Source organism: Marinobacterium sp. NO-S09 (assembly GCF_059179545.1).
In genome coordinates, this window is the sequence record NZ_CP168954.1 from 2,763,123 (window position 1) to 2,820,793 (window position 57,671).

The 57,671-nt window shown below is 54.7% G+C and carries 53 protein-coding genes (2 of these 53 cut by a window edge); 20 read left to right on the plus strand and 33 right to left on the minus strand.

Features of this window, described 5'->3' with window-relative positions:
• Together O3C79_RS12840 and O3C79_RS12845 are read left to right on the plus strand one after the other, a co-directional pair.
• Window positions 1-717, plus strand: the final stretch of a protein-coding gene (locus O3C79_RS12840; protein ID WP_494383409.1) for a PHA/PHB synthase family protein. It extends 1,020 nt beyond the left edge of the window; only the last 717 of its 1,737 coding nucleotides appear in the window; its start codon lies off the left edge, out of view; it ends in the stop codon at window positions 715-717.
• Window positions 718-918: 201 nt separating this feature from the next.
• On the plus strand, window positions 919-1,128 hold the full coding sequence (locus tag O3C79_RS12845) for a PA3496 family putative envelope integrity protein (protein WP_010324287.1): 210 nt from the start codon (window positions 919-921) through the stop codon (window positions 1,126-1,128).
• 23 nt (window positions 1,129-1,151) lie between these two features.
• Here O3C79_RS12845 and O3C79_RS12850 read toward each other — a convergent pair whose 3' ends face one another.
• From O3C79_RS12850 to ectA, 5 genes are all read right to left on the minus strand, one after another.
• On the minus strand, window positions 1,152-2,105 hold the full coding sequence (locus O3C79_RS12850) for a TPR end-of-group domain-containing protein (protein ID WP_494383410.1): 954 nt from the start codon (window positions 2,103-2,105) through the stop codon (window positions 1,152-1,154).
• Window positions 2,093-3,523: an aspartate kinase gene (locus O3C79_RS12855; protein ID WP_494383411.1), complete on the minus strand. Its 1,431-nt coding sequence runs from the start codon at window positions 3,521-3,523 to the stop codon at window positions 2,093-2,095. Before O3C79_RS12855 ends, O3C79_RS12850 begins: the two co-directional genes overlap by 13 nt.
• A 113-nt stretch (window positions 3,524-3,636) precedes the next feature.
• Entirely contained in the window at window positions 3,637-4,035 is a 399-nt protein-coding gene (locus O3C79_RS12860; RefSeq protein WP_010324284.1) for an ectoine synthase, read from the minus strand.
• A gap of 54 nt (window positions 4,036-4,089) precedes the next feature.
• Entirely contained in the window at window positions 4,090-5,364 is a 1,275-nt protein-coding gene (ectB, locus tag O3C79_RS12865; protein WP_494383412.1) for a diaminobutyrate--2-oxoglutarate transaminase, read from the minus strand.
• 14 nt (window positions 5,365-5,378) lie between these two features.
• Window positions 5,379-5,891 (minus strand): diaminobutyrate acetyltransferase, encoded by a 513-nt coding sequence (ectA, locus tag O3C79_RS12870; protein WP_010324282.1) that lies wholly within the window; start codon window positions 5,889-5,891, stop codon window positions 5,379-5,381.
• A gap of 281 nt (window positions 5,892-6,172) precedes the next feature.
• Here ectA and O3C79_RS12875 point away from each other — a divergent pair, with 281 nt between their 5' ends.
• Together O3C79_RS12875 and hisC are read left to right on the plus strand one after the other, a co-directional pair.
• Entirely contained in the window at window positions 6,173-6,700 is a 528-nt protein-coding gene (locus tag O3C79_RS12875) for a MarR family winged helix-turn-helix transcriptional regulator (protein ID WP_494383413.1), read from the plus strand.
• Between the two features lie 78 nt (window positions 6,701-6,778).
• A complete protein-coding gene (hisC, locus tag O3C79_RS12880) occupies window positions 6,779-7,840 on the plus strand; it encodes a histidinol-phosphate transaminase (protein ID WP_494383414.1) in 1,062 nt (353 codons plus the stop codon).
• Window positions 7,841-7,864: 24 nt separating this feature from the next.
• Here the strand turns inward: hisC and O3C79_RS12885 are convergent, their stop codons facing one another.
• Complete coding sequence (locus O3C79_RS12885) at window positions 7,865-8,755, minus strand: GGDEF domain-containing protein (protein WP_494383415.1); 891 nt, start codon at window positions 8,753-8,755, stop codon at window positions 7,865-7,867.
• A gap of 157 nt (window positions 8,756-8,912) precedes the next feature.
• Between O3C79_RS12885 and O3C79_RS12890 the strand changes: the two genes are divergently transcribed.
• Window positions 8,913-10,127 carry an EAL and HDOD domain-containing protein gene (locus O3C79_RS12890; RefSeq protein ID WP_494383416.1) on the plus strand — a complete coding sequence of 405 codons (1,215 nt, stop codon included), beginning with the start codon at window positions 8,913-8,915 and terminating at the stop codon, window positions 10,125-10,127.
• Between the two features lie 38 nt (window positions 10,128-10,165).
• On the opposite strand, the gene O3C79_RS12895 is transcribed toward O3C79_RS12890, so the two are convergent.
• The 5 genes from O3C79_RS12895 to O3C79_RS12915 all read right to left on the minus strand — a co-directional run bounded on the left by O3C79_RS12895 (window position 10,166) and on the right by O3C79_RS12915 (window position 14,245).
• Window positions 10,166-10,471 (minus strand): c-type cytochrome, encoded by a 306-nt coding sequence (locus tag O3C79_RS12895; protein WP_494383417.1) that lies wholly within the window; start codon window positions 10,469-10,471, stop codon window positions 10,166-10,168.
• Between the two features lie 133 nt (window positions 10,472-10,604).
• Window positions 10,605-12,521 carry a molecular chaperone HtpG gene (gene htpG, locus O3C79_RS12900; protein WP_494383418.1) on the minus strand — a complete coding sequence of 639 codons (1,917 nt, stop codon included), beginning with the start codon at window positions 12,519-12,521 and terminating at the stop codon, window positions 10,605-10,607.
• Between the two features lie 77 nt (window positions 12,522-12,598).
• Window positions 12,599-13,060 (minus strand): PaaI family thioesterase, encoded by a 462-nt coding sequence (locus tag O3C79_RS12905; RefSeq protein WP_010324275.1) that lies wholly within the window; start codon window positions 13,058-13,060, stop codon window positions 12,599-12,601.
• Entirely contained in the window at window positions 13,044-13,529 is a 486-nt protein-coding gene (locus O3C79_RS12910) for a PaaI family thioesterase (RefSeq protein ID WP_494383419.1), read from the minus strand. Before O3C79_RS12910 ends, O3C79_RS12905 begins: the two co-directional genes overlap by 17 nt.
• Window positions 13,526-14,245, minus strand: a complete 720-nt coding sequence (locus tag O3C79_RS12915; protein ID WP_494383420.1) for a DUF599 domain-containing protein — start codon at window positions 14,243-14,245, stop codon at window positions 13,526-13,528. Before O3C79_RS12915 ends, O3C79_RS12910 begins: the two co-directional genes overlap by 4 nt.
• 59 nt (window positions 14,246-14,304) lie before the next feature.
• Between O3C79_RS12915 and O3C79_RS12920 the strand changes: the two genes are divergently transcribed.
• The gene (locus O3C79_RS12920; protein WP_010324271.1) at window positions 14,305-15,177 is read left to right on the plus strand and encodes a DMT family transporter; all 873 of its coding nucleotides are present in this window, start codon (window positions 14,305-14,307) and stop codon (window positions 15,175-15,177) included.
• Window positions 15,178-15,205: 28 nt separating this feature from the next.
• Here the strand turns inward: O3C79_RS12920 and O3C79_RS12925 are convergent, their stop codons facing one another.
• Window positions 15,206-16,681 carry a protein adenylyltransferase SelO gene (locus tag O3C79_RS12925; RefSeq protein ID WP_494383421.1) on the minus strand — a complete coding sequence of 492 codons (1,476 nt, stop codon included), beginning with the start codon at window positions 16,679-16,681 and terminating at the stop codon, window positions 15,206-15,208.
• Window positions 16,682-16,813: 132 nt separating this feature from the next.
• On the opposite strand from O3C79_RS12925, the gene O3C79_RS12930 reads away from it, so the two are divergent.
• Window positions 16,814-17,137, plus strand: a complete 324-nt coding sequence (locus O3C79_RS12930) for a DUF3301 domain-containing protein (RefSeq protein WP_494383422.1) — start codon at window positions 16,814-16,816, stop codon at window positions 17,135-17,137.
• On the opposite strand, the gene O3C79_RS12935 is transcribed toward O3C79_RS12930, so the two are convergent.
• The 11 genes from O3C79_RS12935 to sdhC all read right to left on the minus strand — a co-directional run bounded on the left by O3C79_RS12935 (window position 17,134) and on the right by sdhC (window position 30,373).
• Window positions 17,134-17,586, minus strand: a complete 453-nt coding sequence (locus O3C79_RS12935; protein WP_076461496.1) for a YaiI/YqxD family protein — start codon at window positions 17,584-17,586, stop codon at window positions 17,134-17,136. The two genes, O3C79_RS12930 and O3C79_RS12935, sit on opposite strands and share 4 nt — an antisense overlap.
• A gap of 9 nt (window positions 17,587-17,595) precedes the next feature.
• Window positions 17,596-18,972, minus strand: a complete 1,377-nt coding sequence (dbpA, locus tag O3C79_RS12940; RefSeq protein WP_494383423.1) for an ATP-dependent RNA helicase DbpA — start codon at window positions 18,970-18,972, stop codon at window positions 17,596-17,598.
• A 122-nt stretch (window positions 18,973-19,094) separates the two neighbouring features.
• Window positions 19,095-19,976 carry a succinate--CoA ligase subunit alpha gene (gene sucD, locus O3C79_RS12945; RefSeq protein WP_010324266.1) on the minus strand — a complete coding sequence of 294 codons (882 nt, stop codon included), beginning with the start codon at window positions 19,974-19,976 and terminating at the stop codon, window positions 19,095-19,097.
• A gap of 2 nt (window positions 19,977-19,978) precedes the next feature.
• Complete coding sequence (sucC, locus tag O3C79_RS12950) at window positions 19,979-21,145, minus strand: ADP-forming succinate--CoA ligase subunit beta (RefSeq protein WP_010324265.1); 1,167 nt, start codon at window positions 21,143-21,145, stop codon at window positions 19,979-19,981.
• A 124-nt stretch (window positions 21,146-21,269) separates the two neighbouring features.
• Entirely contained in the window at window positions 21,270-22,709 is a 1,440-nt protein-coding gene (gene lpdA / locus O3C79_RS12955; protein ID WP_494383424.1) for a dihydrolipoyl dehydrogenase, read from the minus strand.
• Window positions 22,710-22,748: 39 nt separating this feature from the next.
• On the minus strand, window positions 22,749-23,969 hold the full coding sequence (odhB, locus tag O3C79_RS12960; RefSeq protein WP_010324263.1) for a 2-oxoglutarate dehydrogenase complex dihydrolipoyllysine-residue succinyltransferase: 1,221 nt from the start codon (window positions 23,967-23,969) through the stop codon (window positions 22,749-22,751).
• Window positions 23,970-24,016: 47 nt separating this feature from the next.
• Window positions 24,017-26,848 (minus strand): 2-oxoglutarate dehydrogenase E1 component, encoded by a 2,832-nt coding sequence (locus O3C79_RS12965; protein ID WP_494383425.1) that lies wholly within the window; start codon window positions 26,846-26,848, stop codon window positions 24,017-24,019.
• A gap of 310 nt (window positions 26,849-27,158) precedes the next feature.
• Window positions 27,159-27,863: a succinate dehydrogenase iron-sulfur subunit gene (locus O3C79_RS12970; protein WP_494383426.1), complete on the minus strand. Its 705-nt coding sequence runs from the start codon at window positions 27,861-27,863 to the stop codon at window positions 27,159-27,161.
• A gap of 12 nt (window positions 27,864-27,875) precedes the next feature.
• A complete protein-coding gene (gene sdhA / locus O3C79_RS12975; RefSeq protein ID WP_494383427.1) occupies window positions 27,876-29,651 on the minus strand; it encodes a succinate dehydrogenase flavoprotein subunit in 1,776 nt (591 codons plus the stop codon).
• A 3-nt stretch (window positions 29,652-29,654) separates the two neighbouring features.
• Window positions 29,655-30,002, minus strand: coding sequence for a succinate dehydrogenase, hydrophobic membrane anchor protein (sdhD, locus tag O3C79_RS12980; protein WP_010324259.1), 348 nt, complete (start codon window positions 30,000-30,002; stop codon window positions 29,655-29,657).
• A complete protein-coding gene (gene sdhC / locus O3C79_RS12985) occupies window positions 29,996-30,373 on the minus strand; it encodes a succinate dehydrogenase, cytochrome b556 subunit (RefSeq protein WP_029511226.1) in 378 nt (125 codons plus the stop codon). The genes sdhD and sdhC overlap by 7 nt, the downstream gene beginning before the upstream one ends.
• A 449-nt stretch (window positions 30,374-30,822) precedes the next feature.
• Between sdhC and gltA the strand changes: the two genes are divergently transcribed.
• Window positions 30,823-32,100 carry a citrate synthase gene (gltA, locus tag O3C79_RS12990; RefSeq protein ID WP_010324257.1) on the plus strand — a complete coding sequence of 426 codons (1,278 nt, stop codon included), beginning with the start codon at window positions 30,823-30,825 and terminating at the stop codon, window positions 32,098-32,100.
• A gap of 723 nt (window positions 32,101-32,823) precedes the next feature.
• On the opposite strand, the gene O3C79_RS12995 is transcribed toward gltA, so the two are convergent.
• The 3 genes from O3C79_RS12995 to trpB all read right to left on the minus strand — a co-directional run bounded on the left by O3C79_RS12995 (window position 32,824) and on the right by trpB (window position 36,176).
• Window positions 32,824-34,013 (minus strand): IS3 family transposase gene (locus O3C79_RS12995; protein ID WP_494382979.1). Its coding sequence is split into 2 segments (ribosomal slippage): window positions 32,824-33,633 and window positions 33,636-34,013, totalling 1,188 coding nucleotides; the frame shifts between segments, so codons are not numbered across the junction.
• Window positions 34,014-34,127: 114 nt separating this feature from the next.
• The gene (gene trpA, locus O3C79_RS13000; protein ID WP_494383428.1) at window positions 34,128-34,955 is read right to left on the minus strand and encodes a tryptophan synthase subunit alpha; all 828 of its coding nucleotides are present in this window, start codon (window positions 34,953-34,955) and stop codon (window positions 34,128-34,130) included.
• Window positions 34,956-34,958: 3 nt separating this feature from the next.
• Entirely contained in the window at window positions 34,959-36,176 is a 1,218-nt protein-coding gene (gene trpB / locus O3C79_RS13005) for a tryptophan synthase subunit beta (RefSeq protein WP_010322807.1), read from the minus strand.
• A gap of 104 nt (window positions 36,177-36,280) precedes the next feature.
• Here trpB and O3C79_RS13010 point away from each other — a divergent pair, with 104 nt between their 5' ends.
• Window positions 36,281-37,168: a LysR family transcriptional regulator gene (locus O3C79_RS13010; RefSeq protein ID WP_494383429.1), complete on the plus strand. Its 888-nt coding sequence runs from the start codon at window positions 36,281-36,283 to the stop codon at window positions 37,166-37,168.
• Here O3C79_RS13010 and O3C79_RS13015 read toward each other — a convergent pair.
• Window positions 37,158-37,436, minus strand: a complete 279-nt coding sequence (locus O3C79_RS13015) for an acylphosphatase (protein WP_010322805.1) — start codon at window positions 37,434-37,436, stop codon at window positions 37,158-37,160. The two genes, O3C79_RS13010 and O3C79_RS13015, sit on opposite strands and share 11 nt — an antisense overlap.
• A 9-nt stretch (window positions 37,437-37,445) precedes the next feature.
• Window positions 37,446-38,672, minus strand: a complete 1,227-nt coding sequence (locus tag O3C79_RS13020; protein ID WP_494383430.1) for a YihY family inner membrane protein — start codon at window positions 38,670-38,672, stop codon at window positions 37,446-37,448.
• 81 nt (window positions 38,673-38,753) lie between these two features.
• On the opposite strand from O3C79_RS13020, the gene arsC reads away from it, so the two are divergent.
• The 6 genes from arsC (at window position 38,754) to O3C79_RS13050 (ending at window position 44,466) form a co-directional block, all read left to right on the plus strand.
• On the plus strand, window positions 38,754-39,104 hold the full coding sequence (gene arsC, locus O3C79_RS13025) for an arsenate reductase (glutaredoxin) (protein ID WP_494383431.1): 351 nt from the start codon (window positions 38,754-38,756) through the stop codon (window positions 39,102-39,104).
• On the plus strand, window positions 39,101-39,709 hold the full coding sequence (gene wrbA / locus O3C79_RS13030) for an NAD(P)H:quinone oxidoreductase (protein ID WP_494383432.1): 609 nt from the start codon (window positions 39,101-39,103) through the stop codon (window positions 39,707-39,709). Before arsC ends, wrbA (O3C79_RS13030) begins: the two co-directional genes overlap by 4 nt.
• Complete coding sequence (locus tag O3C79_RS13035) at window positions 39,706-40,095, plus strand: DUF2069 domain-containing protein (RefSeq protein ID WP_494383433.1); 390 nt, start codon at window positions 39,706-39,708, stop codon at window positions 40,093-40,095. Before wrbA (O3C79_RS13030) ends, O3C79_RS13035 begins: the two co-directional genes overlap by 4 nt.
• The gene (locus O3C79_RS13040) at window positions 40,092-41,777 is read left to right on the plus strand and encodes a SufS family cysteine desulfurase (RefSeq protein WP_494383434.1); all 1,686 of its coding nucleotides are present in this window, start codon (window positions 40,092-40,094) and stop codon (window positions 41,775-41,777) included. The genes O3C79_RS13035 and O3C79_RS13040 overlap by 4 nt, the downstream gene beginning before the upstream one ends.
• Before the next feature lie 33 nt (window positions 41,778-41,810).
• Window positions 41,811-42,725 (plus strand): LysR family transcriptional regulator, encoded by a 915-nt coding sequence (locus tag O3C79_RS13045; protein ID WP_076463835.1) that lies wholly within the window; start codon window positions 41,811-41,813, stop codon window positions 42,723-42,725.
• A gap of 127 nt (window positions 42,726-42,852) precedes the next feature.
• Window positions 42,853-44,466, plus strand: a complete 1,614-nt coding sequence (locus tag O3C79_RS13050; protein ID WP_494383435.1) for a sensor domain-containing diguanylate cyclase — start codon at window positions 42,853-42,855, stop codon at window positions 44,464-44,466.
• Window positions 44,467-44,506: 40 nt separating this feature from the next.
• On the opposite strand, the gene O3C79_RS13055 is transcribed toward O3C79_RS13050, so the two are convergent.
• Together O3C79_RS13055 and O3C79_RS13060 are read right to left on the minus strand one after the other, a co-directional pair.
• Entirely contained in the window at window positions 44,507-45,940 is a 1,434-nt protein-coding gene (locus O3C79_RS13055) for an aldehyde dehydrogenase family protein (protein WP_494383436.1), read from the minus strand.
• Window positions 45,941-46,006: 66 nt separating this feature from the next.
• Window positions 46,007-47,989 carry a DNA topoisomerase III gene (locus O3C79_RS13060; RefSeq protein ID WP_494383437.1) on the minus strand — a complete coding sequence of 661 codons (1,983 nt, stop codon included), beginning with the start codon at window positions 47,987-47,989 and terminating at the stop codon, window positions 46,007-46,009.
• Between the two features lie 383 nt (window positions 47,990-48,372).
• Here O3C79_RS13060 and O3C79_RS13065 point away from each other — a divergent pair, with 383 nt between their 5' ends.
• The 4 genes from O3C79_RS13065 (at window position 48,373) to O3C79_RS13080 (ending at window position 52,443) form a co-directional block, all read left to right on the plus strand.
• Window positions 48,373-49,356 (plus strand): glutathione S-transferase family protein, encoded by a 984-nt coding sequence (locus tag O3C79_RS13065; protein WP_494383438.1) that lies wholly within the window; start codon window positions 48,373-48,375, stop codon window positions 49,354-49,356.
• A gap of 16 nt (window positions 49,357-49,372) precedes the next feature.
• Window positions 49,373-49,972, plus strand: a complete 600-nt coding sequence (gene wrbA / locus O3C79_RS13070) for an NAD(P)H:quinone oxidoreductase (RefSeq protein WP_494383439.1) — start codon at window positions 49,373-49,375, stop codon at window positions 49,970-49,972.
• Window positions 49,973-50,143: 171 nt separating this feature from the next.
• Window positions 50,144-51,328 carry a chromate efflux transporter gene (gene chrA, locus O3C79_RS13075; protein ID WP_494383440.1) on the plus strand — a complete coding sequence of 395 codons (1,185 nt, stop codon included), beginning with the start codon at window positions 50,144-50,146 and terminating at the stop codon, window positions 51,326-51,328.
• Between the two features lie 254 nt (window positions 51,329-51,582).
• Entirely contained in the window at window positions 51,583-52,443 is an 861-nt protein-coding gene (locus O3C79_RS13080) for a LysR substrate-binding domain-containing protein (protein WP_494383441.1), read from the plus strand.
• 11 nt (window positions 52,444-52,454) lie between these two features.
• On the opposite strand, the gene O3C79_RS13085 is transcribed toward O3C79_RS13080, so the two are convergent.
• Entirely contained in the window at window positions 52,455-52,940 is a 486-nt protein-coding gene (locus O3C79_RS13085; RefSeq protein ID WP_010322790.1) for an Lrp/AsnC family transcriptional regulator, read from the minus strand.
• 227 nt (window positions 52,941-53,167) lie between these two features.
• Between O3C79_RS13085 and leuA the strand changes: the two genes are divergently transcribed.
• Entirely contained in the window at window positions 53,168-54,865 is a 1,698-nt protein-coding gene (gene leuA, locus O3C79_RS13090) for a 2-isopropylmalate synthase (RefSeq protein ID WP_494383442.1), read from the plus strand.
• 81 nt (window positions 54,866-54,946) lie between these two features.
• On the opposite strand, the gene O3C79_RS13095 is transcribed toward leuA, so the two are convergent.
• Window positions 54,947-57,535 (minus strand): PAS domain S-box protein, encoded by a 2,589-nt coding sequence (locus tag O3C79_RS13095; protein ID WP_494383443.1) that lies wholly within the window; start codon window positions 57,533-57,535, stop codon window positions 54,947-54,949.
• Window positions 57,532-57,671 carry the end of a TRAP transporter substrate-binding protein DctP gene (gene dctP, locus O3C79_RS13100; protein ID WP_494383444.1) on the minus strand. The gene runs 892 nt beyond the window's last position, so the window shows 140 of its 1,032 coding nt (coding positions 893-1,032); its start codon lies beyond the right edge, outside the window; the stop codon is at window positions 57,532-57,534. Before dctP ends, O3C79_RS13095 begins: the two co-directional genes overlap by 4 nt.

The following is a 57,671-nucleotide window of genomic DNA, read 5'->3' on the forward strand; positions in this document are numbered from 1 at the left end:
ACCGACTTCACAGAAGCGGGCGAACTGATGCTGTTCATCGACGAGAGCCAGCTCAGCTACATGGAAGATATGATGTGGGACAAGGGCTACCTGGACACCCAGCAGATGGCCGGTGCCTTTACCCTGCTGCGCTCCTACGACCTGATCTGGTCCCGTATCATCAACGAGTACCTGATGGGTGAAACGCCACGCATGAACGATTTGATGGCCTGGAACGCCGATTCCACCCGCATGCCCTATCGCATGCATTCGGAATATCTGCGCCGCCTGTTCCTGAACAACGATCTGGCCAGCGGCCGCTTCAATGTGGGCGATCGCCCCATTTCGCTGCGTGACATCCGTGTACCCGTTTTCTGCGTGGCAACCCAGAAAGACCATGTAGCACCCTGGCACTCGGTGTACAAGGTGCACGATCTGATGAATACGGAAGTGACGTTTGTGCTTACCAGCGGTGGCCATAACGCCGGCATTGTCAGCGAGCCTGGACACCCACGCCGCCACTATCAGTTGGGCGTTCAAACGGCAGAAGACAAGCACATCCCTGCTGACGACTGGGCACTGCGCCATGAAGCCCGGGAAGGCTCCTGGTGGGAGCCCTGGAATGACTGGCTCAATACCCATTCAGGCGAGCCTGTAGACCCGCCATCCATGGGCAATACCAAAGCGGATTACCCGCCCATCGGGCCCGCGCCCGGCACTTACGTGTTCGAGCGCTGACCCTTCGCAATGCCCCGGCCTGCGGGCTTGGGGCATTGATTAGCTTCTTCCCGCCAAATCTATCGTTCTGATAGCAAATTTCAATTTTGTGCCTGTTCAGGTACTGAACTATATTCCGCCTGAAACCGGTCAATTCTTGACTGGCAAAACGGAGCGGTCCGACCGGATCGTTTTCAGTAACCTGTGTGAGAGATAGAAGCGATGGGCACCAAAATCCGTGTCGATCAAGTCAATGATGACGAGCTGGATGATTGGACTGATCAGATGAATGATGAGGACGATCTGAATCGCAGCAGGGTCAAATACAACAGCAAGCGTCGGCGCCAGATAGAAGATCTAATGGAGGACCGTCGCCTGATGCGCCAGATCGCCAATGTATATGACGACCTGGAGCACTTGCGAGACCTTTAATCCTTCATCCAGCCGGCAGAGGCTCAAGCCTCTTTGCCGGCCTCTTCTGCGTCCTGCTGTGTCAGCACGGACATGAAATCAGGCTCCTGAGACAGCGACAGCAAGCGCTGCTCCTGACGCGCCTGTTCACGATATTCATCAGAGATGGTAACGGCCTTTTTCAGGTAATCCAGCGCAATGCGGCTGGCACCCAGATCAGCGTAGGCACAGGCCAGCTGGAAATAGGCATGGCCACTGTCCGGATCAAGCGTGAGCGCCTGGTTACACAGCGAAATTGCCCACTGGTGCTGGTTCAGCTCCAGCGCGGCATCTGCCTTGTAGGTCAGAGCCTCGGCATTATCCGGGCGCAGCTCCAGGATGCGGTCATACAAGCGTATCTTCTGCTCCCAGGAAGTTTCCTGAGTCGCTTTCACCCAGAGTGACTGAACGGCGTTGGTCACTTCCAGCTCATGCTGGTTTTCCTGGATGATACGAGACTTGCGCAGCAGCTCTTTCTCCACGCGCTCCAGTCGCTCTTCGTACTCCTCAACGAGACGCCCAACCTTTTCATCGGCGATGGTCTGTACCCGATCACGGATCTCGCGAATGGAGCTCCAGCCCACGATCAAGAGGATCGAGGATGCAGCGGCAATCAGGTAGAAGAAATAGGTTACCGTGTCCGTCGCATAGGAGATGGAGCTATTCGCCACCTTTAGCTCTCGGTCGGTAATCTGCTGAATCATTTCAACCCGCTGGCGCTCCATATCTGTGCGCAAGGCTTTCACCTCATCGACCAGATAGCGCTCGATAAACGGGTTATAGAGGGGTTCTTTCAATGTTTCGACGTGATCACGCACGTCTTGCTCAGTCACCAGCGCAGACGGCTGATTTCCAGAGTCCATAACGGATTCGGCCCCCGAATCGGGGGCCTCCTGAGCACTCAGGGCTGCCGGCAACGCCAGCAGCATCAGTATCACTACCCGTGTCAGGCAGCGCATATCACATCTCCATGGTCTTCCTGCTCGATCAAAGCGTGGTGCAAGGCTCTGACCGCTGATTCATAGTCGTCCTGGTTGACTATACACTGCATCTCTACCTGTCGCATAGACTGGTGCAGCGCCTGAACGCTGATACCGGCATCGGCCAGAGAAGAGACGGTGCGTGCCAGAATGCCCGGCACCTTCAGGTTGGAACCGATGGCTGACACGATCGCCACCTTGTGCAGTTCCACCTCGGCACTCTCGAACTTCTGACCGATCAGGCGAACAGCGCGGGTCACCATCTTGCGGGTACCGGCAACAAAGTAGGTGATGCTGTTGGCATCGGAGTCACGGTTGACCACGTACAGACGCAGCTCGTTCAGCAGACGCGGCAGCTCGATATCGTAGCGCGCTTCACCCAGCATCTCCTGGTCGAAGATTTCCAGTGCGAACAGGTTCGGACGACCGGCAATGATTTCAACGCAGGGCTTCTCACTGCAGTAATCAGTGCTGATCACTGTACCGGCATGGTCCGGCTCGAAAGCATTCTTGATACGCAGTTCGATTTCCTGCTGACGCAGGCCCTTGGCCGCTTTGGGGTGGATCGCTTCCATACCCAGGTTGGACAGCTGGTCAGCCACGTCATAATTGGTACGACCGATGGTGACCACGTTTTCCAGACCGACAATACCCGGATCAGCCGTACTGAGGTGAAATTCCTTGTGGATGATCGCTTCATTGGCGCCGGTTTTGGTGGCGATCTTGCTGAAGGTCATTTCGCTGTAACCACGGTCGAAGGTTTTCATCAAACCTTCCTTACAGTGGGTATAGCCCGTCACGATCGGCATTTCCTTGCTGACATCAACATCAGCAAAACTGCTCTCGATCATCTCTTCAAACGGCAGAGGCTCTTCCTGATCCCAACCGGACAGGTCCAGCAGGCGGGCGTTGACGCCCTGTTTGCGCAGAGCGATCACGCTGTTGTTGGCACTGTGTGCTTCACCGATACCGGCCAGCATTTCACGCACCTTCATCAGGTGGTCGTCCAGCTGGAAGTGACCATAGGTGCACAGCGCCTGGAGGTTGGACATGATAGCTTCAACATCCGCAATGCGCTTGTTAATAAAGGCATCAGCCTCTTCACGCTCAGTAGTATCACCAAACAGCTCACGGTTGATATCCAGCATTTTGATGCGTACTTCCGTCAGCGCCTCACTCCAGGCACTTTCGTTTTCAGCATTGGCAAAACGGGCATATACACCGGGCTCGCCGGTTTTCTTGTGTTCCAGAAGCAGATTGGTGATACCGCCGTAGGCGGATACAACGAAGATGCGGTTATACAGGTCATCTCCCTTGCGGTCGCCAATGAGAATAGTGTCCATCAGCTCGCTGAAACGACTCATTGATGTGCCGCCGATCTTCTCTACAGTATGCATGTTTTATCCTGTTGGCTTCTCTCTTATGTGGTGCCAAATTGGGGCAAAGGCCCTAATAAGTTAAAAACATGCCGGCATTGAGCCGGCATGTTGAAAGACTGCAAATGGCAGGATCAGGCTTCGACAGTGTCGGCCTCAAGCGGGTACACGCCATTTTCGTCGTGTACTTCCTTGCCATTCAGCGGCGGGTTGAAAACACACGCCAGCTTCAGTTCTTTATCGGCACGCAGCAGATGTTCATCATGTTCGTTCAGATTATACAGCGTGCCGGGCTTGATCGGGTAGATCTTGCCGTCGGCCAGCGTCTCGATTTCACCTTCACCACTGATGCAGTAAACAGACTCCAGATGGTTCTGGTACCAGATATGCGTTTCAGTACCGGCATAAATGGTCGTGATATGGAAGGAGTATCCCATATTGTCATCCTTGAGCAGCATGCGCGTGCTTTCCCAGGTTTTGGAGACAATACGACGTTCTGAATTTTCACACTCTTCCAGAGTTCTTACGATCATGACAACTTCTCTTGGTTAAATCGGTGTTGTGTTGTAGCGAACAAGGGCACCCGATCAGGATGCCTTGCGCTCACGCTGTTCCAGTGCGTTGGCAAAAGCCTTATCCAGCACCTTCAGACCAAACTCGATCTGCTCATCGGTCAGTACCAGAGGTACCAGACACTTGACGACCTGGTCATGCGCACCACTGGTTTCGATGACCAGGCCCTGACTAAAGGCATCCTTGATCACGGCACCTGCCAGATCACCATCCGGGCACTCGATACCGCTCATCAGGCCGCGCCCCTTCAGCTTGAGGGTGCTGGCACCGTGCGACTTGATAATCGCCTGCAGACCAGCGCGCAGCTTTTCAGCCTTGCGACGCACTTCCTTCTCGAAAGTATCATCAGACCAGAAGTGTTTGAAAGCAGCCGCAGCGGTCACAAACGCGTGGTTGTTACCACGGAAGGTACCGTTATGCTCGCCCGGGCTCCACTGGTCCAGCTCGGAGCGGAAGATGGTCACTGCAAAAGGCAGACCGTAGCCGCTCAGGGATTTGGACAGAGTCACGATGTCCGGCTTGATGCCAACTTCTTCAAAGCTGAAGAAGCGACCTGAACGACCGCAACCGGACTGGATGTCATCGACAATCAGCAGCATGTCATGACGACGGCATACTTTTTCCAGGTTACGCAGCCATTCGAAAGAGGCTGCGTTCAGACCGCCTTCACCCTGAATAGTCTCAACGATAACCGCTGCCGGGTGATCAACACCGCTGCTCGGATCGCTCAGAACCTTGTCCAGGTATTCAGTGGTATCAACACCTTCACCCAGGTAGCCATCAAACGGCATACGGGTTACATCATTCAGGGAAGTACCCATACCACCACGGTGATGCTGGTTACCCGTAGCCGCCAGAGCAGCACCACTGACACCGTGGAAACCGTTGGTGAAAGAGATGATATTGCTGCGACCCTTAACCTTACGCGCCAGCTTCAGTGCCGCTTCGACACAGTTGGTACCGGTCGGGCCGGTAAACATGACCTTAAAGTCACCCATACCGCGCGGCTTCAGAATCACGTCACGGAAAGTCTCAAGGAAGTTGGCCTTGGCTTCAGACTGCATATCCAGGCCGTGTGTCAGACCATCGTTACTGATGTATTCAATCAGTGCCTGCTTGAGAACATCGTTGTTGTGACCGTAGTTAAGCGTACCGGCGCCGGCCAGGAAGTCGACATACTCCTTGCCTTCATCGGTCGTCAGTACTGCACCTTTCGCCTTGGTGAAAGTCACCGGAAAAGAGCGGCTATATGTACGAACTTCTGATTCAGTTGTCTGGAAAATATTCATCGATCTCTCCTGGATTACGAATTCTGTGTACTGAGCTTGAAAGGACCCGCGCGATAAAGCACTTCATCGTCATGCAGGCCAGCAAAGTGTTCTTCTTTTGAAAACAAAACCGAGCGCTCTACAGGGGCTGACAAGGCAGCAAACACGCCTGCGAACAGCTTCTCGGATGCGATGTTGCCGGGTGTGATCGTGGTCTCGATGTACTGAACACCCTTAGGTGCCAGACGCTCGGCCAATTCCAGCAGCATCTTCTGTCCCAGCTTCTTGCCACGACAGCGGGCATCAACCGCAACCTGCCAAACAAACAGGGTGTCGGGACGCGCCGGAGGGCAGTAGCCGGAGATAAACCCAACCAGTTCACCGCTTTCATCTTCCGCCGCTACGGCTGTGTCAGCGAAGTGACTGCAGTGCAGCAGGTTGCAATAAACGGAGTTGGGATCGAGAGGAGCGCAACGCTCCACCAATTTATGAAGGGCAAAGCCATCAGTGGCCTTGGGTTTACGCAAATTAATAATGTCAGATTCCATAGTGTTAGATATATTTCGCTTTGCTATGGTTTTTAGTATAAAACATATTCATAATGACATTTCAAGCAGGGAAGCAATCGCATTACTTAAGAGATAAGTACCCGTAACGAGCGCATTTTGCGCCAGAGCCCCCAGCAATCGGGCGATACACAAGCACAGTTTCATTGCTTCGCGTTGCAAATTAATTAACAAGAGGTGACACGGAAATTTTGCATTACGTCGGAAATCAGGCTAAAAAGCGCGCAGATATCCAACCTGCCCCGGGAAACACATATAGCGCTATGGAAAAAAGTCAGGACGCACTGGTGCTGCTGCGCCAGATCATTCGTGCCACAGATCTGCACGATAAACACCTGAGCCGCATGACCGGTCTGACCATGCCGCAGTTAATGACCATGCAAACGCTCAGGATTAATGGTCCCCTGACGATCGGTATGCTGGCCAAGGAAATGAACCTGGCCCAGGCAACCGTCACCAGCATTCTTGATCGCCTGGAGCGCAAGAAACTGGTACGCCGTGAGCGCAGCAACACAGACAAGCGCAAGGTACTGGCCTGCCCTACAGAAGAAGGCCTGGAGCTGCTGAAGTCAGCCCCGGCGACCCTGCAGGACACCTTTATTCGCCAGTTTGAAGATATGCCGGACTGGGAACAGTCCATGATTGTCGCGGCACTGGAGCATGTATCTCATATCCTGGGCGCGCACCACCTGGACGCAGCCCCAATGCTGGATATCGGCGCTCTGGACCGCACCACCGAGACGCGGCCGCCCGAATATCTGCGCGATACCGGCAGCCACCACAAGAATTAATGCACAGAAGCCCCAGCTTCTGTGCTACCGGGCAGTCTGCTAATATGTGCCTTTTGTTCGATCAACAGGCGACTTTTCATGAGCAGATTCTGGAGCCCTTCCATCCAGTCCCTCGTACCCTACACGCCGGGTGAACAACCCCAGGTTGAGGGACTGATCAAGCTGAACACTAACGAAAACCCCTACCCGCCTGCACCCGCCGTACGGAAGGTTCTGGACCAGTTCGACACCTCGCGACTGCGCCTCTACCCGGACCCGGAATCCGCCCAACTGAAGCAGTCACTGGCGCATGCACATGGACTGAACACCAATCAGGTTTTCATTGGTAACGGATCGGATGAAGTACTGGCACTGACGTTCATGGCTCTGTTGCGTCAGGACAAGCCGCTGCTACTGCCGGAAACGACCTACAGCTTCTACAACGTCTATATCGATCTGTACGGCATTGAAGCCCGGCACATTGCTCTCACCGACGATTTCCGCATCGATCTGAGCCAGTATCAGCAACCCAATGGCGGTATTATCTTTGCCAACCCCAACGCGCCTACCGGTATCAGCGTACCATTGAGCGAAATTCGCGCTCTGCTGGAGAACAATACCGACTCGGTGGTTGTGGTGGATGAGGCTTATGTGGATTTTGGTGCTGAAAGTGCGACTGCATTGATTGACCAGTATCCGAACTTGCTGGTTACCCAGACATTTTCCAAGTCACGCTCCCTGGCCGGGTTACGCATCGGCTGCGCATTTGGTCATGCCGATCTGATTGAAGCACTGGAACGGGTCAAGAACAGCTTCAATTCCTACCCGCTGGATATGCTGGCACAGGCCGTGGCTGCTGCGTCGCTGGAAGATGAAAACTACTTCCGCAGCCGCCTGGATCAGGTGATTGCCACCCGCGAATGGACCAACGAACAACTGCAAACGCTGGGCTTTGAAGTACTGCCTTCACACACTAACTTTGTGTTCGCCAGCCACCCGAAAGTCAGTGGCGCTGAACTCATGGCTTACCTGCGCGAAAACAAGATTCTGGTGCGACACTTCACCAAGCCTCGCATCGAGAACCACCTGCGTATCACCATCGGTACCGATGAAGAAATGCAGGCACTGATCAACTGCCTGCGGCAACACCCCAAACTCTAGAACCGCAGGACAAAAAAGAGGCGCTTAAAGCGCCTCTCCTTCCACCCGGTTCCGGCCACTGTGTATGGCTACGAGCATATTCTCGTAAGCCCGCTTCAGCACTTGGGTGCCATCATCTTCCGGGTTCAGTGCAGAGCCAACGCCGATACTCACCGTCCAGCGAATATCACCCGTGGCAAAGGGCAACTCCAGTTCTGCAATGGCATCACGAATACGCTCTGCCGCAAGCAGCGCCTGCTCATGGTTGGTCTCGCCCAGCACCATAGCCAACTGGCTATCACTGTAGCGAACCAGAAAATCCGAGGTACGTTTGAGTCGGTGCAAGGTCGCCACACTGTGCTGCAGCACCTGGTCACCAGCATCCCAGCCATGCTGCTCATTAATCGCTTTAAGCTGATCAACCTCCAGCAGGATCACGCTGGAAGAGCCGTCATATCGTAGCGCCTGAGCAACGGACATATCCAATACAGGCATCAGCGCACGGCGATTGTATGCACCTGTGAGGGGATCACGCTGCGCCTGCGTAGTCAGCTTGCGCGACAAACGCTTGCGCTCGGTAATATCCTGCAGCAGCACCAGGGTTTCGCCCTCCTGAGTCAGCGTGACTCGTGCACTGTACCAATGCGGCTCAGTGAGTCCCAGCGGACGCAGCTCAGGACAATGCTCAGGGCGCAACTGGAACTGAAAGGCAGCAACCTTCCCCCCCTGAGTCAGCTGGCGAAGCTGCGATAAGAACTGCTCAGCCAGATCAACCGGCAATATCTCGGACAGACGCCTCCCCTCCAGCTCCTGCCCTGCCCAACGACTGCTGCCCGCATGAATCGTGACGATGGTCTCGCCATCCAGAATCATGATGGTATCCTGACAGGCCTGCAGAAGTGCCGCATACCGCGGATTACTTGGCTCTTGCCCCATACTGACGCCCTCTCTTATTGATTCCTATTAAGGCTTTTCTAAAAAGATACCTTCGATCCCACAAAATTTATACTATTAAGCTTAGCATCATTCATAATAGCTTTTATGTCGGCAAAAAGAGCCACCCACCGGAACTACTCCCTATCTGGAGCAATGCATGACCGCACAGATATTGATGGCAAGGCAGCCAATATTTAACCAGCAACTCAAAGTGGTGGCATACGAGTTGCTGTACAGGAATAACGAAGGGACCAATCCGCTGCCGCTGATCACAGGCGACCAGGCCAGCAGCCGCGTCATCCTGCACTCGTATACCAGCGTCAGCGAAGCCGGCAACCTGCGCGTACTACCCGCGTTTGTTAACTTCACCCAGCAGATGCTTGAGCAGGACAGGCTTCCCAGCGTTTCTCCCAAAGAGATTGTGGTCGAAATTCTGGAAGACTGCCTGGCCACACCCAAACTGGTTGCCACGGCGAAAAAGCTGGCCAAAGCCGGATACATCATTGCGCTAGATGACTTCGTCTACAATGACGATGCCATCCCCCTGCTTGAGATTGCACGCATAGTGAAGATTGATCTGCGCGCCCTGTCTCCAAATCAGCTGGCAGAGCAGGTCAAGCGCTTAAAGCCTTTTAACGTTCGTCTATTGGCAGAGAAAGTTGAGACGCACGAGGAGTATGCCCAGTGCAGAGATCTTGGGTTTGATCTGTTTCAAGGCTACTTCTTCAGCAAGCCCCAGCTGCTCAAAGGCAGCCACGTCGGCAGCAGCAAGGTTATTCTGTTGCAGCTGATGGGCGCATTAAGCAAGCCGGATGTGGAGTTCAGCGAAATAGAGGCCCTCATCGAACGCGATCCCGGCCTCACCTACAAGCTGCTGCGACTGGTAAACTCCTCGGCCTTCGGCCTGCAACGACAGGTCAACAGCATTCAGGACACACTGGTGTATCTGGGCCTGAATGAGCTTAAAAAGTGGCTGTCGCTGATTGCGCTGGCGGACAACCCCGGCAAGCCTACCGAGCTGGTGCGCCAGCTATTGCTGCTCGCCCGCATGTCGGAATTGACCGCCCAGGCAGAACAACTGGACTCTCCAGGAGAAGCCTTCATGTGTGGCCTCCTGCTGCATCTGGATGGGTTGCTCGACATGAGCACTGAAGACGCACTGGCACAGATACAGGTCGGTAACCAAATACGTGCGGCCGTCGTAAACAGAGAGGGCTCCCTGGGGGAGTTGGTTCACAGAGTCGAAGCCTTTGTACGGGGTACACTGGTCAGTGACGACCTTGCGATGGTGTCACGCCTCCATACAACCTACCTGCAAAGCCTGAAGTGGACACGAGAATCCATGCAACTCATGCAACAGGCGAGCAACTAAACTCTCGGCTTGCTCCCCTGCCGCTTGCATGTTGCTGCTTACTGCAACGGGCCGGTCATTGCTTCAACCGCACCTTTGATGTCTGCTTCAGAGCAGCTGCCACAGGTGCCCTTGGGCGGCATGGCCCCCTTACCCTTGAGTACTGTCTGCGTCATGGCATCAACGCCCTTGGCAATACGCGGTGCCCAGGCAGCCTTGTCGGTCAGCTTGGGTGCGCCGCCCAGGCCAGCTTCATGACAAGCGGTACAGTGCTTGGTAACAATTTCATCCGCGGTCATCGCCTGGCTTTGCATGGCAACGGTAGCCAACCCCATCCCCAGCAACGCTGCAGTCAAAGCTTTCATGTTGGTGTTCTCTCCCTTGTTGGTTTCATGTCAGCATAGCGCGACTATTGTGAAAAATCCTTGACCCTGAGCAGCCTACAAAAAAGGGTGACTCAAAGAGCCACCCTTATATTCACACGTTGTTATGCCAGGCTTAGCTGCTCAACTCCAGCAGCAGCTTGTTGAGGCGTGTGACATAGCTGGCAGGATCGTCCAGCGTAGCGCCCGCTGCCAAACCGGCCTGATCAAACAGCACCAGCGCCAGCTCGCCAAAGCGGTCTTCATCCGGTTCATGGTCCAGCTTGTTGATCAGCGGATGCTCCGGGTTGATTTCGAAGATCGGCTTGCTCTCAGGCACAGCCTGACCTGCCGCTTCCATGATGCGACGCATCTGCAGACCCATATCGTAATCACCAATCACCAGGCAGGCCGGCGAATCGGTCAAACGGTGCGTGATACGGATGGAATCAACACGGTCGTCCAGCACCTTGTTCAAGCGCTCAACCAGCCCTTCGTGCTCCTTGGCAACTTCTTCCAGCTTCTGCTTCTCTTCTTCGGACTCAGTCTCGCCCAGATCCAGTTCACCTTTGGTGACATCCTGGAAATTGTGACCGTCGAAGTCGAACAGCTGGCTCATCATCCATTCATCAATGCGCTCGGACAGCAGCAGCACTTCAATACCCTTCTTGCGGAACACTTCCAGATGCGGACTGTTCTTCGCAGTGTTGAAGTTGTCTGCAACCACGTAGTAGATCTTTTTCTGACCTTCCTGCATGCGGCTGACATAGTCTTCCAGCGAAACGGACTGCTCGGAGGTGCCGGTATGCGTGGAAGCAAAACGCAGCAGCTTGAGGATCTTGTCACGGTTACCCATGTCCTCAGCCGGGCCTTCCTTGATCACGGACCCGAAGGTCTTCCAGAAGGTGGCGTATTTTTCCGCGTCATTCTTGGCCAGCTTACTCAGCATATCCAGCACACGCTTGGTCAGCGCTGAGCGCAGCTTGTCGACATTGGGGTCTTTCTGCAGGATTTCACGGGATACGTTCAGTGACAGGTTGTTGCTGTCGACCACACCCTTGATGAAACGCAGGTAAAGCGGCAAGAACTGGTCTGCCTGATCCATGATGAAAACGCGCTGCACATAGAGCTTGAGCCCGCGCGGTGCTTCACGATTCCACAGATCGAAGGGTGCGTTTTCCGGTACGTACAACAGGCTGGTGTATTCGAGATTACCTTCCACCTTGTTGTGGGACCAGGTCAGTGCATCGGCGAAGTCGTGCGAAATATGCTTGTAGAACTCCTGATACTCTTCATCATTGAGGTCAGACTTGGGACGCGTCCACAGCGCAGTGGCAGAGTTAACACTCTCCATTTCCGGCGTCTTGGCTTCAGCATCTTCAGCCTCATCTTCACCCGGCAGTTCTTCTTTCAGCATCTGCACCGGAATGGAGATATGGTCGGAGTATTTGCGTACCAGGCTACGCAGACGGAAGCCGTCGGCAAACTCTTCTTCACCCTCTTTCAGCTTCAGCACAATACGGGTACCGCGCTTGGGCTTGTCAAAGTTGGCGATGGTGAAGTCACCTTCACCCGTGGAGGACCAGTGTACACCCTCGGACACATCAGCACCGGCACGACGGGTATACACATCCACGCGCTCGGCCACAATGAAGGCGGAGTAGAAGCCGACACCGAACTGACCGATCAGCTGGCTGTCCTTGGCTTCATCACCGGTCAGATTGGACAGGAAGCTGGCCGTGCCGGACTTGGCAATTGTACCCAGGTGCTCAATCACATCATCACGGCTCATACCGATGCCGCGGTCTTCGATGGTGACGGTTTTGGCATCCTTGTCATATTCGATGCGGACTGCCAACTCCGGCTCACCTTCATAGAGCGCATCATTATTGAGCGCTTCGAAGCGCAGCTTTTCGGATGCGTCAGAGGCGTTTGAGATCAGCTCACGCAGAAAGATCTCTTTATTGGAATACAGGGAATGAATCATCAGATTCAGAAGCTGTTTTACTTCTGTCTGAAAACCGAGGGTTTCTTTCTGAGTTTCAGTGCTCATGTCAGGCGTACCTAATCTCCGAAAAACAAACTGTTAGCTTGAATGGATATGGGGTTGCCTGACAGCTTTTCAAGCACTCAGGTGGCAGATTCCTGTATTGGACTCGCATCGAGCAGAAAATGTGCACGTGCCTGAGCGATGGGACGGCTTTTGCGCTCCTGCCAGGCCAATACCGAGCAGTTGCCAATTCGGCGCCCCTGACGGCTGATGGTACAGATGGCAAAGGTATCCCGGTGGAGACCTGCCCGCATGTAATCGAGAGAAAAATCGATCACTTTGGCAAGGCCTGGCTGCGGCATCTGCAATGTCAGCTGGAATTGCGCCGTCAGCTCCATAAACGCAGCAATAACACCACCATGGATGGCGGGAATCGTCGGGTTGCCAATGGTGTCCGGGTTGGCCGGCAGCTTGAAAATAACCTCTTCACCATAACAGGCACACTCAACCCCCAGCATGCGTGCATAAGGGATCAAATCGACCAGCGGCTGATAGTCACCACTGGCATGCGCCGCTTTCACCATCTCAAGCAGTTGCTGCATCATCGCCCCCTTCAATCAGCTGCTGAAAATCGGATACTACAGCCCCGCCTTCAGGCCGCATGAAGGTAGCAACCGCATTGGCCACTGGTCGAGACTTGTCATCCTGATAGACCGACGCCCGGGTGAACAACACGCTGCGGGTAATGCGGTAGCATTCTGCATCGACATACACTGGCCGGGTTTCTGAAGGAATGCGCATATGATCAATGCGCAGATCCAGAGTCGGGCAAAGCTCGAATGCTTCCAACGCACAAAGCGTGGACACACTGCTGGCCGCATCAACCAGGGTGGTCAAAACACCGCCATGCAAATAGGTTTCCAGGCCCCCGCTTACAAGCTCCGGGTTTACAGGCAAGCGCAGCGTTACCCTGCTGGCTTCAGCATGAACCAGTTCAACGCCGAGCTTGCGCATATGGGGCTGGGCCTGCAGAAACCGGGTGCAGCGACCGGCATACTCATCGGGTGTCATTTTGGTTCTCCGGAACTCATGGTCAGGGTCTGCAACGTAGGCGAGGTAAATTCGCGGCGATACAGTACCACGACAATCACCAAACTCAGGGCCATAAAGCACCAGGGATTGATGAACCAACCCAGCACCGCAATGCTGAAATAGTAGGTGCGCAGACCATAGTTGAAATTATTGGCGGCGATAGAGGCCATGGTGGCGATACGCTCAGCATGCGCCTTGACCTGATTATCGCTCGGCTCCTCCCCGGGTAAGGGAGCGCCGCCGATCATCACTGAGACAAAACCGTACTGACGCAGGCTCCAGGTAAACTTGAAAAATGCATAGATAAACAATACAACCAGCACCAGCAATTTCAGCTCCCATTCCTGCCGCGTCGCCACCACCACAAAGGGGAGATCTTCGACAAGATTGATCGCCTTCTCTGCCGAACTCATCACCGTTACCAGACCTGCCAACACCAGAATCGTAGTGGAGGCAAAAAAGGCAACGCTTCGCTCCAGGTTGGCAATGGCGGTGGTATCGGCGATTCGTACATCCCGTGCTAGCATGCGCAACATCCACTCACGGCGATACAGATGCAACATGCTCGACAGGCAGGGTGTTGAATGGCTTTTATGAGCGGCGTAATACATGTACCCGCGAAAACAGAGCATAAACCAGACCAGAGCAACAGCATTCAGCCAGTTACTTTGTATCAGCAGAACCAGATCATCCATCAGGCATCTTCCATCTAGCCGGAGTGTCTAAGTTATTAATTTACAAGGATTGAAGCCGAGTGTCTTCCACTCATCAGAATATTACGGCGGGCGTGGCCTTTGCGCTGGCCACCAGCCTGGTCATGAGTCTTGCAGCCGTGCTCATCAAATTGACCGCCAGCACCCTGTCGATCGAGATGATTGTACTCTTCCAATACGGCCTCTGTACCCTGGCCATGCTGCCCTGGGCTATAAAAAAAGGCCGGCAAGGTCTGGCAACCCAAAGGCCATGGCTGCACTTGCTGCGGGGAAGCTGTGGCTGGGCCTGCTTCTATGCCTACTATCTGGCCCTGGAACAGATACCACTGGTGGATGCCGCCCTGCTGCGTAATGCTGCCCCTTTGTGCGTCCCGCTGTGGCTACTGTTATGGCATGGTGCACGCCTGCCCTTGCTGGCATGGCTACCCTTGCTGGTTGGCTTTGCCGGTATTGCCTTGATTATTCAACCGGAGGGCAGCGGTCTTAGCAGCTGGCACCTGGTGGGACTGGTTTCGGCATTGACGCTGGCGGGCTCTATTGTGACGACGCGGGAACTGGCGCAGACGGAACCCGTCAACCGGGTTTTGTTCTACTACTTCCTGATTTCAACGCTCTGCAGCCTGCCGCTGGCACTGAGCAACTGGCGCACTCCCGAACCCGCCAGCCTGCCGGCCGTGGGCCTGATCGCACTGTCCATCTGGATCACCATGTGGCTGTACACACGTGCATACAGCCATGCCCCGGCTTCCATTATTTCACCGCTGAGTTACTTTGGCGTGGTCATGACAGGGCTTTGGGGCTGGCTGATCTGGGATCAGGTGCCCGGCCTTAACAGCTGGGCAGGCACCTGTTTGGTTATAGCGGGAGGTATAGGTTCGGTCTGGCTTGGCGCACGTCTGAAAAGCCGTCACTGAGCCCGCTTATGCAACTGGCACCGCCGGCTCAGGAAGAGCAGGTCAGATTAATGGCGGCCGCCCAGTCCGGTGGTGATCCCGCATAGCGCTGATGCTCAGGATGTTCGTCACCGGGGTGACGCAACAAGGGCAGCAGGTCGTTAAAGGGTCGGTAGTCGCCCTGGTGTGCCTCGCGAATCACTTCTTCTGCCATGTAGTTGCGCAGAATATAACGCGGATTGACGCTGCGCATCTGCTGCCGACGAATGGGGGCACTGGCAGGCTCCAGATCGGCACGTGCGGCATAGTCATCAAGCCAGGTGTTAAGTTCGCCCGCATTGTCGGCCAGGGCATTCAGCGTTGCACGCCCGTCAACTTCATTGACGTCCCACTCGGACAACAGACGCAGAAAACGGTTATGATCCATTTCATAACGCGTCCAGAGGCCCTCCAGTTGCTCAACCAGCTCGGCATCACCCGACTCTATTCGCTGCAGACCAAGACGCGCCCGCATGAAATCAAGCTTAGCGGCCTGGTACAGCGGCATGAAACGTTCAAGCTCTGCTTCCAGTGCTTCACGCTCTATCAAAGGCAGTAGCGCTTGCGCCAATGCAGCCAGGTTCCACTGCACAATGGCGGGCTGGTAGCGGAAAGCATAACGGCCTTCATGATCGTTCTTGTTGGCAATGTGATCCGGCTCATACAAGTCCATAAAGGTGTAAGGCCCATAGTCGAAGGTTTCACCCAGGATCGACATGTTATCGGTATTCAACACGCCATGAACAAAACCATAAGCCTGCCAGGATGCTACCAGGCGAGCAGTGCGCTCCAGCACCTCACGGTACATGGCCAATACCGGATTCGCTTCATCCTGCAGTTCCGGGAAAAAGCGTTCAAGGCAGTAATCGGCCAGCTGCTTCAGCTCTTCATGACGCCCTGAATAGAAAAAGAATTCAAAATGACCAAAACGAATATGGCAGGGTGTGACGCGTAGCAACTGAGCACAGGGCTCCATGCCATTACGCATGGTGTAGTCTTCACTGCCCAGTAAACAGAGTGCACGGGTGGTTGGAATGCCCAGACCAGCCATTGCTTCACCGGCAAGGTATTCGCGAATGCTGGACCTGAGCACGGCACGCCCATCCCCAAAACGTGAAAACGCGGTTTTGCCGGCCCCTTTGAGATGCAAGTCGTAGCGAACGCCGTCTTGTGCAGTCACTTCACCGAGCAGCAGGCCACGACCGTCGCCAAGGTCAGGATTGTAAGTCCCGAACTGATGACCGGTATATTTCATCGCCAGCGGACGTGTACCCGGCCAGGGCTCGTGACCACCACAAAAAGTGACCAGATCAGAAGGCGTAACGCGACAGGGGTCCAGGCCGAGGGTAGATGCTACCTCAGGACAAAACGCAATCAGGTGCGCATTTTTCAGCGGCTGTATGTCCTCTTCCTGAAACCAGCTGGCGGGCAAGCGTGCATAGCTGTTATCAAATGGAAGCTCGGTTAAATGGCAACCCATAGACATTGTACTCTCCTGTTTTGCTGTCCCTCTTGCACATACCTTATCATTTTACTCGGGTATTTTCATCCATGCGGAGATAAGGTTATGATGCGCCCTCATTTTTGATGCTTGTACTTTGAATGGACGGTTCTGCACATGTGGCTTGAATTGGCTGACCTCTTCTGGCTCTCACTGACCGCTATGGTGTGTTATGCCTGGTGGAACAACCTGCAACGACGGGAATTCGCCACTCGTGCTGTTCGCCAATACTGCAAGCGTGAAGGTGTACAGTTGCTTGACGAAAGCATTGCACTGGAAAAAATACGACTGGCCCGAGACCCGGACCATGGCAGGGTAATACTGGTACGCCAGTATCAGTTCTATTTCACCTCTACCGGGGATGAGCGCTACTCCGGCAAGGTACAGATGCATGGGCGCCGGTTACAGCAGATCGACCTGGCGCCCCACCGTATCGGTTAGGCTTTTAGCGCTCGCGCCAGAATACGATCCAGCTGATTGGCAAACTGCTGACGGTCTGCCTGGCTTAGGGCCGCCGGCCCACCACTTTGCACACCACTGGCGCGCAGGGTTTCCATAAAATCACGGATGTTCAGCCGCGCTTTGATGTTTTCTGCCGTGAAACGTTCACCCCGAGGAGTAAGCGCCAACGCCCCCTCCTCCAGCACTTCTGATGCCAGCGGAATGTCACTGGTAATAACCAGATCACCTGTTTCGACACGGCGAACGATTTCATGGTCAGCCACATCGAAACCGGCACTGACCTGCAGTGAGCGAATATTGGCATCCGGCGGCACTTTCAGCGCATGATTAGCCACCAGCGTCAGTTCAACACCGGTGCGCTGAGCTGCCCGGAACAGGATCTCCTTAATTACCACCGGACAGGCATCCGCATCTACCCATATTTTCATATCGACTCCTCAGCGTAGCTGACGCACACGACAGGGACGGCCTTTAACCTTGCCTTTTGACAGTGCGCGTACGGCATCACGGGCTACGGGACGGCTTACTGCCACATAGGTAGAAAAATCAAAAACACGGATTTTACCTACCTGGTCACCCGCCAGCTCACCGCCGCGGGTTAGTGCGCCCAGCACGTCGCCTGGTCGGATTTTCTGCTTCTTGCCGACATCCAGCTGCAGCGTTGTCATGGGCGGGCGATAATCATCGGTAATGACGCCTTTAGGCAGGGGCTCGTCAGTGATGATCATATCCATTTGGGCTTCAACCGCCGCCAGCTTGAAACGCTCACGCTCGTTGAACAAAGTAACGGCAATACCCGATTGTCCGGCACGCCCGGTACGGCCGATGCGGTGCACATGCACCTGTGACTCCTTGGACGGGCGATGGTTGATCACCAGATCCAGCCCTTCTACATCCAGACCACGGGCCGCCACATCCGTGGCCACCAGTACCGTTGCACTCTGATTGGCAAAGCGTACCAGCGTCTGATCACGCTGACGCTGATCCAGATCGCCATGCAGTGCCACGGCGGCAATTCCATCACTCTGCAAGTGCTGTTCAAGGTCGCGGACTTCCTGCTTGGTATTACAGAATACGACGGCCGACACCGGACGATAGTGATACAGCAGACGTGTTACGGCCGCATCCCGACTGTCATCGGTAATCTCATGGAAATGCTGCTCGATACTTGTATTCTGATGAACCGCTTCCACTTCAACCCGAACAGGGTCACGCAGAATACGACCGGCGATGGCCGCAATCTCTTTGGGAAAGGTTGCACTGAACAGCAGGGTTTGACGTTCAGCCGGTGTCGTGGCCACGATGGCATCAACCGCTTCCTGGAAACCCATCTCCAGCATTCGGTCCGCTTCATCCAGCACCAGTGTCTGCAGACGGTGCAGGCGCAGTGTACCCTTGCGCAGATGTTCTTCGATGCGCCCGGGAGTACCCACAACAATATGGGCACCGTGCTCAAGCGAGCCAATTTGAGGCCCCAAGGGCATACCGCCACAGAGCGTAAGCACCTTTACATTGGGGATCTGTCGCGCCAAACGACGCAGCTCCTGAGCCACCTGGTCAGCCAGTTCGCGCGTTGGGCAGAGCACCAGCGACTGCACCTGGAAAGAGGTGTTATCCAACTGCTGCAACAGGCCTATGCCAAAGGCAGCGGTCTTGCCGGAGCCTGTCTTACCCTGTGCAATCAAGTCACGCCCCTGCAGTATCACCGGCAGGCTATCCTGCTGGATCGGCGTCATCTGGGCGTATTCAAGGCTCTCCAGATTACGCAGGAGTTCAGGTTTAAGCGCAAGCTGGGAAAAAGGGTGCTGACTCAAGATAGGTACCTGTTGGTGCTGGTGCAAAGAAGTGAGCATTCTAACAGAATGCCAGTGAGCACACGGCAGACAGGCACAAAAAAAGGCAGCCGTAGCTGCCTTTTTCAGGGATCAGAAGAAACTTACTTCATTTCCCAGCCAGTCAGTTCAGCCAGAGCCTTACCGATGTCAGCCAGAGAACGAACAGTCTTCACGCCAGCGTCTTCCAGAGCAGCAAACTTCTCGTCTGCAGTACCCTTACCACCGGAGATGATCGCACCAGCGTGGCCCATGCGCTTGCCCGGAGGTGCAGTAACACCAGCGATGTAGGAAACAACCGGCTTGGTTACGTTTGCCTTGATGTAGGCAGCCGCTTCTTCCTCGGCAGAACCACCGATCTCACCGATCATAACGATCGCTTCAGTCTGCGGGTCGTTCTGGAACATTTCCAGAATGTCGATGAAGTTGGAGCCCGGAATCGGGTCACCACCGATGCCGACACAGGTAGACTGACCGAAGCCAGCGTCAGTAGTCTGCTTAACCGCTTCGTACGTCAGAGTACCGGAACGGGAAACGATACCGACTTTACCCGGCAGGTGAATGTGACCCGGCATGATGCCGATCTTGCATTCACCCGGAGTGATCACGCCCGGGCAGTTCGGGCCGATCAGGCGAACACCCAGCTCATCACACTTCACTTTGCACTGCAGCATGTCCATAACCGGAATGTGCTCAGTGATGCAGACGATCAGCTTGATGCCGGCATTAGCCGCTTCCAGGATGGAATCCTTACAGAAAGGAGCCGGAACGTAGATAACAGACGCTTCAGCGCCAGTCTGTTCTACAGCTTCTTTAACGGTGTTGAATACCGGCAGACCCAGGTGCTCAGTACCGCCTTTACCCGGAGTTACACCACCAACCATTTTGGTGCCGTAAGCAATCGCCTGCTCAGAGTGGAAAGTACCCTGGCCACCAGTAAAGCCCTGACAGATGACTTTGGTATCTTTGTTGATCAGAACGGCCATGATTATTTACCCTCCGCTGCTTTAACTGCCTGCTGAGCAGCATCAGTCAAGCTGGTTGCTGCAATGATGTCCAGACCGGACTCAGCCAGCTTCTGCGCACCCAGTTCAGCGTTGTTACCTTCCAGACGTACTACAACCGGTACGTTTACACCTACTTCTTTAACCGCACCGATGATGCCGTCTGCGATCAGGTCGCAGCGAACGATACCACCGAAGATGTTAACCAGCACGGCCTTAACCTTGCTGTCTTCAAGGATGATCTTGAAGGCTTCGGTAACACGCTCTTTGGTTGCACCACCACCAACGTCCAGGAAGTTGGCCGGGAAGCCACCGTGCAGAGAAACGATGTCCATGGTACCCATTGCCAGGCCCGCACCGTTAACCATGCAGCCGATAGTACCGGTCAGTGCAACGTAGTTCAGATCCCATTCAGCCGCGCGTGCTTCACGCTCGTCTTCCTGAGACGGATCCTGCATGGACTGCAGATCCTTGTGACGGTAAACAGCGTTACCATCGATAACGACTTTAGCGTCCAGGCAGTGCAGGTTACCCTGGTCAGTGATGACCAGCGGGTTGATTTCCAGCAGCGCCAGATCTTTTTCTTCGAACATCTTCGCCAGACCCAGGAAGATGTTGACGAACTGCTTGATCTGGTCACCCTGCAGACCCAGCTGGAACGCCAGCTCACGACCCTGGTAGGGCTGAGCACCGGTCAGCGGATCGATGGTTGCTTTCAGGATCTTTTCCGGAGTCTCTTCAGCAACTTTCTCGATCTCAACACCACCTTCGGTGGATGCCATGAAGACAATACGACGGCTGGAGCGATCGACTACTGCACCCAGGTACAGCTCATTTGCGATGTCAGTGCAGGTCTCAACCAGAATCTTGGAAACAGGCTGGCCATTGGCATCTGTCTGATAAGTTACCAGACGCTCGCCCAGCCATTTTTCTGCGAAGGCCTGGGCTTCAGCCGGGGAATCAACCAGCTTTACACCACCTGCCTTGCCACGGCCACCGGCGTGAACCTGGGCTTTTACAACCCACTTGTCACCGCCAATCTTTTCAGCCGCTTCAGCAGCCGCTTCCGGAGTATCTACCGCGATTCCTTTGGAAACCGGCAGACCATATTCGGCAAACAGTTGTTTGCCCTGGTACTCGTGAAGGTTCATGCTCTAATCCGTTGTGTTATCGGTTATACAGGTGTTTTCGCTGAGTAGTGCAGACACGAAAACACACCTTTTGCTCTGCAATCCCCACCAATGGGTTCGCCACTGGCGGGGTTAACCCTTCAGGTTATCGCTTTTTGCGATTCGCAATGTGAATAGCGTGATTGTCTACAGCCAGCGCTGCTTCATGAACAGCTTCACTGACAGTCGGGTGAGCGAACACCATCAGCTGCAGATCCTCTGCACTGGCGCAGAATTCCATTGCAATCACACCCTGAGCGATCAGTTCGGAGGCGATACCGCCAACCATATGAACACCCAGTACACGATCGGTCTCTTCGTCAGCGATGATCTTGACGAAGCCTTCAGTTGCATTGGCCGCCATTGCACGACCGGATGCAGCAAACGGGAATTTACCGACCTTGATCTTCACACCCTCAGACTTCAGTTCCTGCTCGGTCTTGCCGACCCAAGCCAGTTCCGGGAAGGTGTAAATGATGTTGGGGATACAGTCGTAGTTCATTGCAGCCTTGTGACCGGCAATGATATCTACAGCCATGATGCCCTCTTCCGATGCCTTGTGTGCCAGCATCGGACCACGTACGGAGTCACCAATTGCGTAAACGCCCGGTGCATCAGTACGGCAGTTCTCGTCAACAAAGATGAAGCCACGCTCATCCAGTTTGACACCGGAGTCTTCAGACAGCAGACCTTGAGTCTGGGGACGACGGCCAACCGCTACGATCAGCTTGTCGAATACCATCTCCTGATCACCCTTGGCGTCAGTGAACTTAACCTTCACTTCCTTGCCATCGATGATTTCAGTACCGGTGCAACGTGCGCCCAGCTTGATATCCAGACCCTGCTTGGTCAGCAGTTTCTTGGCTTCCTTGGCGACATCAACGTCCGCTAGAGCCAGGAAGTCATCCATCGCTTCAAACACGGTGACTTCAGAACCGCAACGCGCCCAGATAGAGCCCATTTCCAGACCGATAACACCTGCACCGATAACACCCAGACGCTTGGGCGTTTCATCGATTTTCAGTGCGCCTTCGTTATCAACGATCAGGCCTTCAGTCAGCGGAGCCGGCGGGATCTCGACCGGTACGGAACCGGACGCCAGGATCACGTTTTCAGCCGCGTGAACGGAGGTGCTGCCGTCCTGGGCAGTCACTTCAACCTGCTTGTTGGCCAGCAGTTTGCCGGTACCCTGCAGCAGAGTGACACCGTTCGCCTTGAACAGACCTGCGATACCGCCAGTCAGGTTCTTAACGATCTGGTCCTTGCGCGCCACCATCTGTTTGGTGTCGATCTGTACATTGTCGGCAACGATACCCTGAGCCGCGAAGCCATGCTGAGCTTCATGCAACTTGTGAGTCGTTTCCAGCAGTGCCTTGGACGGGATACAACCCACGTTCAGGCAGGTACCGCCCAGTACGGGAGTACCCTTGTCATCAACCCACTTCTCGACACAGGCAGTTTTCAGACCCAGCTGTGCAGCACGAATTGCCGCTACATAACCGCCAGGGCCGGCACCGATAACAATAAGATCAAATTTATCTGACATTACTTAGTCCTGTTTACACTCGTTCGAAGGTGGGTCTGATTAAACATCCAGCAGCATACGGGCCGGATCTTCCAGCAGATCCTTGATGGTAACGAGGAATTGTACCGCCTCTTTACCGTCAATCATACGGTGGTCGTATGACAGCGCCAGGTACATCATCGGCAGGATTTCAACCTGACCGTTCACCGCCATCGGACGCTCCTGGATCTTGTGCATGCCCAGGATTGCAGTCTGCGGCGGGTTCAGGATCGGAGTAGACATCAGGGAACCGAACACACCACCGTTGGTGATAGTGAACGTACCACCCTGCATGTCGTCCATACCCAGCTTGCCTTCACGGCCACGCTTACCGAAGTCAGCGATGGTACCTTCAACCTCAGCCAGGCTCATGGAATCGGTGTCACGCAGAACCGGTACCATCAGACCACGGTCGGTAGAAACGGCAACACCGATATCCTGGTAACCGTGGTAGACCATGTCGTTACCGTCGATAGACGCGTTGACAGCCGGGAAGCGTTTCAGAGCTTCAGTAGCAGCCTTAACGAAGAAGGACATGAAGCCCAGGCGAGTGCCGCCGTGAACCTTCTCGAACAGGTCCTTGTACTGCTTGCGCAGTTCCATCACCGGCTTCATGTTGACTTCATTGTAAGTCGTCAGCATGGCAGCATTCTGCTGTGCTTCTACCAGACGCTTGGCGATGGTGGCACGCAGACGGGTCATCGGAACACGCTTCTCTGTGCGCTCGCCAACCGGAACATTCAGAGCCGGAGCGGCAGCAGCAGGAGCCGCGGCAGCCGGTGCTGCAGCAGGCTTGTTCTTAAGGAAGTTCTGTACGTCTTCCTTGGTGATACCACCGTTCTTGCCGGTACCCTTGATCTGAGACGCATCCAGACCGTTCTCATCGATCAGCTTGCGTGCAGCCGGACCGATCTTGTCAGCATCGGTGGTCACTTCTGCAGCCGGTGCAGCCGCAGTCTCGGTTGCCGGAGCAGAAGCAGCCGGCGGCGGAGCTTCAGCGGCAGCACCCGCTTCAAAGGTTGCGATCACTTCTTCACTCAGAACAGTGTCGCCTTCGCCTTTAACGATTTCCTTGAGTACACCATCAGCCGGTGCAACGACTTCCAGCACAACCTTGTCAGTTTCGATATCAACGATCAGCTCATCAGCTGAGCAAGCCTCGCCGGGCTGTTTGTGCCAGGTGGCAACAGTTCCGTCTGCAACGGACTCAGGGAAAGTTGGCGCTTTGATTTCAGTGGACATGCTTTTTCCTTTAATAATCCTGATCAGGCTATTTCATCGAGCCTGTGTTAACCGTTGATGGCTTCGTTGACCAGCTTCTCTTGCTGCTCAAGGTGTACAGAGATATAACCTACAGCCGGTGCAGCCGCATGCGGACGACCAACGCCTTCGAGGTACAGCTTGGCATCATGCTGCTGCAAAACATTGCGCATGTGATGCTGGCTGCAATACCAGGCGCCCTGGTTCATCGGCTCTTCCTGACACCAGACAACGGACTCAAGGTTAGTATATTCAGCGATCGCCTGCTTGAGCGGCTCTTCCGGGAAGGGATACAACTGCTCAATACGGATGATGGCAACATCATCTTTTTCCAGTTCTGCACGACGGTTGTACAGGTCGTAGTAAACCTTGCCGCTACACATAACCAGACGCTTGACCTTCTTCGGGTCCAGCGTATCCACTTCAGACAGTACCGGCTCGAAGGTGCCTTCAGACAGGTCTTCCAGGGAACAAACGGCCTGTTTGTGGCGCAGCAGCGACTTGGGCGACATGATAATCAGCGGCTTACGCAGCGGGCGCACAACCTGACGACGCAGCAGGTGGAAAATCTGTGCCGGTGAAGACGGTACACATACCTGGATGTTGTGTTCTGCAGACAACTGCAGGAAGCGCTCCAGACGTGCAGAGGAATGCTCAGGGCCCTGACCTTCAAAACCGTGCGGCAGCAACATGGTCAGGCCGCAGAGACGGCCCCACTTGTGCTCACCGGAGGTAATGAACTGGTCGATTACAACCTGGGCACCGTTGGCGAAATCACCAAACTGCGCTTCCCAGATCACCAACGCATTCGGCGTGGTGGTGGCGTAGCCGTATTCGAATGCCAGAACCGCTTCTTCAGACAAAAAAGAGTCATAAATATCAAAATCCGGCTGACCTTCAGCCAGATTCTGCAGCGGTACATAGTTGGTGGCATCTTTCTGGTTATGCACAACAGCATGACGGTGCGAGAAAGTACCACGTCCGACATCCTGACCGGTCAGGCGGATCGGGTAACCTTCGGCCAACAGGGTTGCGTACGCCATGGTTTCGGCGAAGCCCCAGTTGATCTCCATGGCACCGGCCGCCATTTTTTTGCGATCTTCGTAGATCTTCTGAACCTGGCGCTGGATATTGAACCCTTCCGGGAATTCGCAGGTCTTGTTCGCCAGTTCTTTCAGCAACTTCGGATCAACACTGGTGTCACATTCGAAAGACCACTTGTGGCCCAGGTAAGGACGCCAGTCAACAAACAGCTCTTCGTTGGGCTGCATGACCAGAGATTTGGCTACGTGCTCACCGTTTTCCAGTGCCTGACGGTATTCCTGATCCAGTGACTTCGCTTCTTCAGCGGAAAGAACACCTTCTTCAACCAGACGTGCAGCGTACAGTTCCTTGGTGGTTTTCTGCACCTTGATCTGCTTGTACATCAGCGGCTGGGTACCGGACGGCTCGTCGGCTTCGTTATGGCCGCGACGACGGTAACAGACCAGATCGATCACAACGTCTTTGTTGAATTCGTTGCGGTAGTCCAGTGCCAGCTGAGTGACAAAGCGAACCGCTTCAGGATCGTCACCGTTAACGTGGAAGATCGGCGCCTGCACCATCTTCGCAACATCAGTACAGTACTCGGTGGAGCGCGCATCTTCCTTCTTGGAAGTGGTGAAGCCCACCTGGTTGTTGATGACGATATGGATGGTGCCGCCCGTCTTGTACGCACGGGTCTGGGACATCTGGTAGGTTTCCATCACCACGCCCTGACCTGCTACCGCAGCATCACCGTGGATGGAAACCGGAATCACGCTGTTGCCGACGGCATCATCACGACGGTCCTGACGGGCACGCACTGAGCCTTCGACTACCGGGGAAACGATCTCAAGGTGAGACGGGTTGAACGCCATTGCCAGGTGAACTTCACCACCGGCAGTCATGACGTTGGAAGAGAAGCCCTGGTGGTATTTAACGTCACCAGAAGTATCCAGCGTCTTCTTGCCTTCAAACTCTCCGAACAGTTCCTGCGGATTCTTGCCGAAGATGTTAACCAGTACGTTCAGGCGGCCACGGTGGGCCATACCGATAACCAGCTCCTTGGCGCCATCACGACCGGCACGCTGAACCAGCTCATCAAGACAGGGAATGAGGCTCTCACCACCTTCCAGGCCAAAACGTTTGGCACCTGCGTAACGTGAGCCCAGGTATTTTTCCAGGCCCTCCGCAGCGGACAGGCGCTCCAGAATATGCTTGCGCTCGTCATTGGTCAGTACGGGATGGCTGCGTACAGGCTCCATACGGGACTGAATCCAGCGCTTTTCCTGAGTGTCGACGATGTGCATGTACTCAACGCCGACGGTAGTGCAATAGGTTTTCTTGAGGTCCGCCAGGATCTCCTTGAGAGAACTTTCTTCGGGACCGAAAAACAGTGAGCCCAGCTGAAAACGGGTGTCAAAATCGGCCTCGGACAGCTCGTGGAAACGCGGATCCAGGTCAGGTACCTGCTCACGCTCCAACAGGTTCAGCGGATCAATATCCGCATGCTGATGACCACGCACACGGAATGCATTGATCATGCGCAGTACGCGCACCTGCTTTTTTTCATGTTCGGAGCTGACACTCCCGCCGGAAACCGGCGTGGCGCGCTTCTGATTCTTGGAGAGGAGGAGGAAGTGTTCCCGTACCGTGGAATGCGGCACATCCTGGGAAATGCTGTCACCCACTTTGGGAAGTTTATCGAACTCTTCGCGCCACTCTTGTGGAACGGCGTTCGGGTCCATCAGGTAAGTTTCGTATAGTTGTTCAACATATGAAAGATTGCCACCGTAGAGGTGGGCATTCTTCCACATCTGCTCCATTATGCCATCTTGCATTATCATCTCACCCTGGCTCTGAGAGGGCGCTGCATCGGTCAGGCTGCACTATTTCCTGAGCCGGCAGTCCTGGGCCCCTCTGCTGATTACCGTTTTGTATATTGTCGACGGTCGCGACGGATCACGTGCGACCGTGGGCACAATTCTACGCTTTTTGTGTCAGCCTTTACACTGCTAGCGGGGGTCGATTCTACAAAATATTACCATTCTGACGACATAGGCCTTTTGGCTAGTAAAAATACTCCAGCCAACCGATAGACAAAAAAAAACGGCACCCTTGCGGATGCCGTTTTAATTGATTCAAAAACGATCAGGTCGCTTGCTGAATCAGCATATTACGGATCTTGCCGATCGCCTTGGTCGGATTCAAACCCTTCGGACATACGTTCACGCAGTTCATGATGCCGTGGCAACGGAACACGCTGAACGGATCATCCAGCTCAGCCAGACGCTCGTTCGTCGCGGTATCGCGGCTATCCGCCAGGAAGCGGTAAGCCTGCAACAGACCAGACGGACCAACGAACTTGTCCGGATTCCACCAGAAGGACGGACAAGCAGTGGAACAGCATGCACAGAGAATACACTCGTACAGACCATCCAGCTCGGCACGCTCTTCCGGAGACTGCAGTCGTTCGATTGCAGGCGCCGGCGTATCGTTGATCAGGAACGGCTTGATCTTCTCGTACTGCTTGTAGAACTGAGTCATGTCGATGACCAGATCACGGATAACCGGCAGACCCGGCAGCGGACGCAGTACCAGCTTGTCATTTTCGACGACTTCAGACAGCGGCGTGATACACGCCAGACCGTTCTTGCCGTTCATGTTCATGCCATCAGAGCCACAAACACCTTCACGACAGGAACGACGGTACGCCAGAGTCGTATCTTTGTCTTTCAACAGCTGGAGCAGGTCCAGCACCATGATGTCCTTGCCACCCGGGATGTCGATATGAACATCCTGCATGTACGGCGCATCATCAATCTCAGGATTGTAACGATATACACTTACCAGCATCGCACCAGCCCCTTAATAAGTTCGTACTTTCGGCGGGAACGCATCCATTGTCTTCGGCGCGAAGTTTACATCACGCTTGCCAATGGCCTTGGTCTGCGGGAAGAACACAGAATGGCACAGCCAGTTCTCGTCATCACGCTCGGTAAAGTCGTTACGCGCATGCGCGCCACGAGATTCCTTGCGTACTTCCGCAGCGATAGCGGTTGCTTCTGCAACTTCCATCAGGTTTTCAAGCTCCAGGGCTTCAATACGTGAAGTATTGAATGCCTGGCTCTTGTCTTCCAAGTGTACGTTCTCAACACGCTGGCGGATCTCTTTCAGCAGACCCAGACCTTTCTGCATGCTTTCGCCGTCACGGAACACGCCGAAGTACAGCTGCATGGTGTCCTGCAGTTCTTTACGAACTTCAGCAATCTTCTCACCACCGGTGCTGTTGTTCAGACGGTTCAGACGAGACATGGCCGCTTCGATATCAGCATCAGTTGCGTCAGCCACCTGGTAGCCTTCACGCATCTGCTGCTCGATGTGCAGACCCGCCGCACGACCGAATACAACCAGGTCAAGCAGAGAGTTACCACCCAGACGGTTCGCACCGTGGACGGATACACATGCCACTTCACCACAGGCGAACAGACCGTCGATAATCTTGTCTTCGCCAGTTTCCGGATCCGGAGAGATCGCCTGACCACCGATGTTAGTGGCAACACCACCCATCATATAGTGACAGGTCGGCACAACCGGGATCGGCTCTTTAACAGGATCGGATGCCGCAAACGTCTTGGACAGTTCACAGATACCCGGCAGGCGAGAATGAAGAACCTCTTCACCCAGGTGATCCAGCTTCAGGAATACATGATCGCCGTTTTCACCACAGCCACGACCTTCGAGAATCTCGAGGATCATGGAACGGGCAACAACGTCACGACCTGCAAGGTCTTTGGCGTTCGGCGCGTAACGCTCCATGAAGCGCTCGCCGTCCTTATTGATCAGGTAGCCACCCTCACCACGGCAACCTTCGGTTACCAGTACGCCAGCACCTGCGATGCCGGTCGGGTGGAACTGCCACATTTCCATATCCTGAGCGGCAACACCTGCACGCATGGCCATACCCATACCGTCACCGGTATTGATCAGGGCGTTTGTGGTCGAAGAGTAGATACGACCTGCACCGCCGGTAGCCAGAACAGTTGCCTTGGACTTGATGTATACAGTCTCGCCGGTTTCGATGCAGATAGCGATACAGCCTACAACCGCACCATCAGCATTTTTAACCAGGTCAACGGCATACCATTCGTTCAGGAAGGTAGTACCGGCCTTCATATTAGCCTGATACAGGGTGTGCAGCAGCGCGTGACCAGTACGGTCAGCAGCAGCACAGGTACGGGCAGCCTGACCACCCTCACCGAAGTTCTTGGACTGACCACCGAACGGACGCTGGTAGATACGACCAACTTCAGTACGGGAGAACGGCAGACCCATGTGATCCAGCTCGAATACAGCCTGCGGACCTACAGAGCACATGTACTCGATTGCGTCCTGGTCACCGATATAGTCTGACCCCTTGACGGTGTCATACATATGCCAGCGCCAGTCATCGTTCGGATCAGCACTCGCGATCGCACAGGTAATACCACCCTGAGCCGATACAGTGTGAGAACGAGTCGGGAACACTTTAGTGACACAAGCGGTATTGAGGCCGGACTGAGCCAGCTGCAGGGCGGCGCGCATACCTGCACCACCGCCACCGACAACGATTGCGTCGAAAGTCAGAGTACGCAGTTTAGACATGTTTTAGATACCCCACAGAATCTGGATGCCCCACACGACGTAGATAAACGCCAGCAGGCCGCATACGGACTGGAACACAAAGCGAGCGCCGGTCTGCTTGATGTAGTCGGTAGAAACAGACCACATGCCGATCCAGGCATGAGCGACCAGAGACAGGATCGCCAGCAGGGTGTAGATGCGCATACCAGTGCCGCTGAACAGATCCTTCCACTGTTCATAGGACAGGTCAGGATTGAACAGCAGGTAGCCGATCATGAAAATAGTATAAGTCGCCAGAACCAGCGCAGTAACGCGCTGCATCATCCAGTCATAAAGACCGCTGCGACCAAAGCTCGTAATACTGGTTACCATACCCAGACTCCTGCCAACAAAATGGAAACACCTGCAATAATAAGAGTCACCTTGGCTGCCATACGGCCGCTTTCGATCTCTTCACAGTGTCCCATATCCATAACCAGGTGTTTGATACCTGCAAAGAAATGGTACAGCAGAGCTGAAACCAGTCCCCATGCGATAAGTTTTGCCAGGAATGATTCCTGGAGCATCTCAGCAGCTTCATTGAAGCCGGCCTGAGACTCCAGCGACAAACTCAATGCATACATCATGAAGATAGCGCCAAAGAATAGCACTACACCGGTTGCACGATGCAGGATTGAAGTAATCGCCGGAAGTGGCTGTTTTATGGTTCGAAGATCTAAATTTACAGGTCTTTTCTTGTTCACGGCTCTAGTTCACACTTTTTTCTGCCCAATTGCAGGACAAGAGGACAAGGTTGCTAGGAAGTGCTCAGAGAGTAGTACCTCGAGATGCCAGAACTGACACTAAACCAGTGGGCACGGTGCCAACTCAGGAGCGAGAGTATAGACAGATCACCTAGGGAATACAACGCAGAACCCCCTTCTTAAGGCTTAAGTCTAGTGTCTGATCCAAGCCGTTAAACTAGACGTAACTATCTATTTGTACTTATCTATTCGACCAATTAATTATTTAACTATTGTCGCTTTTCGCAACTGTCTTATTATCTTTTTGCATTGCAACATCTTATGCCTAAGGCTTAATTGACAATCCCGTTTCAAACTCTATAGTGGTCGAGTCCTATTTCGGGCCATTTTCCTATGACGCGGCGCATACGCTGGCCGCAGCAATACAAACAGAATGATAGGAGCCTCTAATGGCTGACAAGAAAGCACGTTTGACAGTCGATGGTCTGGACGAAGCGATCGAACTGCCGGTTTATTCCGGCACTGAAGGTCCCGACGTCATTGATGTACGTCCGCTGACTGGCAAAGGCCTTTTCACCTACGATCCCGGCTTCGTATCCACAGCAGCCTGTGAATCCAAAATCACCTATATTGATGGTGCCAATGGCATTCTGCTGCATGGCGGCTACCCGATTGAACAGCTGGCTGAAAAGTCCGACTATCTTGAAGTCTGCTACCTGTTGCTGAATGGCGAACTGCCCAACGCAGAAGAAAAAGCCAAGTTCGTTAACACCATCTCCAACCATACCATGGTGCACGAGCAGCTGAGCCAGTTCTTCAAAGGCTTCCGCCGCGACGCTCACCCGATGGCCATCATGTGTGGCGTTGTTGGCGCACTGTCCGCCTTCTATCACGATTCCCTGGATATCAACGATCCTCATCATCGTGAAGTATGCGCCTACCGCCTGATCGCCAAGATGCCGACTCTGGCTGCCATGTGCTACAAGTACTCCATCGGCCAGCCGTTCATGTACCCGCAGAACAATCTGAGCTATGGCGCAAACTTCCTGCGCATGATGTTCGGCACTCCGTGCTCTGAATATGAAGTCAATCCGGTGCTGGCCCGCGCCATGGATCGCATCTTCATCCTGCACGCCGACCATGAGCAGAACGCCTCTACCTCTACCGTACGTCTGGCCGGCTCTTCCGGTGCCAACCCGTTCGCCTGTATCGCAGCCGGCATTGCCGCCCTGTGGGGACCGGCACACGGCGGCGCCAACGAAGCCGTACTGAACATGCTGGATGAGATCGGTGACGAAGCCAACATCCCCGAGTTCATCGAGAAGGCCAAGGATCCGAACGATCCGTTCCGCCTGATGGGCTTTGGCCACCGCGTATACCGCAACTTCGATCCGCGCGCCAAGGTCATGAAGAAGACCTGCGACGAAGTCCTGGCCCTGCTGGGTATTGAAAACGATCCGCAGCTCAAGATTGCCAAGCGCCTGGAACAGATCGCCCTGGAAGACGAATATTTCGTGGCTCGCAAGCTGTACCCGAATGTCGACTTCTATTCCGGCATCATCCTGAAAGCGATCGGCATCCCGACCAACATGTTCACTGTGATCTTCGCCCTGTCTCGTACAATCGGCTGGATCTCTCACTGGAACGAATTCCATTCCAGCCCGAACAAGATCGGTCGTCCGCGCCAGCTCTACACCGGCGCCACACAGCGCGATTATCCGGCCTGATAATACGCCAGACACTAAAAACCCCGCATTGCGGGGTTTTTTTATATCCGGAAAAATAGGAAAAAGACCTAATGCCATCTGCGTCTGGATCCGCTAAATTTCAAGGCACAGGGAACAGTAGCCAAATTTCTATGCAGTGAAAGGAATCCAGCCATGTCACACGCCTGCCCATCTTGTAACAAACTGCTCAGCAGCGGACGCATTCAGCCACCGCATCACCTTATCAGCCGCATCACCAACAGCGAGCTATTCAAGTGCGATGAATGCCAGGCGTACCTGTTACGTGAAAACGGCGACTGGGAGATGCTTGAACCCACAGGCACAACACACCACAGCGAACAACGCAAAGAAAACAGATTGCTCGCACAACTGTCATAATTAATTCATCTGCGACACTCGCATTCACGGCAGCACTTCTCCTATTATGTATATACATAGTATAGCAATAATAAGAGAATATATGTCTGAATGTACGCATTGCACCCAGATCATGGGCTCATCAAAAGCGCCACACAAACACCTCGTCAAACTGCGTGAGCATCACACCCATCCGGTTTACCGCTGCTCAAAGTGCGGCAGCGAACTGGTTCTTTTGTTTGACTGTTGGGAACCCTGCTTCCAGGGATGGCTTCCGGCCGCAACAGGCTAGGCGACACCTCTATCAAGATTAAAGCCCCTGCCGCCAGGCGCAAGATGTCTAGTCCTGATATAAGTTGACACCTTTTACAGCACCCGATGTACCTCATCGGGCGTTTTGTATTTCAAGGAATAATGAGGTCGTTGCCCGTTGTAGAGCATGATGGCTTCTTTCACCATCCTCTTCGCTTCTTCCAGGTTTTTTGGCCTCTGAGTCAGATACTCCTGCTTCAATATCCCATTCACTCTCTCAGCCAAGGCGTTTTGATAGCAGTCATAACCATCTGTCATCGAGCAGGTCACACCGTGCAGCTCATGGATACGCTGGTATTCCGCCGAACAGTACTGGGCGCCCCTATCAGAGTGGTGAATCAGGTTTGATTGCCGCTGACGTTTTTTCAAAGCTTCCTTGAAGGCCTTCGATACAGTGCTGGTTTTCATATCCAGCCCCAGTGAATACCCAACGATTTTCCTCGAACACGCATCCGTGACTAATGACAGATAGGTATCGGCTTCCTGTGTGGGCAAATAGGTAATGTCGGCCACCCAAACCTGCTCAGGCCTCTGAGCAATAACACCTTCCTTCAATAGATTGGGGTGCTTGCGAAAGCGATGATGACTGAGTGTGGTCTTGTGATAGGCCTGTTTAGGCTGAACCAGCAGGCGATGTTGCCTTAACAGAGCAAAGAGCTTATCCCTTCCAACCTGTATAAACTGGCGGTTCAGCAAGTGATGCAGCTTGCGAGTCCCCATTTTCGGGTGTCTGAGACGGATTCTCTGCACGAAGTCGAGAAGCGTGCTCTCAATCCGGGACCGGTGATGATCTCGCTGTAACTGCTGGTACCAGGCTTGTCTACTGATGTGCAGGTATCCGCACACCTGAGTAACGGTCAGCTTCAAGTCTTTTTCTTCAATGAGTCGAGCTGAGACTTTTTTATCTCAACACCGTAGTCCTCTTTCATCAAACGTACGACACCCTCGAAAAAGCTGGCTCTCAGCTGGGTCTCCGCCAGCTGCTTTTCCAACTCCTTGATGCGTTGTTCAGGTGTTTGCTCGGAGGGTTGCTTAGACATGGGAACGCTCACGCTTGTTGATCCTGATGACCAATCTAGTCGTCCATGCTTACGAAGCCAAACCAAAACAGTGGAGCGGCCCTGGATGCCGTAACGCTGCTGTGCTTGCTTGTATGTCATTTCGCCTTTTTCTACTTGATCGACAACAGCTAATTTAAAGGCAAGGGAATAATCACGTTGGGTGCGTTTAGTGGTCGTAGTCATCACATTTCTCCGTTAGAGGGTAGAAATGTGTCAACCTTATTCAGGACGGGACACTAAAAACAAAAAGGCCCCCTGATACACAACCAGGGGGCCTTGATGAACGAACTTTCGAGTTTACTTGCGCGCGGTACGAACAGCCGCCGCCAGTTCACGGGTCAAGGACAGTACGCCCTGGGTACCTTCTTCCGGTGTGCTGGCCTTGTTGATGCAATCGATCAATGCTGAACCAACCACAACACCGTCAGCGAACTGACCAATACGGGCAGCCTGCTCCGGGGTACGGATACCAAAGCCGACTCCGATCGGAATGTCCGTGTTGGCACGGATCGCTTCCACTTCCTGCTGCACTTTTTCTGGCGTAGGTGCGGCAGAGCCGGTAACACCGGTACTGGATACGTAGTAAAGGAAGCCCGAAGTATTGTTCAAAACGCCCGGTAGACGCTTAGCATCAGTAGTTGGTGTGGCCAAGCGAATGAAGTGGACACCTGCTTCGCGAGCCGGCATACAGAGTTCATCATCATGCTCCGGCGGCAGATCCACAACGATCAGGCCATCAACACCCTCTTCCGCCGCTTCTTCCAGAAAGCGCTTCACACCGTAGCGGTAAATCGGATTGTAGTACCCCATCAGCACCAGCGGGGTGTCCTGATCCTGTTCACGCAGAATGCGCACCATCTGCAGCGTTTTCAGCATATCCTGACCGGATGCCAGCGCACGCTGGTTGGCCAGCTGGATCGCAGGACCATCTGCCATGGGGTCGGTGAATGGCATGCCCAGTTCGATCACATCGGCTCCCGCTTCCGGCAGGCCCAGCAGCGTATCCAGGCTGTTGGCGTAATCCGGATCACCAGCGGTGATAAAGGTAATCAGTGCCGGGCGGTTCTCCTGTTTCAGCGCAGCAAAGCGGCGCTCCATACGGCTTGCTTGTTTTGTATCGGTCATGGATTACTGCTCCGCCAGTTCATCAGCCAGATGTTCGGTTACGGTGGTCATATCCTTGTCGCCACGGCCACTGAGGTTCATCACGATGATATGATCCTTGGGCAAGGTCGGCGCCAGCTTGAGGATATGTGCCAGAGCATGAGAAGACTCCAGCGCCGGAATAATGCCTTCGTATTTACACAGCGCCTTAAAGCCTTCCAGCGCTTCCTGGTCGGTGATCGAGACATATTCAACACGTTCAATCTCGTGCAACCAGGCGTGCTCAGGACCAATGCCCGGATAGTCCAGGCCTGCCGAAATGGAATGTGCATCCTGAATCTGGCCATCTTCGGACTGCAGCAGGAAGGTACGGTTACCGTGCAATACACCCGGCTCACCGCCTTTCAAACTGGCTGCATGACGCTTATCAAGACCCTCACCACCGGCTTCAACACCGATCATGTGTACAGACTTGTCATCCAGGAAAGGATGGAACAGACCCATGGCATTGGAACCGCCACCGATGCACGCTACCAGCGTATCCGGCAGACGGCCTTCTTTTTCCATGATCTGACGACGGGTTTCTTCACCAATCACCGCCTGGAAGTCACGTACCAGTGCCGGATAAGGGTGCGGGCCTGCTACGGTACCGATGATGTAGAAAGTGTCATGAACGTTGGTCACCCAATCGCGCAGCGCTTCGTTCATGGCATCCTTGAGGGTACCAGTACCACTGGTGACCGGAATCACTTCCGCACCCAGTAGCTTCATACGCTGTACGTTGGGTTGCTGACGATGAATATCGGTGCTGCCCATGTAGATCACGCATTCAAGACCAAAACGTGCTGCCACGGTGGCAGTCGCGACGCCGTGCATACCGGCACCAGTCTCGGCGATGATGCGTTTTTTGCCCATACGTTTGGCCAGCAGAATCTGACCCAGGCAGTTATTGATCTTGTGCGCGCCCGTGTGGTTCAGGTCTTCACGCTTGAGGTAGATCTTGGCGCCACCCAGTGCTTCTGTAAGACGCTCCGCCAGGTACAGCGGCGTTTCACGGCCCACGAAATCCTTGCGCAGCACTTCCAGCGCGGCATGAAACTCAGGATCGTTCTTGGCTTTTTCGTACTCTTCCTGCAGATCCAGAATCAGCGGCATCAAGGTTTCCGCTACAAAGCGGCCACCAAAACGGCCGAAAAAGCCGCTTTCATCCGGTCCCTGTCGCAAAGTGTTTTCAGTGCTCATGGCAACGACTCCATTAATCTTTAATCTGGAACCAAGTCTAGTGGATGCAGAGCTGGGTTTAAATCGATAAAATCACACCAACCTGTGAGAAAAAGTAACAGCTTATGCCTACATCCAATTCAAACGCATTGCCTTCTTTGACAGCCTTGCGCGCCTTTGATTCCTGCGCCCGCAGCCTTAGCATGACGGCTGCGGCAGAGTCCCTGCATGTCACTCATGGTGCCATCAGCCGGCAGATTCGGCTGTTGGAAGAACAGTTGGATACGCGTCTGTTTGAGCGCAAAGGACGTGGCCTCAGTCTCACAGACGCCGGCTTGCGACTGGCACGCACAACCCGTGAGGTGTTTGATCAGCTGGAACAGACCTGTGACCAAATACGCCGCGATGCCAAGGGAGCCCCCTTCGTCCTGGCCTGTTCCGGGAGTTTTCTGGCGCGCTGGTTTATTCCCCGGCTGGACCAGCTGCAACAGGAATGTCCCGAACTGGAGTTACATCTCACCGCCACCGATGAGTCTGACAGCATGCGCGCAGGTATTGATGCCGCTTTGCGCTTCGCCACTCCGCCTTGGCCCAGAGAGCAAAAGGTAATTGACCTTGCGCCCGAACGCATTGGCCCTGTTCTCAAACCTCAACTGCTGCCGGAAACCTCCCCTACGCCCGACTGGTTGCTAAGCCAGTCGCTGCTGGAAACCCTGTCTCGTCGCCAGGCCTGGCCCGAGTGGTGCGAGGCACATCAACTGGACCACAGCCGGCTCAGGATGCGGCAGTCATTTGAGCATCTCAATTATATGCTGGAAGGTGCGCTGGCCGGATTGGGGGTCGCCATTGCACCTGAATATCTGGTTGAGGAAGATATACGCAGTGGGCGCCTTGTAGCACCCTGGGGGTTTGTTGAAACAGAGGCCCGACTGGGGCTGTGGTTGCCGGGCACAGAAATTTCTCCCCGTGCCCGGCAGTTGGCTGACTGGCTGAAAATGGCGCTCAGTCAATAATCTCGAAGCTGGTGAATACTTCTTCGAGCGGGCGGTCTTCTGACACAACCTCAGCCACGGTGGCCAACTCAGGCCCCTGGCTGAGCCAGGCTTCCACATGCCGTACAGCCTTTTCTTCACCGCACAGCAAGGCTTCTACTCGCCCATCTTCCAGGTTACGCACCCAGCCAGTTAATCCACTGGCCTGTGCCTGTTCACGGGTGAAGTGACGAAACCAGACGCCCTGTACTCGGCCGCTTACCAGAGCATGTACGCAGATCTGTGCCATTATGTGTCCTCACTCCTTTGTCGTCTTGGGAGATTGATACAACGCCTGCAGCGTGACGTCCAGTACTTCACCACGCTGACGTTTCAGCTGTTCCAGGCGCTCATACAGAGACTGCTGCCAGTGCTCTTCCTGCTCCGGCTGTGGATCAGGCAACGGCCAGGGCAGCGCCTGCTGCAGATCGTGCAATGTGTAACGGTTAAGATCCCGACAGAGCAGGTACTGTCCACCTTCTGTTCGTCGCACCAACCCAATTTCCTGCAGCAGCTGCACATAATCGTCCCAACGCCCCTGGTCCAAACCTGGAATTTCTTTAAGCAGCACATGATCCGGTATGGATTCACCTTGTTCCTGTGCCTGCCAAAGGCGATGCAACACGGCTAGCAAGGTATACAGATGAGGTTCATTGGTACGGTACTTGTTCAATCGTGAAACGGTCAGCAGACGTGTCAGTTCTGCACCGAACAAAATAATGCCCCAGCTGATGTAGATCCAAAGCAGGAAAATGGGGACAGCCGCGAACGCACCGTAGATCAGCTGGTACGAGGGTGACAACGTCACGAATTGCACAAATCCGCGCTTGGCCAATTCAAACATCACCGCGGCAAACAACCCGCCAATTGCCGCACTTTTCAGAGGCACACGGCAATTGGGCACAGCGGCATATAGCAGCATAAACGCCAATGCTGAAAACAGCGGCGGCAGCAACGACAGCAGCCGTGCCTTGCCCACCACTTCCGTGGCGCTGGTAAAAAACGACAGACTGGCAATATAGGAGGTCAGAAGCAGCCCCAGACCTATCAAAATCGGCCCCAGGCTGAGTACGGCCCAGTAGAGCAGGAAGCTGGAAATCCCTTTGCGAGGCTCGGCTACGCGCCAGATACGGTTAAACGCCGCCTCAATATTCTTCATCATCATGATGGATGTGACGGCCAGAAATACGATACCCACCACCGTCAGGCTTTGCGCCTGGGCGGCAAAGGTGCCCAGATACTCCTGTACCACGGCACCGGTGGCCGGCACAAAGTTCTCGAAAATCCAGCCCTGCAACTGTTCTCCTACGCCCTTGAAGTTGGGGACGGCGGCCAACATCGAGTATGACACCGTCATCAGCGGTACCACGGCAAACAGGGTGGTGTAGGTAAGTGCAGCCGCATTGAGTATCCCCTGGTTGGCCTGAAACTGCCTTACCAGGGAGCGAACAAATACCAAAGCGGTCGACAGGGATCCTTTCTGCATGCGAACTCTCTTAACGAATCATGGTTCCGCCCTATACAATAGGGCCCTCATCTATTGAATGAAAGTCTGTTTGGAGTCCTCATGTCGATCACCATCTATCACAACCCGCGTTGTTCCAAATCCCGTGAAACCCTGAAGTTGCTGCAGGAAAAGGGAATTGAGCCTAACGTACGCGAATACCTGAAGGATGTTCCCAGCGCTGAGGAGCTGCAAACCGTACTCAATGCCCTCGGCATCAGTGCCCGTGAATTGCTGCGCACCAAAGAAGCGGAGTACAAGGAAGCCGGTTTGAACGACACCAGCCTGGATGATGATGCCATCATCGATGCCATGACCCGCTTCCCCAAGCTGATCGAACGCCCCATCGTGATCAACGGTGACAAGGCTCGCATCGGTCGCCCGCCGGAGTCCGTGCTGGAGATCCTCGCGTGAGCCAGCCCTATGTACTGGTGCTTTACTACAGCCGCAACGGTGCCACACGGGCACTGGCGCGGCAAATTGCACGCGGCGTTGAAGAAGCCGGACTTGAAGCCCGCCTGAGGACGGTTCCGGCCGTTTCGGCAAACAGCGAGGCGACTGAACCGGCTGTACCTGAGTCTGGTGCTGTCTATTGCACTGAAGCTGATCTGGCCAACTGCGCGGGTCTAGCCTTGGGCAGCCCCACCCGCTTTGGCAACATGGCCGCTCCCATGAAGTACTTTATCGACAGCACCAGCAGCCTCTGGCTGTCCGGAGCCCTGATCGACAAACCGGCATCGGTGTTCAGCTCCAGCGCCAGCCTCCACGGCGGCCAGGAGACAACCTTGATGAGCATGATGCTGCCGCTTCTGCACCATGGCATGGTCCTGGCGGGATTACCTTACAGTGCTGACGAATTGCTCGATACCCAGACCGGTGGTACGCCCTATGGTGTCACTCATGTCAGTGGTCGTGCCGAGAACCATACACTGGATGCCAATGAAACCGCATTGGCACAGCAACAAGGCCGCCGACTTGGACAGCTGGCCAAAGCGTTGTTGCACAAGGAGGCTTCATGAGCGCCAAACTGGAAACAAAAACCCGTATCAGCCGCGCCCTGGTGCTGGCCAGCTACTTTGGCCTGCTGCTGTTGTTTACCCTCTGGTATCTTTGGCTGGCACCAGCCAGCAGCGACCACCCCTGGGTGGTATGGCTGGTACATTTCCTGCCTCTGGCAGCCTTCGCGCCGGTCGTGGTGAAAGGTGCTCCTCGCGGCCACGCCTGGCTTTGTTTTGTACTGCTGCTCTACTTTCTCGAAGCCGTGATTGCCGCACTGGTGCCGACGACGCGCTGGCTGGGGCTTATTGATTGCGCCCTGCTGGTCACGCTGTTTACCTCTGCCATGCTGTTTGCCCGCTGGCGCAGTCAGCTGACCCGAGCACAGCAGGTTGAGGCCCAGTCTTGAAGCCACACCGCACCTCAGGCGTCAGCAGTAAAAACGCCGAAGACAACGGCGCCCGCTGGCGGCGTGATTTTCCGCTGCTGTCCACTCGTTCACACGGACAGCCACTGGTATACCTGGACAACGCTGCCACGACGCAAAAACCACGTCAGGTAATCGATGCCATCAGCCGCTATTACAAAACCGGCAATGCCAACGTCCATCGCGGCAGCCATGACCTATCCAATCGCGCCACCACCGCTTTTGAACAGGCGCGCACAACAGTCGCCAGCTGGCTGGGCATTAACGACCCGGCCACACTGATCTGGACACGCGGCACCACTGAAGCGATCAACCTGGTTGCCCAGAGCTGGGGCAACACCCACATCAAGCCTGGTGATCGCATTCTGCTGCTGCAGAGCGCCCATCACGCCAACATTGTGCCCTGGCAATTACTGGCCCAGCGCACCGGTGCCGTGATTGATGTGATTCCCTTGCAGGATGACAACAATGTCGACCTGGATGCCTACCGACGCTTGCTGCAACGCACGCCCAAACTGGTCGCGCTAACACATGTATCCAATGTGCTGGGTACTCGCTACCCCATTGAGCAGATGTGTCGTGATGCCAAGTCGGCAGGTGCCTGTGTGCTTGTCGATGGTGCCCAGGCCCTGCCTCATTTCGACGTGGATTTGAGCCTGATTGGCTGCGACTTTTATGCGTTCTCCGGCCACAAGCTGTTTGGACCAACGGGTATCGGCGGGCTCTGGGGGCGACAGGCACTGCTGGACAGCATGCCCCCCTGGCAAGGTGGCGGTGAAATGATCGAGCAGGTCAGCTTTACTGAAACCCGTTACGCAGGGTTACCATTCAAATTTGAAGCCGGCACGCCAAACATTGCCGGAACAATGGGTCTGTCCGCGGCTATCAACTACCTGCAAAAAGACCGTACCGGACAAGAAGCCCAGGAGCAGATGCTGATGCATCATGCCTTGTCAGCCTGCAGTCAGGTGCCCGGCTTCCAGGCTCTGCCCGGTGGCGATCAACCTGTTGCTCTTTTCTCCTTCCTCCTCAAGGGGTTCCATCAGCAGGACATTGCCCACTGGCTGGATCAGAAGGGAATTGCCGTCAGAGCCGGCCATCATTGCGCCATGCCGTTGATGCAGTCCCTGGGTCTGCCCGGAACAGTGCGAGCATCGTTCGCTTTCTACAATACGCTCGATGAAGCAGAACACCTCGCTCTTGCGCTGGACGAATTGATCAGCAGTCAACAGAGTCAAATCGATGTTCCAACTGTAACCGCCCCTACACTTAATACCGATCCCGTGTATGATGCCAATCACTGGGATGAACGCTACCGCGCCCTCATGCAGCTGGCCGAACAGGTTGAACGTCTGCCGGCATCATTGCAGCAACCCGAACACCAGGTGCCCGGTTGCGAGTCGCGCGTGTGGCTCATCACCGCCCTGGATGACCAAGGGCGTCTGGCCTGTCGTGCCGACGCCGATGCCCGAATTCTGCGAGCGCTCGTCACCTTGCTATTACAACGTATAAACGGTCTGACCCCGGCAGAAGCCACCGAGGTTGACCTTGAGGCTATGCTGGCGTCACTGGATCTGCAGCGCCACCTGAGCCCAAGCCGCGGAAATGGACTGCTGGCGATTGTGCGCCATCTCAAGACCTTCGCCCGGTCACCTCATTCGTAACGTCGGCCCTGCAAGCCGTCTTTGGAGCTTTCAATGAACTTGAACGACCTCAACCTGTTCATTCGTGTGGTTGAAACCGGCAGTTTTACTGCTGCCGCCGATAGCCTGGATGTGCAGAAATCCACTATCAGCCGCCGCATCGCCCAGCTGGAGGACACCCTGGGCATTCGTCTGATTCAGCGCACCACACGCAAACTCAAGCTGACACCGGAAGGCGAAGAACTGTTTTCTCGCGCCCAACCACTAGTGGACGACCTGGCAGCAGTGCAAGACGATATAAGCGCCTCCAAAACCGAACTGCGCGGCCGTCTGCGACTCACCATGCCTACCGAGATTGGCGTGTTCATGATGAATGAGGTGATCTCCAGCTTTATGCAGGCCTATCCTCGCATTGAAGTGGATGTAGAACTCAGCACCCGAACCGTTGACCTGATCGAGGAGGGTGTCGACCTGACGCTTCGGTTGGGCCCACTGCCCAACTCCAGCCTGATTGCGCGTCATGTGGGTGGCCTCAGACGCGGACTCTTCGCCACCCCTGAGTATATTGAACAACACGGCACGCCCAACTCACCGGCAGATCTGGCGCAGCATGCCTGCATCACACTGCAGCGTCCCTTCGATCACCTGCGTTTTATCAACTGGAACAACCAGGAACCGGTCACCATGGGCGGTCGCCTGCGCACCAACAGTCTCAGCTTTGTAAGAGAGATGATTCTGCAACACATGGGTATTGGTCGTCTGCCGGATGTGTTCTGTAATGAACTGGTTGAAAGCGGGCGGGTTGTGCGAGTACTGGATGACTTTAAACTGGAGGCGCTGGAGATCAACGCACTCTACGCCAGCCGCCGCAACCTGAACCCTCGTGTCGGTGCGTTTCTTGACCATATGACAGACCGCCTGAATGATCACCCCTGGGTACAAAACAAGCTAGTCCACCTGACACCCTGAGCCTCACTGGGCCATACTGCTTGTGAATGACCCTTCCAGCACTGAATAAAAAGTAGACAAGCCGCTTGGATTGGTTAATAATCCACCTGAATGACAAATGCGACATTAGGGTATTTTATTAGTAGCAATGAGTCTAAAATCCAAGTTGTTAGCCAGTCTATTATTGCTGTTGGCCGTGCTGGGCTCCGGTATCGCCATTATTCAGCAAACGGTCGTCATCCCCAAGGTCGAATCATTCGAAATTGACGCCCTGCGCGAAGACCTGGAGCGTATCAAGGATGGCCTGGACCGTGAGTTGACCCATATGCACCGAATGGCGACTGACTGGGCGCAGTGGGATGACACCTATGACTTTGTCGTGTCACGTACGCCCGAGTATGTCGAGTCTGCTCTTGGTGGAGATGCCATGGAGCAGCTTTCAATGGATATGCTGCTGATCACCCAAGACGAAAAACTGGTGACTTACCAGTCCACTCAGGTTCTTTCCAGCTTGCGTGAGCCTCTCGTCTCCACTCTGCTTAGAGGCCCTGAATCTCGCTTGCTGAATGAAGGTGGCCAAGGTCTGGTCGCCACACCTGCAGGCGTTATGCTGGTAGCTGCAAACCCCATACTGACCACCGAAGGTGAAGGCCCGTCGCGGGGAACCTTGTATTTCGGTCAAATGATCGACGCCGATCTGACCAAACAGCTGCGCCCCCCGCAGATACGATCAATATTATTGCGCTTGGACCCAAACCCTCCTCGCCCTGACGAGATCAAGCTACTGCCAGGTTCGGACAGCGTCAGCAAAACCTGGGTACGACTGATTAACGATCCCGGTCGCTCTCTTCAAATCGAGCTGCAACAGGCCCGCCCGTTTCTCGACAGCATGCGCGCCTATACCTATTACATCATGGGGACCATCTTTGTATTGGGCATCCTTGGCAGTGTGGTCACCTACATTCTGCTCAAACACTACCTGTTGTCACCCATAGAGCGGCTGCAACACAACATGCAGAACTTCTCGGTATCTCACTCTCTGGCGGACATACCCACTACCAAGAGTTCGGATGAAATTGGCCAGCTCACACGCAGCTTCAAAGAGATGGCAACACGTATCAGCGACAACCACACCAGCATGCTGCACAGACAAGAGAAACTGAAGGAACAGAGCCTGACCGACCCGTTAACGCGACTGGGAAATCGGCGCTATCTGGAATCCAGGTTGAAGCAACCGGAATTTGCCAAAAAGCATGCCTACATAGCCACGTTCAGCACTGACCTTGACCACTTCAAGCAGGTCAATGACCGCTATGGGCATGATAACGGTGATACAGTGCTGCGTGAATTTGCCGAAGTCTTGCAAGGCTGCTGCCGAGACGATGATTGCGTGGCGCGCGTGGGCGGCGAAGAGTTCACGGCCGTTTGTGGCATCAGCTCGATTCGGGATGCCAGTGAAATTGCTGAACGTATACGTGCACGCACCGAGCAAAAAGGTTTTGTGGAAGGCAAGATCAACCTGACCTGTTCGGTCGGTTTTATTGTGATTCCCGGCTACGAGCTGGATACTGACATGGAAACCTGGAGCCGCGTGATGAAGGTAGCCGATTTGGCCTTATACGAGGCTAAAGAATCAGGCAGGAATCGATGGGTGGGTTGGCGCAACCCGCTGCATGCCGAGAAGACAATTGAAGCCCTTCCCGCTTCTGCAGAGGAGTTGCGCCAGGCTGTCCGGGCAGAAGCACTGGTTTCCATCAACTGACACAAGCCGGGCAGTAATTTCCGCCCGGCTGCTCACAGGCTCAGGACCAGCCGGTTACCACTTTCACTTCCAGGAACTCTTCCAGCCCCCAAGGGCCACCTTCGCGTCCATTACCGGACTGCTTGTAGCCGCCGAAGGGCGCGCCGCCACCCAGAGCTTCGCCATTCATCTGCACCATGCCTGCACGCAACTGGCGCGCAACACGGTTGGCTTTCCCGCCATCCTGTGTCTGTACGTAGTGCGTCAGGCCATAGGGGCTATCATTGGCAATGCGGATCGCTTCCTCTTCGGTATCGAAGGGAATGATGCACAGCACTGGTCCGAAGATCTCTTCCCTGGCGATGGTCATTTCGTTGGTCACATCTGCAAACACGGTCGGGCGTACGAAATAGCCGTCGGTCATCCCTTCCGGCTTACCGGTACCACCGGCCACCAGACGCGCACCCTCATCGATGCCCTGCTGGATCAGCTGCTGAATTTTGTCGAACTGAACATCAGACACAACCGGTCCGATATGGCGGCCTTCCAAAGAGGCCTGATTAACTTCGGTTTTGGCCGCCACATCAATGGCAGTTTGTACGGCCTGCTCATACACAGAACGCTCGACCAGCATACGCGTCGGCGCGTTGCAGGACTGACCCGAGTTCATGAAGCAATGGCGCACACCACGGACAACCGCTTTTTCATCCGCATCAGCAAATACGATATTGGCGCCCTTGCCACCCAACTCCAGACTGACACGCTTAACGGTATCCGCCGCATTGATGGAAATCGCCTTGCCTGCGCGGGTAGAGCCGGTAAAAGACACCATATCCACCTCAGCATGGCCGGACAACTGAGTACCTACACCCGGTCCATCGCCGTTGACCAGGTTGAATACACCGGCCGGGAAGCCTGCTTCATCGATCATTTCAGCAAACAGCATGGCCGATAGCGGCGCGATTTCAGAGGGTTTCAGCACCATGGTGCAGCCGGCAGCCAAGGCCGCAACCACCTTGAGTGCGACCTGATTCATGGGCCAGTTCCAGGGCGTGATCAACGCACAGACACCTATAGGCTCATGCAGAATCTGGTTGCCCGGTGCGTGCTCGCCCAGAGGTGCTTCAAAGCTGTACTCCTTGAGCACACGGATGAAGTTCTTGATATGACCAGCGCCAGCCCCCCATTGAGCGGTTTGCGCCAGCGCCATGGGAGCGCCCATTTCCGTGGAAATCGCTTCCGCCATCTCCGCCGAACGTGCCTTGTACAGGCTGTAGAGTTTTTCCAGCAATTCCAGTCGCTCTTCGCGGCTGGTTTGACTCCAGCTGGCAAATGCACGACGCGCAGCAGCAACCGCCGCATCAGTATCTGCCTGACTCCCAAGTGAGATCTTCGCGCATACGGTTTCAGTCGAGGGGTCGATGACATCCAGGTCTCGGGCCTCGGCAGGCGCTACCCATTGTCCATCAATGTAAAACGTTCGCTTATCCAGCATGTGTTCGCCCTTCTCGTCATTATATTTAACATCTTCAGGATAACGCGCTCAGTGCAAGAGGTCACCCTAGACTGTAGATGAGGTTTTACGTTTCCTGCCGCTTGCAGTAGCACCTGCTGTAGCTCGCTTGCGTGAAGTGCTGCCTGTACCTTTGACCTTTGTACCAGAGCTTTTACGTCTGCGTTTACCGGTTGTTTTCGGCGCCGGTATACCACTCAGCGCCTGAGGCTGAATGCTGCTGATCAGAATCGGCAAGGCATCCTGCAACGGCTGCATGAAGCCCTGGTAGTTGAACGCCTTGCGGCTGATAGCATCCAGCTGAGATTCCCAGTGCGCCGTCATATCGGGTCGGCTCAGGTCATCCGGTAAAGCCGCAATCAATGCTTTGCCTGCCGCCGTTGCATGTATCTGCTTGCCCTGACGCTGCAGAAAGCCTCGCCTGAACAGCAACTCAATAATGCCGGCACGGGTTGCTTCCGTACCCAGACCATCGGTATCACGCAGAACCTTGCGCAATTCGGCATCCTGCACAAAACGGGCGATGCCGGTCATGGCCGCCAGCAAGCTGGAGTCGGTAAAGGCTTTGGGCGGCTGGGTCATTTTTTCCAGCAACTCCCCGCGTTCACAGTGTAGTGGCTCACCGGGCTTGAGTACTGGCAATTGCCCTTCCGCCTCATCTTCGGCCTCTTTCCCCAACAAAGCCTTCCAGCCCGGGTCCAGTATTTGTCTGACCTTGGCTACAAACAGCCCGCCGGCTATCTCGACTTCCACGCGACGGTCTGCATAGCGGCATGGCGGGTAAAACTGCATCAAATACTGGCGGGCAACTTGGCTGTAGACCTGAAGTTCAGCTCTGCTCAGGCGTTCGGCTGAAGCAGCTTTACTGGTGGGAATAATGGCATGATGCGCTTCCACCTTTTTATCGTTCCAGGCTTTGGATTTGAGTCCCAAATCGGCATTTTGTACCGCCGCTGCCAATTCCGGCTGGGTTCGCGCCACGGCCTGAGTAACTTTTGCCCCTTCAGCAAAATGCTCTGCCGGCAGGTAGCGGCAGTCGGAACGCGGATAGGTAATCAGATTATGCTTTTCATAGAGTGCCTGGGCGGCATCCAGTACCTGCTGAGCGTTGAGACCAAAGCGTTTGGCACAGTCTATTTGCAATGCAGACAGGTTGTAGGGCAGTGGCACAGCCTGCTGGCCAGTTTTGCGCTCATCGCTTAATAATTTGGCCGGTTGACCGGTGATTCTGGAAACCACATTCTCAGCCAGGGCTTTTGACAACACTCGCCCTTCTTCATCCTGATAGCGTGCACAGGCTTCGCTGGGCTGCCAGCGCGCCTTGAAGCGCTCGCCGTTTTCAGTCAGCAGATGGGCATCCACTTCGTAGTAGGGTTTGGGAACAAAGGCGTCTATCTCGGCATCGCGCTGCACCACCAGCCCGAGCACCGGGGTCTGTACACGTCCGACCGACAACACTCCGTTATAACCGGCGCTGCGCCCTTTAACCGTCAGCGCTCGGGTCATATTGATACCGAACAACCAGTCCGCACGGGATCGGGCCAGAGCGGACACCGACAAGGGCACAAACTCTCGATTGGACTTGAGGCGCTTGAGTGCCCGACGTACCGCATCAGGGTTAAGGTCGGAAATCAGCAGACGCTGCACCTGCGATTTTTTGCTGGCAGGTACTTTCAGAAACTCGATGACTTCGTCGACCAGTAGCTGACCTTCGCGGTCCGGGTCCCCGGCATGGATGATCTGATCAGCAGACTTAACCAGTTTGCGTAGCACTGAAAGCTGCTTGCTGACACCCTTGCGAGGTTTTAACTGCCACTCATCCGGCAAGATGGGCAAGTGTTCCAGGCGCCATTGCTTGAACGCCGGGTTATAGGTGTCAGGCTCTACCTGCTCAAGCAGATGCCCGATACACCAACTGACAACCTGATCGCCGCCGCAGCGAATCAACCCTTCTTCCTTTTTTTGTGGCCCGGGAAGAACAGCGGCAATGGCCCGACCAAGACTTGGTTTTTCGGCGATGTAGAGCTTCATAGATATTTGGCGGATCAGGAGTTAAAAGGCCCTAGAGTAAGAGATCAGGCCCCTCAAGTCGACACGAAACTGTATAGATACACAGTAAATGATGCCTTTTTGCTTAATCAGATTTTTTATCGATTTTTTTGATCAATCACTGCAATTTTGCTCTGTTCTTAGTTATCGAGTGGGCCCTTATAGTGAACCCATCAAATATGACATGAATCGGAGATATCCGATGAACGCTTGCCAACTCACCCGAGCATTGGCGACTTCAAAAGCTCTGTACCGTTGGAGCCATTTAGTTGAGCCGTTTGCTGGAGAAAAACGGGGACTGAACGTTAAACAATCACTCAAAAACCTGCGTACGGCTTAGAAACCACTCATAACAGGAGATCAACATGGGCTTGCTCGTAGACGGACACTGGGTCGACCAGTGGTACGACACCGAATCCAATCAGGGCCGCTTTGTGCGCTCCGAGTCCCAGTTCCGCAACTGGATTACGGCTGACGGTGAAGCAGGCCCAAGCGGTGACAGCGGTTTTAAAGCCGAACCCGGCCGATACCACCTGTATGTATCGCTGGCCTGCCCCTGGGCTCATCGGACCCTGATTTTCCGTGCCTTGAAGGGCCTAGAATCCATGATTTCAGTTTCCGTCGTCAACAGCTACATGGGTGAACATGGCTGGACCTTTGCGCCGGAACCTGGCGCAACCGGTGATGACCTCTATGGCCTGGACTACCTGTACCAGCTCTACCTCAAGGCAGATCCGGACTATTCAGGACGCGTTACCGTCCCCGTACTCTGGGACAAGCAGCGCCAAACCATTGTCAGCAATGAATCAGCCGAAATCATCCGCATGCTGAATTCGGCGTTCGATGAGCTCGGCGCTGAACCGGGTGATTATTACCAGACTCAACTGCAGAACGAAATCGACAGCATCAATGAGGTGGTATACGACCGCATCAACAACGGAGTCTATAAATCAGGCTTCGCCACAACTCAGAGCGCTTACGAACAGGCTGTAATGCCGTTGTTTGAAACCCTGGACGATCTGGAGCGACGCTTGAGCAAGCAGCGTTACTTGGCCGGAGACCAGATAACTGAAGCTGACTGGCGCCTGTTCACAACACTGATTCGCTTCGATGCCGTGTACCACGGTCATTTCAAATGCAACCTGAAGCGTATTGTCGATTACCCCAATCTTTGGGGATATGTCCGAGAACTTTACCAGTGGCCCGGTATCAGTGAGACCGTAAACTTCTCGCACATCAAGGATCACTACTACCGCAGCCATCACAGCATAAACCCGACCGGAGTCGTGCCCAAGGGACCGATTCTGGACCTGCAACACCCTCATCAACGCGAAACCTTCAACGATTGAAAAAGGAGCTACAATCATGAGCAAAATTCTTGTCCTTTATTACTCTTCCTACGGTCACATTGAGTCTCTGGCACACACTATCGCTGAAGGCGCTGCATCGGTCGAGGGCACCGAAGTTGTGGTCAAACGCGTACCAGAATTGATGCCGGAAGAAGTGGCCCGCAATGCCGGCGTTAAAATGGATCAGACAGCGCCCGTTGCCGATCCCAAGGAACTGGCCGACTACGATGCCATCATCTTCGGTACCCCGACCCGCTTCGGCAATATGGCCAGCCAGATGCGCAACTTCCTCGACCAGACCGGCGGCCTTTGGGCATCCGGCGCGCTGATCGGCAAGGTTGGCAGCGTCTTCACCAGCACCGGTACCGGTGGCGGTAGCGAGACTACGATCCAGTCTTTCCATACCACCCTGTTCCACCACGGCATGGTTGTTGTAGGCCTGCCCTACGCCTTGCCGGAAATGACCGACATCAGCGCGGTTCACGGTGGTTCTCCGCTGGGTGCCGCGACCATTGCTGGCGGTGATGGCTCTCGTATTCCAAGCGAGCAGGAGCAGACCATGGCACACTATCAGGGTGCTCATGTGGCCCGTATCGCTGCCAAACTCTCTGCCTGAGGCCTGATACACCATACACTTGGAGGCATACCAATATGCCTCCTCCGTAAAAGTACAAACAGCCCACCTGAAGACCAGGCAGGCTGTTTTACTTTTATTTATTGAAAGCCGTCATCTTCCTGTCATCCGCTTTGGGCTAGGATCTTACCTTTGTGCCGCAATTTCTGAGCCATGACATCTGAAAAACCTGCCTCCGTGCTTTCAATCCTGCTGATCTTTTTGCGTTTAGGTCTTACTAGTTTTGGCGGACCTGTCGCCCATATAGGCTATTTCCGGGAAGAATTCGTCAACCGCCGCAAATGGTTGAGCGATCAAAGCTATGCCGATCTGGTAGCGCTGTGCCAATTCCTGCCGGGGCCGGCCAGCAGCCAGGTGGGGCTTGCATTGGGTATGTCCCAGGGTGGTTTCAGGGGCGCACTGGCTGCCTGGTGTGGTTTTACCCTGCCATCCGCCATTGCCTTAATACTGGTTGCTTATGGTGCTACCCAGCCAGACGGGCTGATCTCAGCAGGGGTGGTTCAAGGGCTGAAGTTAATCGCCGTTGCCGTAGTCGCACATGCGGTCTGGGGTATGGCGCAAAACCTCTGTCGTGGCCGTACGGAGATTGCCATTATGCTGGCCGCGGCATGCGCCATGCTGGTAATGCCAACCGTCTGGCTGCAACCGGCACTGATTCTGCTAGCTGCGCTAGTGGGCTGGTTACTGCTGGAACGCAAAGCAGACGCCGAAGACGCGCATCTGCCGGTACAGGTATCCATGGTCGCCGGCAAATGGCTTTTGCTGATCTTTGCTGCACTATTAGTGCTACTGCCACTGCTGGCGGCACTTGTGCCCAGCGCGGGGCTGACACTGTTTGATCTCTTCTATCGGATTGGCTCACTGGTATTCGGCGGTGGCCATGTGGTGCTGCCACTGCTGCAGGCTGAAACCGTACCGACCGGCATGATCAGCGATGATCTTTTCCTGGCCGGCTATGGTTCCGCGCAAGCAGTACCCGGCCCGCTATTCACCTTTGCCGCCTATCTGGGAACCGCCATGAATACCCTGCCAGGCTGGCTTGGCGGAGTCATCGCTCTCGTGGCCATTTTCACCCCCTCATTTCTGCTGGTCGCCGGTGTGCTGCCTTTCTGGGAGCAATTGCGCCGCCGTACTGGTGTACGTGCGGCACTGGCTGGTGTTAATGCGGCTGTGGTTGGGCTGCTGCTGGCCGCCCTGTATAGCCCGATCTGGACCGGAACCCTGCACGCCCCAGTGCACTTCGCTCTGGTACTGCTGGCGTTTGCTGCTTTGCAGATATGGAAGCTGCCGGTGTGGTTGCTGGTGCTTCTCTACGCCCTGGGCGGCTGGCTGGCCTGATGCCCATAAAGCCCTTCATGCGCTGTAACAGGCGCATGAAGGCCAATGCCCTCATTCCTCTGGCACGTTTACCGTAGTAGCGCATATCAATCTCGCCACCCGCTGCTCTGCGAATCCGTCCTGTACGTGCTTGATCAACAGCGTTCATCTTCACGCCCTCCTCATTAGCCTGAAGACAGCTTAGATCGGCTTTTCTATTATGAATAATGATCAATTCAGATCATAATGATCGCAAACAACGATGGATAAGCTCTATGCCCTACCCCAATTTGAACACGGAACTACTGCGCACCTTCGTTACCGTGGTAGATGAAGACGGCTTTATCCGCGCCGCGGAGCGCCTGCACAAAACACAGTCCACGGTGAGCCAGCAGGTGCGGCGACTGGAGCAGGAGCTGGATGTGGAGCTGTTTCGCAGTGAAGGTCGCAAGCGTGTGCTGACCCCAAGTGGTGAAACCATGTTGGGTTATGCGCGCCAGCTGTTATCCCTGCAGGAAGATGCACTGGCAGCCATTACTGAACAAAGTGCTCAGGGGGAGTTAAGAATCGGTGTGTCCCTGTCATTGACCGAGAGTATGCTGCCCTCGATCCTGGCACGCTTTAAACGGCACAACCCGGGCATCCGGCTGAATGTACAGACCGATTACAGTAATAGCGTGTGTGAGGATTATGATCGCGACCAGTATGATCTGGCGCTGATTCTGCGCCGTGATCGCACCCAGGTAAAAGGCGAACTACTGGGTTATGAACCCCTGATCTGGATTGGTCCGGCAGGTTATCAGTGGTCCAAAAACCGGCCACTGCCGTTGGTTTTGCTGAATACACCCTGCCTGTTTCGTGAAGCCACCATGCAGGCGCTGGACAGCACCGATATCAGCTGGCGGACCGAGTACTCAACCACCAGCTTCACCAGTTTGATGGCCGCTGTGAAAGCAGAACTGGGGGTTACGGTTCGAGCCCAGGGCGCGCTGACGGATGGCATGGAGAACATCGGTTCTCGACTGGGCCTGCCAGAGCTGCCACCCGTGTATATCGAGCTGCGCTACCGCACGCACATACCCGGCAGCGAGCAGCTGGCACAATTGATTCGACATGAGCCTCTGCAAGCCTGGTGACTGGGAGGCCTTCAGCCCATACAGGGCACGCCTCTTTCCATTACCTTGCGCAGAACAAAGCTCGAATGCACGCCGGTGACGCCTTCGATACGGGTGATCTTGTGCAGCAAAAGATCATGGTACGCATCCATATCTTCTACCAGCACACGTAACTGATAATCCGCATCCTGACCGGTGATAATCAGGCATTCCAGCACCTGGGGCAGACGCTCGATTTCACGCTCGAAGTTCTCGAATCGCTCAGGCGTGTGTCGATCCATCGATATATGCAGTAAAGCCATCAGGTTAAGCCCCATGCGTTTGGCATCCACCAGCGCTCTGTATCCCTGTATCAGTCCGCTCTCTTCCAACGCTTTGACCCGTCTTAAACAGGGTGAAGGTGACAGTCCTATACGATCAGCCAGCTCCTGGTTACTGATACGCCCGTGCTGCTGCAGGAGCTCCAGAATCTGGCGATCATAACGGTCCAAATCCAGCGACTCGACTTTTGAAGGCATAAAATTGCCGTCCTTTTAAACATTGAGATATTTAATGCCAAAAATACTGCATACAAGGACAACTTAGCAATCTTATGACTCGCTGGTTGCATTAATATATCCCCATCTTAAGCGTTAAGGCCCGCTACAGACGCCGGCAGTCTTACCCAGACATTCCCGGTGGCCGTAACCCTTACCCAGGGAAGCCCCTGAGCGGTCCGCCCCCAACAACAATGGAGAGCAACACCATGGCAAGTGCCACCTACAACCATCGCAAGTATCAGCCGGTCGAACCCGTGACCGGCTTTACCCGTACCTGGCCCGATCGTCAGGTGACAGAGGCGCCGATTTGGGCCAGTGTCGACCTGCGTGATGGTAACCAGGCCTTGCTGGAGCCTATGAATGTGGCCCAGAAACAACGCCTGTGGCACCTGCTGGTGAAGCTCGGCATTAAAGAGATCGAAGTCGGTTTTCCCTCCGCCAGCCAGCCGGATTACGACTTCACTCGCTGGTTGATCGAAGAAAACCAGATTCCGGACGATGTCAGCATTCAGGTGCTGGTCCAGGCCCGTGAAGAGTTGATTGCCAAAACCTTTGAAGCGTTGAAAGGCGTCAAGAAAGCCGTGGTGCACGTGTACAACTCTACCTCCCGCATTCAGCGTGAGCGTGTGTTCGGCATGGGCCGCGACGAAATCAAGGATATTGCTGTCCGTGGTGCCCGCTGGGTCAAGGAGTACGCCGAAAAGCACCCTGAGACCGACTGGACCTTCCAGTATTCACCGGAGAGCTTCACCAGTACCGAAGTGGATTACGCGGTAGAAGTCTGTGACGCGGTGATGGATGTATGGCAGCCGACCCCGGAAAAACGCTGCATCCTGAACCTGCCGACAACCGTGGAAGTGGGTCCGCCCAACCATTTTGCTGACCAGGTGGAATATTTTTGCCAGCACCTGAACCGCCGTGACAGCGCCATCATTTCGGTGCACACCCATAACGACCGTGGCGGTGCCGTTGCATCTGCGGAGCTGGCCTTGATGGCCGGTGCAGACCGTGTCGAAGGCACCCTGCTCGGCAATGGCGAACGTACCGGTAATATGGACATCGTTACACTGGCGATCAATTTGTACAGCCAGGGCGTAGACCCGCAGCTGGATCTGTCCAACCCGGATGAAATCATCCAGACCTGTACCGAGTGCACCGGTCTGCCGATTCATCCTCGCCACCCCTGGATCGGCGAGCTGGTCTACACCGCCTTCTCCGGCAGCCACCAGGATGCGATTCGCAAGTCATTGAAGCAGCAGCAGAGCGATGAGCCCTGGCAAGTGGCGTATCTGCCGATCGACCCGACCGATCTGGGCCGTGATTACCAGGCCGTCATCCGCGTCAACAGCCAGTCCGGCAAGGGCGGCATGACCTTCCTGCTGGAGCGCGATTTTGGTATCAGCATTCCACGCTGGTTGCAGCTTGAGCTGGCCCCGATTGTTCAGCAGACGTCCGAGCAGCAAGGCGGCGAGCTGGACAGCCAGATCATTCACGACCTGCTCATTCAGCATTTTGTGCAGGACAAGGCGCCGGTCAGCATGGAAGGCTATCGCATTGAACGTGCTGGCGATAACGAAACGCTCGCTGCCAGCATTCGTGTTGAAGGTGTGGAACAGTCCATCGAAGGCAAGGGCAAGGGTGCCATGGCAGCCTTCATCAATGCCTGGCAGGCACGCACCGGTCTTGATATCCACGTGGTGGATTATGCCGAGCATGCCATGGGTGAAGGTTCAGATGTTGCCGCAGCGGCATACGTACAGCTCAACGTTGCCGGCCAGCGCGTCAGCGGTATGGCCGTTGATGCTGACACGGTAAGCGCGTCACTGAAAGCCGTTGTTTCCGGTTTGAACCGTTCGGGAACCGCTACCCAAACAGTGAGTGCTGATCAAGCCCAGCAGGCCTGAACCAGACAATAAGGCACATCATTACAAAGGCACCTTCGGGTGCCTTTTCTGTTCAGTAAAGAATGAAACACCTGGACTCAATCACAACTGCTCGATCATGACCTGGTTGCGGCCATTGTTTTTCGCCCGATACAGGGCATCATCAGCTCGCTTCAACAGATCTCCGGTATGGTCTCCCGGATGCAAGGCCGCAACACCAAAACTGCAAGTGCGCTGACCGATAACCGGGAATTTGATCTGCTCTATGCGGTGACGCAGATTTTCAGCTAGCCGGTGCGCTCCTGCCAGGTCAGTATTGGGGCACAAAATCATAAATTCTTCACCGCCCCAGCGCCCCGGGAAGTCAGTAAGGCGTGTGTTGTCTTGCATCAAACCAGCCAACTGTCGCAGCACCTGATCACCCACCGCGTGGCCACAGTTATCATTCACCTGCTTGAAGTGGTCAACATCCAGCATTATAAGCGAGCAGTCTGTACCATAGCGTTCATATCGATGAAGCTGATGCGTCAGTAACGCTTCTATCCTGGCGCGGTTAACCAGGCCGGTAAGACCATCCGTTATCGACAGGCGCTCCAGTTCTTCATTTTTGCGCTCCAGCTCTTCCCGATGCTGTACCTGTTGAGTGATATCCAGCACCATACCGATATAACGCGCCTCACCTTCCGGCAGGCCTTCATAGCGCCTTGCCGCACAGCGGAACCAGCGCACATCACCGTCACGATCAATGATGCGTGCTTCGTAATGCCAGTCCTGCTGTTGCTGAACGACCATTGTTTTCCAGCTACGCAGCACAGGTTTAAGATCATCAGGGTGAAGAATACCGGCCCAGCCACGGTTGTTAAGCTCAGCCAGTGAACTGCCAACGGTTTCAATGAAGTATCGATTGGCATAAACATTGTGGCCTTCAGAGTCCGCCTCAAAAATACCGATGGGGGAAAAATCGGCCAGGGCACGGAAGCGTTCTTCACTGGCCTGCAATGCATCTTCCGACTGTTTGCGCTCGGTAATATCGGCCAGATTCAGCACCAGGCTTTCTATTTGCCCTCCTGCAATGGAAACTGGGCTGCCCGATATTCGACAGTACCGGTGCCCTTTGCCGGCAAAGTCCAGCCAGGCCTCCAGCACAAAAGCGGTTCCTTTTAGCGCCGCATCCAGCCTGGGCTTTAGTAACGCGTGCAGCTCGCCGCCCTCATACAGTTGCCAAAAGGGCTCATTCTCAACCTCCAATCGACTGCAGCCGTGGTAGGCCAGATACTGGTGGTTCACTTGCAAGTGCCTGAACTGACTATCAAGCAACACCATGAGCTCTGAAGAGGCATCGACAATCTCGCCATAGCGCAGCAGGCGCCTTTCATTCTCCTTTTTCTCGGTGATATCGGTACTGATGGCGAAATAACAGGCCGTACGTCCATCCGTATCGTGAACCGGGGTAATCATGGCCAGCTCTACACGTTGCTGCCCATCACGCATGTGATTAATAAACTCGCCTTCCCATACCAGTCCCTGCTCCAGATGGTTCCACAAATCCAGATAAGTACTCTCAGGTGTCTGGCCTGAAGCGAGAATACTGGCTTGCTGACCCAAAACCTGGTGACGCTCATATCCAGAACGGGCCAAATAGGCACGGTTCACATAAAGGATTCGGCTTTCCAAATCGGTGATAGCAATGGCCGACGGCATCTGTTCAATGGCCTGATACAGGTGAGCCAGATCATTCGCTGCCTTGCGTTCCCGCACCAGGCTGTCATGCCATCGTTTAAGAAAAAACAGCGTTACCAGCAATAACGAGCCAAGGCTCAACAAGGAGATCAGCAGCCGTTGCTGCCATCCGGCAAGCGCATCACTGCGCTTGATAACAGCCAACGCCCTTACCGGTTGCTGACCCAATTGGCGGATGGCGTACAAATATTCGTCTGCAAATACCAGGCGAGTACCGAAGGCAGCAAACTCATCCAGCTTGAAATGGCGCTGAAGTTCGCCCTGCGCCTCATTTACCTTCTGTTGATTATATTCACCCGCCACCAGCATCAGCTGATTCTGGCTATCCAGCAGCATCAGGCGCTGATGACCGTAGGCTTCACCGCTTTCAAGCTCAGCCTCGATCTGCTCCGGCTCAATGGTGGCCAGTACCGAACCGACAACACGGCTGTCAGAGTCATATACCAGCTGGGCCAGCCCCAGATGCCCGTCATCAATTCCCATGGACATATGACTGCCGGCCGCCATGGCCGCGCGTACCCACCTGGGTGGAGACTGACGTATACCCTCTGCACGCCCGACACTGGCCAGCCCTTCTCCCGCACGGTTATACAGTACAAGACTGTCCAACGACGGCGATGTCATCATCGAGCGCATAAACAGGGGCCTTAATCCCGGCTGTTGTTCCAGTGACTGAGGGTTGGACTCAAGAACCAAACTGACATCATGCAGAACGTGATCAGTGGATATGAAAGCGATATCAAGCGCGCTGGCATAGGCACGCAACTGGGTTTGCAGCCGCTCCCCGGCACTTTGAAGACTGTATTTGTAATCCTGATAAAGTCCCCAGGCCAGCATACCCGACATGATGAACAGCAGCGCCAGCGCGCCGACAATCATCGGGTGCCACAGCCAGCGACGCTGATCGCCGGATTGCTGTGAGAATTGCAGGGGCGGGACACGCATATTCATTCAGCCAGTGCAGCTTCTGCTCTGTTAACCAGATCCGGATCAACCCCCATCTGGCGAATCATGGCGGGCTCTTCCTGACGAGCCACCTTGCGCCAGCGTAACAAGGCATCAGTGCCCGGAGTGGTGACCTTGATTC

Bases quoted from the DNA above. Each gene is read 5' to 3' on its own strand.
- O3C79_RS12845 (WP_010324287.1), top strand. From the start codon at position 919: ATGGGCACCAAAATCCGTGTCGATCAAGTCAATGATGACGAGCTGGAT.
- O3C79_RS12850 (WP_494383410.1), bottom strand. From the start codon at position 2,105: ATGCGCTGCCTGACACGGGTAGTGATACTGATGCTGCTGGCGTTGCCG.
- O3C79_RS12855 (WP_494383411.1), bottom strand. From the start codon at position 3,523: ATGCATACTGTAGAGAAGATCGGCGGCACATCAATGAGTCGTTTCAGC.
- O3C79_RS12860 (WP_010324284.1), bottom strand. From the start codon at position 4,035: ATGATCGTAAGAACTCTGGAAGAGTGTGAAAATTCAGAACGTCGTATT.
- ectB (WP_494383412.1), bottom strand. From the start codon at position 5,364: ATGAATATTTTCCAGACAACTGAATCAGAAGTTCGTACATATAGCCGC.
- ectA (WP_010324282.1), bottom strand. From the start codon at position 5,891: ATGGAATCTGACATTATTAATTTGCGTAAACCCAAGGCCACTGATGGC.
- O3C79_RS12875 (WP_494383413.1), top strand. From the start codon at position 6,173: ATGGAAAAAAGTCAGGACGCACTGGTGCTGCTGCGCCAGATCATTCGT.
- hisC (WP_494383414.1), top strand. From the start codon at position 6,779: ATGAGCAGATTCTGGAGCCCTTCCATCCAGTCCCTCGTACCCTACACG.
- O3C79_RS12885 (WP_494383415.1), bottom strand. From the start codon at position 8,755: ATGGGGCAAGAGCCAAGTAATCCGCGGTATGCGGCACTTCTGCAGGCC.
- O3C79_RS12890 (WP_494383416.1), top strand. From the start codon at position 8,913: ATGACCGCACAGATATTGATGGCAAGGCAGCCAATATTTAACCAGCAA.
- O3C79_RS12895 (WP_494383417.1), bottom strand. From the start codon at position 10,471: ATGAAAGCTTTGACTGCAGCGTTGCTGGGGATGGGGTTGGCTACCGTT.
- htpG (WP_494383418.1), bottom strand. From the start codon at position 12,521: ATGAGCACTGAAACTCAGAAAGAAACCCTCGGTTTTCAGACAGAAGTA.
- O3C79_RS12905 (WP_010324275.1), bottom strand. From the start codon at position 13,060: ATGCAGCAACTGCTTGAGATGGTGAAAGCGGCGCATGCCAGTGGTGAC.
- O3C79_RS12910 (WP_494383419.1), bottom strand. From the start codon at position 13,529: ATGACACCCGATGAGTATGCCGGTCGCTGCACCCGGTTTCTGCAGGCC.
- O3C79_RS12915 (WP_494383420.1), bottom strand. From the start codon at position 14,245: ATGGATGATCTGGTTCTGCTGATACAAAGTAACTGGCTGAATGCTGTT.
- O3C79_RS12925 (WP_494383421.1), bottom strand. From the start codon at position 16,681: ATGTCTATGGGTTGCCATTTAACCGAGCTTCCATTTGATAACAGCTAT.
- O3C79_RS12930 (WP_494383422.1), top strand. From the start codon at position 16,814: ATGTGGCTTGAATTGGCTGACCTCTTCTGGCTCTCACTGACCGCTATG.
- O3C79_RS12935 (WP_076461496.1), bottom strand. From the start codon at position 17,586: ATGAAAATATGGGTAGATGCGGATGCCTGTCCGGTGGTAATTAAGGAG.
- sucD (WP_010324266.1), bottom strand. From the start codon at position 19,976: ATGGCCGTTCTGATCAACAAAGATACCAAAGTCATCTGTCAGGGCTTT.
- sucC (WP_010324265.1), bottom strand. From the start codon at position 21,145: ATGAACCTTCACGAGTACCAGGGCAAACAACTGTTTGCCGAATATGGT.
- lpdA (WP_494383424.1), bottom strand. From the start codon at position 22,709: ATGTCAGATAAATTTGATCTTATTGTTATCGGTGCCGGCCCTGGCGGT.
- odhB (WP_010324263.1), bottom strand. From the start codon at position 23,969: ATGTCCACTGAAATCAAAGCGCCAACTTTCCCTGAGTCCGTTGCAGAC.
- O3C79_RS12965 (WP_494383425.1), bottom strand. From the start codon at position 26,848: ATGCAAGATGGCATAATGGAGCAGATGTGGAAGAATGCCCACCTCTAC.
- O3C79_RS12970 (WP_494383426.1), bottom strand. From the start codon at position 27,863: ATGCTGGTAAGTGTATATCGTTACAATCCTGAGATTGATGATGCGCCG.
- sdhA (WP_494383427.1), bottom strand. From the start codon at position 29,651: ATGTCTAAACTGCGTACTCTGACTTTCGACGCAATCGTTGTCGGTGGC.
- sdhD (WP_010324259.1), bottom strand. From the start codon at position 30,002: ATGGTAACCAGTATTACGAGCTTTGGTCGCAGCGGTCTTTATGACTGG.
- gltA (WP_010324257.1), top strand. From the start codon at position 30,823: ATGGCTGACAAGAAAGCACGTTTGACAGTCGATGGTCTGGACGAAGCG.
- trpA (WP_494383428.1), bottom strand. From the start codon at position 34,955: ATGACCGATACAAAACAAGCAAGCCGTATGGAGCGCCGCTTTGCTGCG.
- trpB (WP_010322807.1), bottom strand. From the start codon at position 36,176: ATGAGCACTGAAAACACTTTGCGACAGGGACCGGATGAAAGCGGCTTT.
- O3C79_RS13010 (WP_494383429.1), top strand. From the start codon at position 36,281: ATGCCTACATCCAATTCAAACGCATTGCCTTCTTTGACAGCCTTGCGC.
- O3C79_RS13015 (WP_010322805.1), bottom strand. From the start codon at position 37,436: ATGGCACAGATCTGCGTACATGCTCTGGTAAGCGGCCGAGTACAGGGC.
- O3C79_RS13020 (WP_494383430.1), bottom strand. From the start codon at position 38,672: ATGCAGAAAGGATCCCTGTCGACCGCTTTGGTATTTGTTCGCTCCCTG.
- arsC (WP_494383431.1), top strand. From the start codon at position 38,754: ATGTCGATCACCATCTATCACAACCCGCGTTGTTCCAAATCCCGTGAA.
- O3C79_RS13035 (WP_494383433.1), top strand. From the start codon at position 39,706: ATGAGCGCCAAACTGGAAACAAAAACCCGTATCAGCCGCGCCCTGGTG.
- O3C79_RS13045 (WP_076463835.1), top strand. From the start codon at position 41,811: ATGAACTTGAACGACCTCAACCTGTTCATTCGTGTGGTTGAAACCGGC.
- O3C79_RS13050 (WP_494383435.1), top strand. From the start codon at position 42,853: ATGAGTCTAAAATCCAAGTTGTTAGCCAGTCTATTATTGCTGTTGGCC.
- O3C79_RS13055 (WP_494383436.1), bottom strand. From the start codon at position 45,940: ATGCTGGATAAGCGAACGTTTTACATTGATGGACAATGGGTAGCGCCT.
- O3C79_RS13060 (WP_494383437.1), bottom strand. From the start codon at position 47,989: ATGAAGCTCTACATCGCCGAAAAACCAAGTCTTGGTCGGGCCATTGCC.
- O3C79_RS13065 (WP_494383438.1), top strand. From the start codon at position 48,373: ATGGGCTTGCTCGTAGACGGACACTGGGTCGACCAGTGGTACGACACC.
- wrbA (WP_494383439.1), top strand. From the start codon at position 49,373: ATGAGCAAAATTCTTGTCCTTTATTACTCTTCCTACGGTCACATTGAG.
- chrA (WP_494383440.1), top strand. From the start codon at position 50,144: ATGACATCTGAAAAACCTGCCTCCGTGCTTTCAATCCTGCTGATCTTT.
- O3C79_RS13080 (WP_494383441.1), top strand. From the start codon at position 51,583: ATGCCCTACCCCAATTTGAACACGGAACTACTGCGCACCTTCGTTACC.
- O3C79_RS13085 (WP_010322790.1), bottom strand. From the start codon at position 52,940: ATGCCTTCAAAAGTCGAGTCGCTGGATTTGGACCGTTATGATCGCCAG.
- leuA (WP_494383442.1), top strand. From the start codon at position 53,168: ATGGCAAGTGCCACCTACAACCATCGCAAGTATCAGCCGGTCGAACCC.
- O3C79_RS13095 (WP_494383443.1), bottom strand. From the start codon at position 57,535: ATGAATATGCGTGTCCCGCCCCTGCAATTCTCACAGCAATCCGGCGAT.